This window comes from Cronobacter muytjensii ATCC 51329, from assembly GCF_001277195.1.
GTDB lineage: Bacteria > Pseudomonadota > Gammaproteobacteria > Enterobacterales > Enterobacteriaceae > Cronobacter > Cronobacter muytjensii.
In genome coordinates this window covers 1,882,439-1,938,511 of the sequence record NZ_CP012268.1, presented here as the reverse complement: position 1 = coordinate 1,938,511, position 56,073 = coordinate 1,882,439, and the positions used below count along the sequence as shown (strand labels likewise).

Annotated in this window: 57 protein-coding genes (2 of these 57 only partly in view); 27 read left to right on the top strand and 30 right to left on the bottom strand. The window is 58.5% G+C overall.

From position 1 onward, the window contains the following. Positions 1-391 carry the end of a methyl-accepting chemotaxis protein gene (locus AFK63_RS09015; protein WP_038863038.1) on the top strand. It extends 1,550 nt beyond the left edge of the window, so the window shows 391 of its 1,941 coding nt (coding positions 1,551-1,941); the start codon falls outside the window, past its left edge; it ends in the stop codon at positions 389-391. A 113-nt stretch (positions 392-504) separates the two neighbouring features. Next, the gene (locus AFK63_RS09010; protein ID WP_038863037.1) at positions 505-1,491 is read left to right on the top strand and encodes an SDR family oxidoreductase; all 987 of its coding nucleotides are present in this window, start codon (positions 505-507) and stop codon (positions 1,489-1,491) included. A 3-nt stretch (positions 1,492-1,494) separates the two neighbouring features. Here the strand turns inward: AFK63_RS09010 and AFK63_RS09005 are convergent, their stop codons facing one another. Together AFK63_RS09005 and pqqU are read right to left on the bottom strand one after the other, a co-directional pair. Continuing rightward, positions 1,495-3,099: an alpha-amylase family protein gene (locus AFK63_RS09005; protein ID WP_038863036.1), complete on the bottom strand. Its 1,605-nt coding sequence runs from the start codon at positions 3,097-3,099 to the stop codon at positions 1,495-1,497. Positions 3,100-3,215: 116 nt separating this feature from the next. Further along, a complete protein-coding gene (gene pqqU, locus AFK63_RS09000) occupies positions 3,216-5,330 on the bottom strand; it encodes a TonB-dependent receptor PqqU (RefSeq protein ID WP_038863035.1) in 2,115 nt (704 codons plus the stop codon). A 271-nt stretch (positions 5,331-5,601) separates the two neighbouring features. Here pqqU and yncE point away from each other — a divergent pair, with 271 nt between their 5' ends. Next, positions 5,602-6,660 (top strand): 7-bladed beta-propeller protein YncE, encoded by a 1,059-nt coding sequence (gene yncE, locus AFK63_RS08995; protein WP_038863034.1) that lies wholly within the window; start codon positions 5,602-5,604, stop codon positions 6,658-6,660. Between the two features lie 29 nt (positions 6,661-6,689). Here the strand turns inward: yncE and AFK63_RS08990 are convergent, their stop codons facing one another. From AFK63_RS08990 to ansP, 6 genes are all read right to left on the bottom strand, one after another. Further along, positions 6,690-7,556 (bottom strand): ABC transporter permease, encoded by an 867-nt coding sequence (locus AFK63_RS08990; RefSeq protein WP_038863031.1) that lies wholly within the window; start codon positions 7,554-7,556, stop codon positions 6,690-6,692. After that, positions 7,516-8,358 (bottom strand): ABC transporter ATP-binding protein, encoded by an 843-nt coding sequence (locus AFK63_RS08985; RefSeq protein ID WP_038863030.1) that lies wholly within the window; start codon positions 8,356-8,358, stop codon positions 7,516-7,518. The genes AFK63_RS08990 and AFK63_RS08985 overlap by 41 nt, the downstream gene beginning before the upstream one ends. Next, complete coding sequence (locus AFK63_RS08980; RefSeq protein ID WP_456062137.1) at positions 8,318-9,277, bottom strand: TauD/TfdA dioxygenase family protein; 960 nt, start codon at positions 9,275-9,277, stop codon at positions 8,318-8,320. The genes AFK63_RS08985 and AFK63_RS08980 overlap by 41 nt, the downstream gene beginning before the upstream one ends. Positions 9,278-9,304: 27 nt before the next feature. Beyond that, positions 9,305-10,303, bottom strand: a complete 999-nt coding sequence (locus tag AFK63_RS08975; RefSeq protein ID WP_038863029.1) for an ABC transporter substrate-binding protein — start codon at positions 10,301-10,303, stop codon at positions 9,305-9,307. A gap of 173 nt (positions 10,304-10,476) precedes the next feature. Then, complete coding sequence (locus AFK63_RS08970; RefSeq protein WP_053531566.1) at positions 10,477-11,523, bottom strand: DUF1176 domain-containing protein; 1,047 nt, start codon at positions 11,521-11,523, stop codon at positions 10,477-10,479. A 123-nt stretch (positions 11,524-11,646) separates the two neighbouring features. Continuing rightward, positions 11,647-13,104: an L-asparagine permease gene (gene ansP / locus AFK63_RS08965; RefSeq protein WP_038863025.1), complete on the bottom strand. Its 1,458-nt coding sequence runs from the start codon at positions 13,102-13,104 to the stop codon at positions 11,647-11,649. A 332-nt stretch (positions 13,105-13,436) separates the two neighbouring features. On the opposite strand from ansP, the gene ampC reads away from it, so the two are divergent. Then, a complete protein-coding gene (ampC, locus tag AFK63_RS08960; protein WP_038863024.1) occupies positions 13,437-14,564 on the top strand; it encodes a class C beta-lactamase in 1,128 nt (375 codons plus the stop codon). Positions 14,565-14,616: 52 nt separating this feature from the next. On the opposite strand, the gene nfsB is transcribed toward ampC, so the two are convergent. Beyond that, positions 14,617-15,261: an oxygen-insensitive NAD(P)H nitroreductase gene (gene nfsB / locus AFK63_RS08955; protein WP_038863023.1), complete on the bottom strand. Its 645-nt coding sequence runs from the start codon at positions 15,259-15,261 to the stop codon at positions 14,617-14,619. Between the two features lie 270 nt (positions 15,262-15,531). Between nfsB and pptA the strand changes: the two genes are divergently transcribed. Further along, positions 15,532-15,762, top strand: coding sequence for a tautomerase PptA (gene pptA, locus AFK63_RS08950; RefSeq protein WP_038863021.1), 231 nt, complete (start codon positions 15,532-15,534; stop codon positions 15,760-15,762). 46 nt (positions 15,763-15,808) lie between these two features. Here the strand turns inward: pptA and AFK63_RS08945 are convergent, their stop codons facing one another. Both AFK63_RS08945 and AFK63_RS08940 read right to left on the bottom strand, forming a co-directional pair. Then, positions 15,809-16,714: a manganese catalase family protein gene (locus tag AFK63_RS08945; RefSeq protein ID WP_038863020.1), complete on the bottom strand. Its 906-nt coding sequence runs from the start codon at positions 16,712-16,714 to the stop codon at positions 15,809-15,811. 73 nt (positions 16,715-16,787) lie between these two features. Then, positions 16,788-17,297, bottom strand: a complete 510-nt coding sequence (locus AFK63_RS08940) for a ferritin-like domain-containing protein (RefSeq protein WP_038863019.1) — start codon at positions 17,295-17,297, stop codon at positions 16,788-16,790. Between the two features lie 478 nt (positions 17,298-17,775). Here AFK63_RS08940 and AFK63_RS08935 point away from each other — a divergent pair, with 478 nt between their 5' ends. Next, entirely contained in the window at positions 17,776-18,597 is an 822-nt protein-coding gene (locus tag AFK63_RS08935; RefSeq protein WP_038863017.1) for an arylamine N-acetyltransferase family protein, read from the top strand. On the opposite strand, the gene AFK63_RS08930 is transcribed toward AFK63_RS08935, so the two are convergent. Further along, positions 18,594-19,508, bottom strand: coding sequence for an AraC family transcriptional regulator (locus AFK63_RS08930; RefSeq protein ID WP_038863016.1), 915 nt, complete (start codon positions 19,506-19,508; stop codon positions 18,594-18,596). The two genes, AFK63_RS08935 and AFK63_RS08930, sit on opposite strands and share 4 nt — an antisense overlap. Before the next feature lie 119 nt (positions 19,509-19,627). Between AFK63_RS08930 and AFK63_RS08925 the strand changes: the two genes are divergently transcribed. Further along, the gene (locus AFK63_RS08925; RefSeq protein WP_038863014.1) at positions 19,628-20,164 is read left to right on the top strand and encodes a carboxymuconolactone decarboxylase family protein; all 537 of its coding nucleotides are present in this window, start codon (positions 19,628-19,630) and stop codon (positions 20,162-20,164) included. Between the two features lie 160 nt (positions 20,165-20,324). Then, complete coding sequence (locus AFK63_RS08920; protein ID WP_038863011.1) at positions 20,325-21,410, top strand: NAD(P)-dependent alcohol dehydrogenase; 1,086 nt, start codon at positions 20,325-20,327, stop codon at positions 21,408-21,410. Positions 21,411-21,455: 45 nt separating this feature from the next. Here the strand turns inward: AFK63_RS08920 and AFK63_RS08915 are convergent, their stop codons facing one another. Then, complete coding sequence (locus AFK63_RS08915; protein WP_038863010.1) at positions 21,456-22,220, bottom strand: SDR family NAD(P)-dependent oxidoreductase; 765 nt, start codon at positions 22,218-22,220, stop codon at positions 21,456-21,458. A 459-nt stretch (positions 22,221-22,679) separates the two neighbouring features. Between AFK63_RS08915 and AFK63_RS08910 the strand changes: the two genes are divergently transcribed. Beyond that, the gene (locus AFK63_RS08910) at positions 22,680-23,096 is read left to right on the top strand and encodes a TfoX/Sxy family protein (RefSeq protein ID WP_038863008.1); all 417 of its coding nucleotides are present in this window, start codon (positions 22,680-22,682) and stop codon (positions 23,094-23,096) included. A gap of 171 nt (positions 23,097-23,267) precedes the next feature. On the opposite strand, the gene AFK63_RS08905 is transcribed toward AFK63_RS08910, so the two are convergent. The 5 genes from AFK63_RS08905 to AFK63_RS08885 form a co-directional block, all read right to left on the bottom strand. After that, positions 23,268-23,861, bottom strand: coding sequence for a flavin reductase family protein (locus AFK63_RS08905; RefSeq protein ID WP_038863007.1), 594 nt, complete (start codon positions 23,859-23,861; stop codon positions 23,268-23,270). 63 nt (positions 23,862-23,924) lie between these two features. Continuing rightward, positions 23,925-24,689: a hypothetical protein gene (locus tag AFK63_RS08900; RefSeq protein ID WP_038863005.1), complete on the bottom strand. Its 765-nt coding sequence runs from the start codon at positions 24,687-24,689 to the stop codon at positions 23,925-23,927. Between the two features lies 1 nt (position 24,690). Beyond that, positions 24,691-24,888, bottom strand: coding sequence for a hypothetical protein (locus tag AFK63_RS08895; protein WP_007710153.1), 198 nt, complete (start codon positions 24,886-24,888; stop codon positions 24,691-24,693). Positions 24,889-25,009: 121 nt separating this feature from the next. Beyond that, positions 25,010-26,011 carry an alpha/beta fold hydrolase gene (locus AFK63_RS08890; protein WP_038863002.1) on the bottom strand — a complete coding sequence of 334 codons (1,002 nt, stop codon included), beginning with the start codon at positions 26,009-26,011 and terminating at the stop codon, positions 25,010-25,012. Between the two features lie 170 nt (positions 26,012-26,181). Then, on the bottom strand, positions 26,182-26,919 hold the full coding sequence (locus tag AFK63_RS08885; RefSeq protein WP_053531565.1) for an SDR family oxidoreductase: 738 nt from the start codon (positions 26,917-26,919) through the stop codon (positions 26,182-26,184). A 185-nt stretch (positions 26,920-27,104) separates the two neighbouring features. Between AFK63_RS08885 and AFK63_RS08880 the strand changes: the two genes are divergently transcribed. From AFK63_RS08880 to AFK63_RS08855, 7 genes are all read left to right on the top strand, one after another. Further along, positions 27,105-28,040, top strand: a complete 936-nt coding sequence (locus AFK63_RS08880; protein ID WP_038862997.1) for an AraC family transcriptional regulator — start codon at positions 27,105-27,107, stop codon at positions 28,038-28,040. A 427-nt stretch (positions 28,041-28,467) separates the two neighbouring features. Continuing rightward, complete coding sequence (locus tag AFK63_RS08875) at positions 28,468-30,684, top strand: type VI secretion system Vgr family protein (RefSeq protein WP_038862996.1); 2,217 nt, start codon at positions 28,468-28,470, stop codon at positions 30,682-30,684. A 12-nt stretch (positions 30,685-30,696) separates the two neighbouring features. Continuing rightward, positions 30,697-31,008, top strand: a complete 312-nt coding sequence (locus tag AFK63_RS08870) for a hypothetical protein (protein WP_050568144.1) — start codon at positions 30,697-30,699, stop codon at positions 31,006-31,008. Continuing rightward, positions 30,975-31,988, top strand: coding sequence for a hypothetical protein (locus AFK63_RS21630; protein ID WP_236613101.1), 1,014 nt, complete (start codon positions 30,975-30,977; stop codon positions 31,986-31,988). The genes AFK63_RS08870 and AFK63_RS21630 overlap by 34 nt, the downstream gene beginning before the upstream one ends. Then, on the top strand, positions 31,985-32,134 hold the full coding sequence (locus AFK63_RS21485) for a hypothetical protein (protein WP_165688852.1): 150 nt from the start codon (positions 31,985-31,987) through the stop codon (positions 32,132-32,134). Before AFK63_RS21630 ends, AFK63_RS21485 begins: the two co-directional genes overlap by 4 nt. 10 nt (positions 32,135-32,144) lie before the next feature. Next, positions 32,145-36,272, top strand: coding sequence for an RHS repeat-associated core domain-containing protein (locus AFK63_RS08860; protein ID WP_038862995.1), 4,128 nt, complete (start codon positions 32,145-32,147; stop codon positions 36,270-36,272). A 14-nt stretch (positions 36,273-36,286) separates the two neighbouring features. Then, complete coding sequence (locus AFK63_RS08855; protein ID WP_038862994.1) at positions 36,287-37,204, top strand: hypothetical protein; 918 nt, start codon at positions 36,287-36,289, stop codon at positions 37,202-37,204. Positions 37,205-37,328: 124 nt separating this feature from the next. On the opposite strand, the gene AFK63_RS08850 is transcribed toward AFK63_RS08855, so the two are convergent. After that, complete coding sequence (locus AFK63_RS08850) at positions 37,329-38,303, bottom strand: UV damage endonuclease UvsE (RefSeq protein ID WP_038862992.1); 975 nt, start codon at positions 38,301-38,303, stop codon at positions 37,329-37,331. Positions 38,304-38,450: 147 nt separating this feature from the next. On the opposite strand from AFK63_RS08850, the gene AFK63_RS08845 reads away from it, so the two are divergent. From AFK63_RS08845 to AFK63_RS08815, 7 genes are all read left to right on the top strand, one after another. Continuing rightward, positions 38,451-38,786 carry a hypothetical protein gene (locus AFK63_RS08845; RefSeq protein WP_038862991.1) on the top strand — a complete coding sequence of 112 codons (336 nt, stop codon included), beginning with the start codon at positions 38,451-38,453 and terminating at the stop codon, positions 38,784-38,786. Positions 38,787-38,840: 54 nt separating this feature from the next. Then, positions 38,841-39,977 carry an MFS transporter gene (locus AFK63_RS08840; RefSeq protein WP_038862989.1) on the top strand — a complete coding sequence of 379 codons (1,137 nt, stop codon included), beginning with the start codon at positions 38,841-38,843 and terminating at the stop codon, positions 39,975-39,977. Positions 39,978-40,202: 225 nt separating this feature from the next. Then, positions 40,203-41,417: an EAL and HDOD domain-containing protein gene (locus AFK63_RS08835; RefSeq protein ID WP_038862988.1), complete on the top strand. Its 1,215-nt coding sequence runs from the start codon at positions 40,203-40,205 to the stop codon at positions 41,415-41,417. Positions 41,418-41,587: 170 nt separating this feature from the next. Then, positions 41,588-42,013 (top strand): DUF2231 domain-containing protein, encoded by a 426-nt coding sequence (locus AFK63_RS08830; RefSeq protein WP_038862987.1) that lies wholly within the window; start codon positions 41,588-41,590, stop codon positions 42,011-42,013. Positions 42,014-42,025: 12 nt separating this feature from the next. Continuing rightward, a complete protein-coding gene (locus tag AFK63_RS08825) occupies positions 42,026-43,327 on the top strand; it encodes a PQQ-dependent sugar dehydrogenase (RefSeq protein ID WP_053531564.1) in 1,302 nt (433 codons plus the stop codon). Between the two features lie 96 nt (positions 43,328-43,423). Further along, entirely contained in the window at positions 43,424-43,783 is a 360-nt protein-coding gene (locus AFK63_RS08820) for a hypothetical protein (RefSeq protein ID WP_038862973.1), read from the top strand. Between the two features lie 69 nt (positions 43,784-43,852). Beyond that, a complete protein-coding gene (locus AFK63_RS08815) occupies positions 43,853-44,155 on the top strand; it encodes a hypothetical protein (protein ID WP_050568143.1) in 303 nt (100 codons plus the stop codon). A 6-nt stretch (positions 44,156-44,161) separates the two neighbouring features. Here AFK63_RS08815 and AFK63_RS08810 read toward each other — a convergent pair whose 3' ends face one another. Continuing rightward, positions 44,162-44,536, bottom strand: a complete 375-nt coding sequence (locus tag AFK63_RS08810) for a hypothetical protein (RefSeq protein WP_038862971.1) — start codon at positions 44,534-44,536, stop codon at positions 44,162-44,164. 255 nt (positions 44,537-44,791) lie between these two features. Here AFK63_RS08810 and AFK63_RS08805 point away from each other — a divergent pair, with 255 nt between their 5' ends. Next, positions 44,792-45,118, top strand: coding sequence for a cupin domain-containing protein (locus tag AFK63_RS08805; protein ID WP_038862969.1), 327 nt, complete (start codon positions 44,792-44,794; stop codon positions 45,116-45,118). Between the two features lies 1 nt (position 45,119). On the opposite strand, the gene AFK63_RS08800 is transcribed toward AFK63_RS08805, so the two are convergent. Both AFK63_RS08800 and AFK63_RS08795 read right to left on the bottom strand, forming a co-directional pair. Beyond that, entirely contained in the window at positions 45,120-45,689 is a 570-nt protein-coding gene (locus AFK63_RS08800) for an NlpC/P60 family protein (RefSeq protein WP_038862967.1), read from the bottom strand. A gap of 282 nt (positions 45,690-45,971) precedes the next feature. Beyond that, entirely contained in the window at positions 45,972-46,340 is a 369-nt protein-coding gene (locus AFK63_RS08795; RefSeq protein ID WP_038862966.1) for a MerR family transcriptional regulator, read from the bottom strand. A gap of 82 nt (positions 46,341-46,422) precedes the next feature. Between AFK63_RS08795 and AFK63_RS08790 the strand changes: the two genes are divergently transcribed. After that, positions 46,423-47,310, top strand: coding sequence for an alpha/beta fold hydrolase (locus AFK63_RS08790; protein ID WP_038862965.1), 888 nt, complete (start codon positions 46,423-46,425; stop codon positions 47,308-47,310). A 293-nt stretch (positions 47,311-47,603) separates the two neighbouring features. On the opposite strand, the gene AFK63_RS08785 is transcribed toward AFK63_RS08790, so the two are convergent. The 3 genes from AFK63_RS08785 to AFK63_RS08775 are packed head-to-tail and all read right to left on the bottom strand — an operon-like array spanning position 47,604 to position 49,170. After that, entirely contained in the window at positions 47,604-47,927 is a 324-nt protein-coding gene (locus tag AFK63_RS08785; protein WP_081642070.1) for a DUF1493 family protein, read from the bottom strand. A gap of 24 nt (positions 47,928-47,951) precedes the next feature. Continuing rightward, a complete protein-coding gene (locus AFK63_RS08780; protein WP_038862963.1) occupies positions 47,952-48,461 on the bottom strand; it encodes a GrpB family protein in 510 nt (169 codons plus the stop codon). A 19-nt stretch (positions 48,462-48,480) separates the two neighbouring features. Then, the gene (locus AFK63_RS08775) at positions 48,481-49,170 is read right to left on the bottom strand and encodes a B3/B4 domain-containing protein (protein WP_038862962.1); all 690 of its coding nucleotides are present in this window, start codon (positions 49,168-49,170) and stop codon (positions 48,481-48,483) included. Positions 49,171-49,213: 43 nt separating this feature from the next. On the opposite strand from AFK63_RS08775, the gene AFK63_RS08770 reads away from it, so the two are divergent. After that, positions 49,214-49,813, top strand: coding sequence for a helix-turn-helix domain-containing protein (locus AFK63_RS08770; protein WP_038862961.1), 600 nt, complete (start codon positions 49,214-49,216; stop codon positions 49,811-49,813). A 9-nt stretch (positions 49,814-49,822) separates the two neighbouring features. Here AFK63_RS08770 and AFK63_RS08765 read toward each other — a convergent pair whose 3' ends face one another. Genes AFK63_RS08765 through opgC form a run of 5 tightly spaced genes read right to left on the bottom strand, consistent with a single transcriptional unit; the run spans position 49,823 to position 53,966 of the window. After that, a complete protein-coding gene (locus AFK63_RS08765) occupies positions 49,823-50,254 on the bottom strand; it encodes an ATP-binding protein (RefSeq protein WP_038862959.1) in 432 nt (143 codons plus the stop codon). Between the two features lie 4 nt (positions 50,255-50,258). Continuing rightward, entirely contained in the window at positions 50,259-50,597 is a 339-nt protein-coding gene (locus tag AFK63_RS08760; protein ID WP_038862958.1) for an STAS domain-containing protein, read from the bottom strand. Further along, on the bottom strand, positions 50,587-51,807 hold the full coding sequence (locus AFK63_RS08755; protein WP_038862957.1) for a PP2C family protein-serine/threonine phosphatase: 1,221 nt from the start codon (positions 51,805-51,807) through the stop codon (positions 50,587-50,589). The genes AFK63_RS08760 and AFK63_RS08755 overlap by 11 nt, the downstream gene beginning before the upstream one ends. Positions 51,808-51,816: 9 nt before the next feature. Next, a complete protein-coding gene (locus AFK63_RS08750) occupies positions 51,817-52,731 on the bottom strand; it encodes a hypothetical protein (protein WP_038862956.1) in 915 nt (304 codons plus the stop codon). Positions 52,732-52,745: 14 nt separating this feature from the next. Next, positions 52,746-53,966: an OpgC domain-containing protein gene (gene opgC, locus AFK63_RS08745; RefSeq protein WP_038862955.1), complete on the bottom strand. Its 1,221-nt coding sequence runs from the start codon at positions 53,964-53,966 to the stop codon at positions 52,746-52,748. A 328-nt stretch (positions 53,967-54,294) separates the two neighbouring features. Between opgC and AFK63_RS08740 the strand changes: the two genes are divergently transcribed. After that, positions 54,295-56,073, top strand: partial view of a glycosyltransferase family 2 protein gene (locus tag AFK63_RS08740; RefSeq protein WP_038862953.1) — the 5' portion only. It continues 36 nt past the right edge of the window; 1,779 of the gene's 1,815 nt are visible here — the first part of the coding sequence; the start codon lies at positions 54,295-54,297; its stop codon lies beyond the right edge, outside the window.

The following is a 56,073-nucleotide window of genomic DNA, read 5'->3' as shown; positions in this document are numbered from 1 at the left end:
CCGTATTAAAACCGGCAGCACGCTGGCGGCCCGGGCCGGTGAGACGATGGATGAAGTGGTGCACTCCGTCACGCGCGTAAACGATATCATGGAAGAAATCGCTTCCGCCTCGCAGGAGCAGAGCCGTGGCATTGAGCAGATCTCCCGCGCGGTGAGCGCGCTCGACGCCACTACGCAGCAGAACGCCGCGCTGGTGAGCGCCTCGTCAAATGCCGCAGGCGATCTTGAAGCTCAGGCGGCGCGCCTGCGCGGGCTGGTCGGCGCGTTCCGTCTCGACGCGCGAACCGCACCAACACGCCCTGTAGTGGGCTTCGCGGCGCGTCCGGTCGCACCCGCGGCGACAGTGAGGCCGCGCGCGCCCGTAACGGACGAGGGCTGGACGACATTCTGACATTCCAGCTTCCCCGCCCACGCTTTCTTCTCCCGCGCCCGGTTTACCGGGCGCTCACTTTTCCCGCGGTGTACTAAGCTTTCGTTACCCTTAACGCAAATCAGGATAACGACATGACAAAAAACGCCTTTGTTGCTGTCGTGACCGGCGGCAGTTCAGGAGTCGGGCGCGCGACAGCCAGTTACTTTGCGGCCTCTGGCTATGATGTGGCGATCATTGCCCGTGGAGAGCAGGGCGTGGCGGAGACCACGGAAGAGTTAAAGCGCTACGGCGGTCGCGTGCTCGGCATCTGTGCCGACGTGGCCGACCCGCAGCAAGTCAGTAACGCGGCGCAACGTATTGAGGAAGAGCTGGGGCCGATGGCGGTGTGGGTCAATTGCGCCATGACGACCGTGCTCGCGCCGGTGGAACATATCAGTTTCGATGAGTTCAGGCGCGTCACAGAGGTGACGTATCTCGGCGCGGTAAACGGTACCCGCAGCGCGCTGCGCTATATGCAGTTACGCGACAGCGGCACGATTATTCAGGTAGGGTCGGCGCTCGCATGGCGCTCGATTCCGTTGCAGTCGGCCTATTGCGGGGCGAAAGCGGCTATCCGCGCGTTTACCGACTCGCTACGCTGCGAGCTCCTGCACCAGAAAAGCGGCGTGCGGGTGTCGATGGTGCAGTTGCCCGCCATCAACACCACGCAGTTCAACTGGGCGCGTAATAAGTTTCATCACCGGATGCAGCCGCTTGAGCCTATCTACCAGCCAGAAGTGGCCGCGAAAGCGATTTATGATGCCGCCGTGGCGCGCCGTCCGCCGCGCGAAGTGTGGCTGGGTAAAAACACGGTCATGTCGATTGTCGGCAATATGTTTTTCCCGGGTCTTCTCGACCGCTACGTGACAAAAACCTGGGAAGGGCAACTGACCGACGAGGCTGAACCGACGCAACGCCCCGATTACCTGTTCCAGCCGCTGGACAATGGACATCAGGCACACGGGCGATTTGACAGCCAGGCGAAGAACAAGGCCGTGGCCGTCGATTCACGCGTGATGGGCCTGGCGGCGGTGGCGGTAGCCGGGCTGTTACTGAAAAGCCTGTTCCGCCGCCGTTAAGGACTAGCGCATTCGCAGCCAGCGGTAGCCGTAACCGTTGATGCGAAGCTCGCAGGCGACTGGCGGATAATCATCATCCGCCAGGATCTCGCGGGCGTCCGTTAAATCCAGCTCGCCTAAATCCACCGTCACCGGCGCATGGCTCAGATTAGTGAGCATCAGCGTGGCGACGTTGTGATTCTGGTAGCGTACCGCGAAGACGCTCTTTTCCCGTACCGTGAACGGGTGAAAGTGCTGATAGCAGATCTCCGGCAGGGTGCGCCAGACTGCGATAATCTCGCGGATACGGTGCAGTAATGAGCCCGCGCGCGCCTCTTGTTCTTCGACGTTCACCACCTGATAGCGAAACGGCCCCTCTGCGATGAGCGGCTCCACAAACCTCGCCGGATCGCAGGCCGAAAACCCGGCACCAGTTCCGGGATGCCACTGCATCGGCGTGCGTACCGATTCCCGCTCCGGCTGTGAAAGCAGATCCCCCATGCCGATTTCCGCGCCGTAGCGCACCACTGGCGTGCCCGGCAGTGAAAACAGCAGGGCATGCGCCATCGCCTGATGACGCTCATCGCCACCGAGCATTGGCGCCAGGCGGCGACGGATCCCACGCCCGTAGATACGCATATCCGGGTCCGGGGCGTATTTCTCCATCACGAAGTCGTAATCTTCAGGCTCCAGATCTTCAAGGTCCAGCTCGTCATGGTTGCGCAGCCAGAAACAGTAGCCGCCGTTGGCAGGCGGCATGGGCAGTTCGTTGAGCGCTTTCACCAGCGGCGCGGCCGCTTCGCGGGCCAGCGCCAGAATCGTGTTTTTGTTTATCCAGAAGTTCAGCAGCGTGGTGAGTCGCTCGCCGCCGCCGAAGAAATCTTCAAATTCTGAGACGTTCACGTCCACTTCGCCAAGCAGGATCATATCCGGGTGGTCGGCGGTCAGCAGATCGTAGAAGTGGTTAAAGAGCCGGTAGCCGCTCTCGCGGTCGCCAGGCAGGCTCGCCTGTTCCACCATGTGCGAGGCCGCGTCGACGCGAAAGCCAGCCACACCTTTATCAGCCCAGAAGCGCAGCACGTGATCGACTGCCTGGATAACATCCGGGTGGCGCAGGTTGAGATCCGGTTCGTGATGGTAAAAGAGGTGCCGATAGTAGCGCTGCGCCTGTTCATCAAAGCGCCAGATATGCGGCTCGACGGTAGGAAACATCGGCGCAGGCTCATCCGGCCCCGGCGTGTCGCGCCAGAGATAGAAGTCGTGAAACGGGCTGTCGCGGCCCTTGCGCGCCTCCAGAAACCAGTTGTGCTCATTGGACGTATGCTGCGCCACCAGTTCGATAATCACCCGGATATTGCGTTTGCCCGCTTCGGCAATCAGCCACTCGACATCTTCCAGCGAGCCGATGCGTGGGTCGGGTTCCGTATGGTTTTCCACGTCATAACCGTTATCGCGTCGCGGCGAGAGATAAAACGGGGTCAGCCAGATGGCGGTCGCGCCAAGCGATTCGACATAGTCGAGCTTTTCAACAATGCCGCGCAGGTCTCCCCAGCCGTCGGCGTTGCTGTCAAAAAAACGGGTAGGATCGATCTGGTAGATGACGGCGTTCTGGTGCCACAGACGGCTCATAAGCGGACTCCTTTTAGCGGAAATCAGCCTTTAGTATAGGCGGGACGGGGAGATGACTAAAAAATGTGCGCCGTTTCGATGAAAAAAAGCGGGCGGCGCGAGGCCGCCCGGCGGGGTTATTCAAAGCGGTAGCTCAGGCTCGCGCCCACGCCGTAATTGCGGCCCGGCGCGGGCTCGTAGTAGCGGGCGTTGGATTCATTAACGATGACCGACCCGACATAGGATTTATCAAACAGGTTATCGACGCGACCAAACACGTCCAGCAGCCAGTTGCCGCGCTGGAATTTATAGCCTGTGTTGAGGCCGACAGTGGTATACGACGGCACTTTCGCATCGTTGGCGTCATTGGCCATGATGCTGCTCATGTAGCGCACGTCGCCGCCCGCGTACCAGCCGGTCTCCGGCTCATAACCGAGCGAGGCGTAAACCATGTTGCGCGCGATGCCCGGCATCCGGTTGCCGTTGCAGTCGCCGGTGCGGCAGACATTGGCGCGGTAGGTGGCGTCAAGGTAGGTCCAGGCGGTTTTCAGCTTCCAGGCGTCGCCAAACTGCTGGTCGAGCGCAAGCTCAACGCCCTGACGGCGGGTTTTGCCGGCGTTTTTATAGCTGCTACGCCCGCTGCCGACGCTCTGATCGACCACGATTTCGTTATCGGTGTCGGTCTGGAACAGCGCCACGGTGACAAGCCCGTTGCCGATGCGGGTTTTGCTGCCCACTTCCACGGTGTCGCTGGTGGACGGCTTAAGCGCGAAGTTCAGACCGCTCTGGCCACCAGAGCGATAGGAGAGTTCGTTGATGGTTGGCGTTTCAAACCCGCGGCCCCATGAAGCGTAAACATTCCAGGCGTCTGTCAGCGCATATTTCAGCGAGCCTGCCGGCAGCCACTTGTGGTAATTGGCCTCACCGCTGTCGTCGCCATTGCCCGGCGTGACATAAAAATCGTTGGAGTCGAACCAGATGTTGCTGTAGCGCACGCCCGCGTCGAGGCTCAGTTTGTCGGTGAGCTGCCATGACGTTTGCAGGTACGGATCGACGTTCCACATCAGGTTGCGCTCATTGCGGCGCAGCTCACCTTTCTCGCCATACTGCGGCGCGCCGTTGACCAGGCGGAAGTTTTTATAGCCTTTGCGGTCTTCGCTCATGTTTTCATAGGCGAGGCCGAGCGTGACGCTCACCGGCAGCCCTGCGAGCGCGTCGCGGTGCGTCCAGCGGCTGTCGATGCCCTGGTAGTGACGGGTGAGACTGATAACGCCGCCGGGGTTGGTGGGCGCGGCCTGAAAGCCCTCTTTGAATGACTGGAACTGCGTGGTTTCGCGCTCGCCCGCGTACGCCATCACGCTCAGATCGTCCTGTTCCGTCAGCGCGCGCTCGTAACGCAGGCCCGCCTGCGTCTGCTTTGTGGTTTTTCGGGTGTTGAATTCATCGCCGCGCGGCGACTGGCGCGGATTTTGATGCCACTCATCGCGGGTCAGGCCGCCCGGATCGTTGGCTTTGATATCAACGCTGTTGAACAGCAGCGTCAGCTTGCTGGCCTCATCCAGGCGCACGCCGAGCTTCGCGTTAGCGAGATTTTTACGCGCGCCGCTGTGATCGCGGTAGCCGTGCGTGGTGAAACGGGTGGTGGAAACGGTGTAATCGACATCGCCTGGCTGCGTGCCGTCGCCGGTCGCGCCGCTGGCTTTCAGCCCGTAGCGTACGCTGCCATAGCTGCCGTAATACGTGCCCGCTTCGATTTTCGGCGGCTGCGCTCCGGTTTCGGTTTTCACGTTGATAACGCCGCCCGAGGCATTGCCGTACAGCGCTGAGAACGGGCCGCGCAGCACGTCAACGCTCTCAATGCTGTTTAAATCGAAGTTTGAGGTATAGCCCTGGCCGTCCGGCATCGTCGCCGGGATGCCATCGACATACATGCGGATACCGCGCACCCCGTACGTGGAGCGCGACCCGAATCCGCGCATCGACAGTTGTAAATCCTGCGCGAAATTCTGACGATTCTGGATTTGCAGCCCCGGCACGCTGCCGAGGTTTTCCGACAGGTTTATCTGGGGAGCGGCGTGACGGAGCGTTTCGCCGTTTACCACGCTGACGGAGGCGGGTGTGTCCAGCTCAGAGATCCCGCCGGGGGCGGCGGTGACGATCAGGGTTTGTTCATTGATGGCGGCATGTGCGGGTGAGAGCGCGACAGGCAGCAAAAAAGCGAAGGGCGCAAAGCGAGCGCGGGAGATTTTCATGCGGTTTACTGAATCCCGGAAGTCATAAAATGAATAAAATCTGTGACGTAATGTTAAGCGTTATGTAAATTTTTGAAAAACTTAACGGCACGTTGCGTTAACCCTGCAAGTGTAGACGCCGCTTGCGGTTTCTACCCGCCGTAAAAAGATTTCCCTTTGGTTGAATAATGATTATTATTCTCATCCATAATAAAACGCCACGGCACTGCCGGGCAACGCTTTTGGATTCAATGTGATGCAACCCATTCTGTTTGTTTCAAAGGGAGTTCTTATGCAGTTACGTCACCTTTCCACGCCGCGCGCGCTGCTCGGCGCGCTGCTGTTCGCCAGCACGTTCGCCACATTTACCACCCAGGCCGCTGAGGAGATGCTGCGCAAGCCAGTCGGCAAGGGCGCGTATGAAATGGCCTACAGCCCGGCGGAACAGGCGCTGTTCGTCGCTACCTCGCAGAGCCGCAAGCTGGATAAAGGCGGCGTAATTTACCGTCTCGACCCGGCGACGCTTGAGATAACGCAGGTCATTCATAACGATCTCAAACCGTTTGGCGCAACCATTAACACGAAAACCAACACGCTGTGGTTCGGCAATACGGTCAACGGCGCGATAACGGCGGTCGATGCGAAAACCGGCGAGGTGAAAGGGCGTCTGGTGCTCGACGGGCGCGCCCGCTCAGAAAGCGTGAAGCCGCTGCAACCACGCGAACTGGCGGTGGATGAAACCACCAACACCGTTTATATCGGCGGGATCGGCAAAGAGAGTGAAATCTGGGTGGTGGATGGCGAAACGCTGCAAAAGCGCGCGAGCATCACCGGGCTCGGTAAATTCAGCGCCGGGCTGGCGCTGGACGCGGCGGCGAAGCGCCTTTATACCACTAACGCCGACGGCGAATTTATTACTATCGACACGGCGACCCATCAGGTGCTGTCACGCAAAAAACTGGCCGATGACGGGAAAGAGCATTTCTTTATTAACCTGAGCCTGGACGTGGCGAATCACCGTGCCTTTGTGGCGGACTCGAAACAGCCGCAACTGCTGGTGGTCGATACCCGCAACGGCGAAGTGCTGAAGAAAATTGACGCGCCGGACGCGCTGGCCGTGCTGTTTAACCCCGCGCGCAATGAAGTTTACCTGACGCACCGCGAGGCGGGCAGCGTCAGCGTAATTGATGCAAAAAGTTACGCTGTCACTAAAACCTTTAAAACGCCGGTGCATCCGAACAGCCTCGCGCTGTCGCCGGATGGCAAAACGCTTTACGTCACCGTCAAACAGGCTTCCAGCCGTCAGCAGGAAGCCACCAGCCCGGATGACGTTATCCGTATCGCGCTGTAATCAACCGCCCCGCATCAGGCGGGGCTTTTTTAGCGCTGCATACCCCAGCGCCGCACCGTGGCTTTCTCCAGCGTGGCGAAAACCAGCCCTTCCACCAGTAAGCCGATGATAATCACCGTCGCGAGGCCCGCGAATACCCGATCGGTAAAGAGCTCATTGCGGTTCTGGAAGATATACCAGCCGAGGCCGCCGTCGCCGCTTGAGGCGCCGAATACCAGCTCGGCGGCGATAAGCGTGCGCCAGGCGAACGCCCAGCCAATCTTCAGCCCCGAGATAATGGAGGGCAGCGCCGCCGGGATCAAGATATTCACCACCAGCCGCGGGCCGCTCAGCCCGTAATTGCGACCCGCCATGCGCAGTGTATCCGGCACGCCCTGAAACCCGGCCCAGGTATTGAGCGCAATCGGCCACATCACCGAGTGCACCAGTACGAAGATAAGGCTCCCCTGACCCAGCCCGAACCAGAGCAGCGCCAGCGGCAGCAGCGCGATGGCGGGCAGCGGGTTGAACATGGCGGTAAGCGTACTGAGCAGGTCACGTCCGGGCCGCGTCGAGATAGCCAGCGCGCTGAAAAGCAGCGCCAGTATGCTCCCCAGGGCATAGCCTTTTAAGAGCGTACCGAGCGAATTCACCACTTTATCGGGCAGCTCTCCGCTGTGCATATCTTCACTGAAAGCGCGCAGGGTTTGCACAAACCCCGGCAGCATCAGATCGTTATTCTGAACGCGCGCCACGCCTTCCCAGAGCGCGAGCAGCACAACGACCAGCAGCGTTTTGCGCGCCCAGGCCTGGTTCCAGAGCCGGGTGAGTAGCGGCAGCGGCGTATCTATCGGCAGCGTGCCGGGCAGCGCGGTCTCACGCTGATATTCGGGACGGACGGGGGGCAGATGCGCCATATTGGGGCTCCTTCGCCGGTGGTTGGGGGGACGCCGGGAACAGCAGGTCGTGGATCTGGCGCGCGGCCTGCGCAAACGCCGGGGTCGCGGTATCTTCCATGCCGAACTGATGGCAGTTGATCTCCGCCCGCACCTGGCCCGGATGCGGCGATAGCACCAGAATACGGCTGCCCACCATCAGCGCCTCTTCAATCGAATGGGTGACGAACAGCAGCGTAAAGCCCGCGTCCTCCCACAGCGTCAGCAACTCCGCCTGCATATGGCGACGCGTAAGCGCATCGAGCGCGGCGAAGGGCTCATCCATCAACAGGATTTTCGGTTTCATGGCCAGCGCGCGAGCGATGGCGACGCGCTGTTTCATCCCGCCCGAGAGCATATGCGGCAGCGCGTCGGCAAACTTTGTCAGCCCGACTTTGGCGAGAAAATGCTCCGCCCGCTCGCGCGCCTCGGCTTTGCTGGCCTGACGGCTCGCCACCAGGGGAAACATGACGTTCTCCAGCACTGTTTTCCAGGGCGGCAACTGGTCAAACTCCTGAAATACCATCATCCGATCCGGTCCGGGCTTTGTGACAACGTCACCTTCAAGGTGAATGGTGCCGCTGACGGGCGCAAGAAACCCGCCGATCGCTTTCAGCAAGCTCGATTTACCACAGCCAGACGGGCCGAGCAGGATAAACCGGTCGCCGGGCCAGACGTCGAAAGTTATCTCATGCGCCGCGCGCACCCGGCGCTCGCGGGTACGGTATTCGAGACTCAGCGCGTCAAGGCGCAGCAGCGGCCCTTCGTTTTGTGCAGTGAGCATGGCAGCCTCCGTTAAAAAGGCGCGTCGCCTTCGATAGTGGTGCGATAGAGTTTGCGGCGCAGATGCGCGGGGCAGCCGGTCGCCAGATGGATAAGCGAGCGGTTATCCCAGAAGACCATATCGCCGGGCTGCCACTGGTGGTATCGCCGGGCTGCCACTGGTGGCGGTAGAGGTGTTCAGGACGCACGCTGTGAGCCCAGAGGGCCACCAGGATCTCCCGGCTTTCGTCCTCCGGCAGCCCTTCGATATGGGTGGTGAATCCTTCGCTGACAAACAGCGCTTTGCGCCCGGTCTGTGGATGCGTGCGTACGACCGGATGCGAGACCGCCTGCACCTCGGCAAGCTGCTGCTCGGTGAGCTGCGGACGCCAGTGGCTGCCGAATTTCGGGCGGCTGTAAGTCGCCGTATAAGAATGCACGGCCTTTTTGCCTGCCACGGCGCGCCTGAGCGCTTCCGGCAGCGTCTCATACGCGAGTTCCATATCCGCAAAGAGCGTGTCGCCGCCTTCTTCTGGCAGCTCTTGTGCATAGAGCATGGAGCCGAGGCTCGGCAGCGTTTTATAGGAGAGATCGGAGTGCCAGAACTTTCCGGCATCCCCCAGACCAATCGGCTGTCCGTTTTCGATAATATTCGAGACGATCAGGATTTCCGGATGGTCCGGCAGCAAAAATTGCTTCAGCACATGGATTTGCAGCGGGCCGAAGCGGCGACTGAAATCGATCTGCTGACGCGGCGTGATGTTCTGCTTGCGAAACACCACAACGTGATAGTCGAGGTGCGCCTGATGAATACGGGCGAAATCCGCGTTATTCACCGGCAGGCGCAGATCCAGGCCGGTAATTTCCGCCCCGAGACGCGCAAAGGGCGTGATGGTGAACGATTGCGAGGCAACCGGTGTGGCGTTAAGCGTGGTGGTCATTAACGTGTCCTTCAGGGGAGCAGGTGATTAACTGCCAGGGTTTTCCCAGGCGTCATTAAAGAAATAGTCTTTCCAGGAGTCAGCTTTATTTTTTAATACGCCAAGCTCGTGGAGCTTTTCGGCGTAAATAAAGGTGCGCTGCGGCGAAACGGTAAATTCAATTTCCGGATCGTTAACGATTTTCTCAACCAGCGGGCGCGGCAGGCGCGATTTTTCCACGCGAATATAGGTTTCGGCGGCCGCGTTTTTATCCGCGTTAATGATTTTCGCGGCCTCGCTTAGGGCGTTATAAAACGCGCGACAGGTTTTGGGGTTTTCATCGTGGAATTTCTGGGTAGTGTAGAGCACGTTAAAGGTCGCTTTGCCGCCCAGTACGTCATAAGAGCTTAAAACTTTATGCACGTTGCTATGCTCCAGCGCCTGATACTGAAACGGGGGGCTTGAGAAGTGCGCGGTGATTTCTGATTTACCGGCAATCAGCGCCGCGCTGGCATCGGGGTGCGGCAGGCTGACGCTGATAGTGTCAAAACGCTTATAGTCGCTGTTGCCAAAGCGGCGGGCGGTTTCGATTTGCAGCGTGCGGGACTGGAACCCGACACCCGCTGCGGGCACCGCGATGCGGTCCTGGTCGGTGAGATCGCTGATACTTTTCACCGCCGGGTTATTGCTGAGCAGATAATTGGGCATGGAGCCGAGCGCGGCGATCGCTTTGACGTTCTGGCGGCCTTTGGTGCGGTCCCAGAGGGTGAGAAGCGGCGGTACGCCCGCCGAGGCGACATCCAGCGCGCCTGAGAGCAGGGCTTCGTTCATGGCGGTCGCGCCAGAGAGCGTGCGCCACTCGACCTTGATATCAAGCCCGTCTTTTTTACCCTCTTTTTCGATGAGCTGCTGGTCGCGTACCACGTCCAGCAGTAAATACCCGATGCCGAATTGCTGTGCGATGCTGATATTACCTTCCGCCTGCGCTGCGCCGGCAGTCGCCATTAATGTCAGCATCAGCCAGGGGCGCGCTGTGATATTCTTCATAAAATCCCGCTAATAATAAAATTGAAAGGTGATATAGCGTTCTGGCTTTTATCTTGCAGGCGCGGGATTAAAAATGAAAAGTGTTTATTGGAATAACTTAGCGCGAATAGATAAATGCTTTTTTTCGCGAAGCTTTGCTGAAAATAAAAAAAGCGGGCCGCAGCCCGCTGTGATTATTTCGCCGGAATAACCGTCGTCACAAGCGTCGGCATCTCCCAGGTGCCGCCCGCGCGAATAAGACGGCATTCACCCGTATTGTAATCGTCGCTCTGTATGAAGGTGTCGCCGTTCCAGGTCCAGCTTGCGCCGCTCATGCAGTCGCCAATGCCGCGCCCGCGCTGAACGGAGGTGATAACGCCCTGGTCATAGTCGTTGGCGATAAGCGTTATCAGCGTCGGTTTGCCTCTGAGCGCCTCATCAATGACCCAGTAGCCGTTACCCTCGTTGTAGGCCGCGCGCCAGCAGGTGGCGGCAATCAGCGCCTTGCCGTTGCTTAACGGCGTAACGGTCACCGGCTCGTTACGCAGCGTTTCATCGGTCAGCCCGTCACAGCTGTCACCGTCGAGTTTTGTGGCTTCAAGCCGCGGCAACAGCGTGGCGAGCGCTGCCCCGGTGAGCGTGACAGGCTGCGCCTTGCTTACCACAGCGGCGTGGATAACAGGCGCCGGAACGGCGGCGGGAACGGCGCTTTCCGGTTTATCCCCTTTTTTGATGAGGGCGCCCGGCGTGCCGACGCGGCCCTGTACGTCGTCCATTTTCAGCAATACCGCGCTGGCGCCCGCAGCGGAGAGCGCGAAGCGGCGATTATCAGATTTAAACACCACGTTGCCGCGGCCTTTGACGGCGTTGATGACGGCCGCGGTCTGCGCCTCGTTGAGCTGCCAGGTCTCATCTTTGCGCTCTTCAGGGAGCGTGCCGAGATCTTTACCGTCGATAGCAAGGCGCATCGGCCCCTGTGAGGGTTTATCGTCGTCATTCATGTCGCCAAGACGAATCTGGCCGGTGACCGGCGTATTCGGCCCGGCCTCCCGGGTCAGCAGCAGCGAGCCGCCGGTGCCGTCACTGGCTTCATAGGCATCGACGCGGCAGGTGCCGGTGTTATCGCAAACCATGCTCCAGTCTTTATGGTTGAAGTAAGCTCGCTCGGGCATCACGGCCGCGGCGCTGAGCGCGAAACAGAGGGGAGTCAGTGCGAGACCACGCAGAGTTGCGGCTTTCATAACGGTTCCTTGTGTACGTTTTGCTGCGCCATAGGGTGAAGCGCCGCGGCGTTTCGGACAACCTACCAGTAATAGTACGCACAAAAAAAGGAGCCTGGCGGCTCCTTTTTCACGCAGGCGGGGTTACTCCTGATGCTGTTGCGGCGCGGTGCTGTGGATTGCTTCCACGCGCTTGCGCACGCCGAACCAGCCCGCGATCAGCAGAATGGCGATCAGCGGAATGGAGGCGATGGTGAAGGTGCCGTTCGGGTAGTCGAACGCCATCAGCACCAGCACGGTGGCGAGGAACAGCAGCGTCAGCCAGGAGGTAAACGGCGCGCCCGGCAGTTTAAACGGCACGTCATCGGCCTTGCCTTCTTTGATGGCTTTGCGCAGGCGCATCTGGCAGACCACGATAAACGCCCAGGAGGAGATAATACCGAGCGACGCGACGTTCAGGACAATCTCAAACACCTGCGACGGCACCAGATAGTTCAGGAATACGCCGACCACATAGACGCACACCGTAACCAGAATGCCCGCAAACGGCACCTGAGATTTGCTCATCTTCGACATGAACTTTGGCGCGGAGCCGCCCATCGACATCGAGCGCAGGATACGGCCAGTAGAATAGAGACCGGAGTTGAGGCTGGAGAGCGCCGCAGTCAGCACCACCATATTCATGATATCGCCGATATAAGGCACGCCGAGCTTCGAGAAGAAGGTCACAAACGGGCTCTGGCCCGCCTGGTAGGCGTTCCACGGCAGCAGCAGCACCAGCAGCACCACGGAGCCGACATAGAACAGGCCGATACGCCAGATAACGCTGTTAATGGCTTTCGGTACCATCGTCTGCGGATCTTTACATTCGCCCGCCGCGGTGCCAACCAGCTCGATGGACGCAAAGGCGAATACCACGCCCTGCACCAGCACTAACGCAGGCAGCAGGCCATGCGGGAAGAGGCCGCCGTTATCGGTTATCAGATGAAAGCCCGTGGCGTTGCCGTCGAGCGGTTTACCGGTGCCGAGAAACACCACGCCGACAATCAGGAACACCACGATGGCCAACACTTTAATCAGCGCGAACCAGAACTCCATTTCAGCAAACCACTTCACGCCGATAAGGTTCATGGTGCCGACAATCGCCAGCGCGCCGAGCGCGAAAACCCACTGCGGCACGTCACCAAACGCGCCCCAGTAGTGCATATAGAGCGCCACGGCGGTGATATCGACGATCCCGGTCATCGCCCAGTTCACGAAATACATCCAGCCCGCCACGTAAGAGGCTTTTTCACCAAGGAATTCACGGGCGTAGGAGACAAAACTGCCGCTCGACGGACGGTGCAGCACCAGCTCGCCCAGCGCGCGCAAGATAAAGAAAGAGAAGATGCCGCACACCAGATAGACCAGCGCCAGCGACGGCCCGGCCGCCTGCAGACGCGCGCCCGCGCCCAAAAACAGGCCCGTACCGATGGCGCCGCCGATAGCTATCATCTGCACCTGACGGTTGCCCATCGCTTTGTGATAACCCTCTTCATGAGAGTTCAACCAGCGTCGTTTCGCGGCGCGATGCTCAGCCGCGTTTTGCTTCGTTGTTTTCATTCGTTTTCCTGTAGTCCTGTCTGAACCTGAACGAGCCAAAATAACCGCCCGCCGTAAACCAACCAAACGATTGCCTGTGCTGGTTTTTTGTACGGCAAATGTCTGTCTTTCCTGTGATTATGTTGTGCGGATAAGACAAAACATGGCGCAGCATCCTAACCCCAAATTCCGGGCTACGCAAAGCCTACCAGTCAGGGTGTGAACCAGAACTTGTTAGCCCATAACGCCATCAGGGTTGTTGTGCGCAGAGTGCGCAAAAAAGCCGTCTTGTCTTGTCCTGCAAAACCCTGATAATGCCGTTTTCTGTGCGGCATTGATGGCGAGGAGAGCCGATGAAAAGCAAAGCACGCGTGCTGTTAATGATGATGTTGATGGGCGGGAGCGCGCAGGCCGCGACCGACTGGACGCCGGATGCGGTAGTCAAACCGCTGATGGCGCAATACCAGATCCCCGGCATGGCGGTGGCCGTGTCGGTCAATGGCGAAACGCATTTCTGGCATTATGGCGTGGCGTCGAAGGAGACCCGCAAACCGGTGGATGACCACACCCTGTTTGAAATCGGCTCGCTCAGTAAAACCTTTACCGCCGCGCTGGCAAGCTACGCGCAGCAGGAGGGCAAACTCGATTTCAGCGCGCCCGCCAGTCGCTATCTGCCGACGCTTAAAGGCAGCGCGTTTGATGGCGTGACGCTGCAAAACCTCGCCACGCATACCTCCGGCATGCCGCTGTTTGTGCCAGATGAGGTGAAAACCACGGCGCAACTGATGGACTGGTATCGCGCCTGGCAGCCGAAACAGCCGGCAGGCACCGAACGCGTTTACTCTAATCTCGGCATCGGGATGCTTGGGCTTATCACCGCAAAGGCGCTTGATAAACCTTTCAGCGAGGCGATGGAGCAGGGGCTGCTGGCGGAATTCGGCATGAAACAGAGCTTTGTGAATGTGCCTGCCGCTGCGATGCGCGACTACGCGCAGGGTTATAACAAAGACGACAAACCGGTGCGCGTCACGCCCGGCCCGCTGGACGCCGAATCCTACGGGCTGAAATCAAGCAGCGCCGATTTGCTGCGCTATCTGCAAATTCAGCTCGGCGAGCGCGAGGTGTCGCCGCGCTGGCGGGCTTCGCTGGATGCCACGCATAACGGTTACTACCGCAGCGGCGAGTTCACGCAGGGACTGATGTGGGAGTATTATCCGTGGCCCTCGTCGCTCTCAACGCTGCTGGAAGGCAACAGCAGCCAGCGCATTATGAAAGGGCTCACGGCGACCGCCATCGTGCCGCCGCAGCAAGCGCCACAGGCCGCCTGGTATAACAAAACCGGCTCCACCAACGGGTTTTCGACCTATGCGGTGTTTATCCCCGGAAAACGTATCGCGCTTATTATGCTCGCGAACAAGTGGTTCCCGAATGACGATCGCGTAAAAGCGGCGTATCAGATTGTTGAGCATTTCGATAAATAGCACGCCATAAAAAAGGCCGCCCGCGGGCGGCCTTCGCATGACGCATCGCGAATCAGAGCTTCGTGATAACCACATCCTGATCGAGACGGGATTTCGGCAGCGTGGCGTTGAAATCCGCGTCGCTACGATAGCCGATAGTCGCCACCACGACGCTCTTCAGGCCTTTTTCTTTAAGGCCCAGCACCTCGTCCATTTTCTCCGGGTGGAAGCCTTCAATCGGCGTCGCGTCGAGGCCCATCGCGGCCGCGCCCAGCAGCAGGAAGCCGAGGGCGAGATACGCCTGACGGGTCATCCACTCGCGCTGCTGCTCCGGGGTTTCGCTATTCAGGCCCACGAAGTAGCGGCGGCCTTTGTCGTTGCCGGCGCGCGCTTCTTCGCTGTCATAACGGCCATCCTGCTGCTCTTTTTCCAGCAATTGCAGCAGGTGCGCTTCGTTCAGCTCTTCTTTAATGGTGAATACCACGGTCATGGCGGCGTTCTGCGCTTTGACCTGGTTGGCCTCCATCAGCGCGGGCAGGATCTGCTGTTTGCCTTCGTCGCTGGTCACCGCGAAGAAGTGCCACGGCTGGGAGTTGACTGAGGAAGGGCTAAAGCGCAGCAGATCCAGCAGTTGCTGCTGCTGGTCGGCAGTGAGCTTACGGCTGTTGTCATAGGCTTTGCTGGTATGGCGTGTGCGAATAATGTCATTAAGGTTCATAAGCATTTCCTGATGTAATGCCGGGCCGGTTTATCACCGGCTCGGGCTGGTCTGTTATTGTCATGATTAAGGAAACTGATAGTAGTCGAAACCTGACGGCAGCAACACCCGGCGCGTTCTGTCGGGCGCGTAAGCGGCAAAAAATGCTAAAAATTACGTGACACTGTCACTAAAAGAGCCCAGGCAGCGACCGTTGCGGCAAGAAAAGGGTGAACGGCGCGCGCGGTTTCAGGCATTATCAACCTACGCTTACTCCACCAAGGAACTGTTATGCCGCATATTGATGTGAAATTCTTCCCGCGCGATCTCAGCGAACCTCAGCAGCAGGCGCTCGCCGAGGCGTTAACTCAGGTCATCGTGAAACATCTGCAAAGCAAAGAAAGCGCGGTGTCAGTGGCGCTTAACGAAGTGCAGCCGGAGCAGTGGAAGGAAGCCGTGTGGGATAAAGAGATAGCGCCGCATCTTGATACCCTGGCGCGCAAGCCTGGCTACGAAATGTAAGCCATAAAAAAACCCTGCCGTGGCAGGGTTTTCGTTTAATCATCGCTTATTTTTTCTCGCCCGGCTTTTTCACCTGACGCTCAACCGGGGGCACAGAAGCGCCCATCTCAGCGCCGGTCACCGGGTTGATGCTCGGATCGGACTGCAGACGCTGCGCCATGTTCAGTACGCTTGCCTGCTGATCGGGGCCAAGCTGGATATCAATCATACCGTCGCCTCCATTAACTGCCGGCTGCGGATCGGCAACGTATTCAAAGTTTTCGTCGCTGTTCCAGCTGCCGCGCAGGTCGTCACCTTTGGACATGTTGTAGTAAACATTCGTGTACTGTTCCACCGGCGGCAGTTTGCCCGGCGGGAAGTTATTACGAATAGAGTAGAGCGCTTTCTCAAACGAAAGCATATGCGCCACTTCACGGGTCATCAGGAAGCCCAGCGCGTCTTTCACGCCCGGATCGTCCGTCAGGTTAATCAGACGCTCATAAATAATCTTCGCGCGTGCTTCCGCTGCGATGTTAGAACGCAGATCCGCGGTGATTTCGCCGATCGTGTCGATGTAAGCCGCAGTCCAGGGTACGCCTGCGGAGTTGGTCAGCGGCGGCCCGCCCCCGTACAGCACCTGGGTCAGGTGGCTGTCATTGCCGGCACCGGTAATGGAGCGATACAGCTCGCCTTCGGTTTCGGTAGCTTCCGCCAGATCGCCTTTGGCGCCTTTGTTGAGCATCCCCACAAGTGAACCGATAATTTCCAGATGGCTCAGTTCTTCTGTGGCGATATCCATCAGCATTTCTTTACGCGCCGGATCTTCATCACCCAACCCCTGGGTGAAATAACGGGTGGCCGCAGCCAGTTCGCCCTGCGGGCCCCCAAATTGTTCCAGCAGTAAATTTGCCAGCCCCGGGTTCGGCTCCGCAACGCGGACCGTATATTGCAGTTGTTTTACATGTCGGAACATCAGGCTCTCCTGTTTACACGACAACACTCAATACAAACCTGCCAGCGAACTGGCAGGCAAAGTTAAATCACTTTTATTTTTTCGCTTCTACGCCAGGTGCCGCGGAGCGATTAAGGAATTGCTGAGTAACATCCGGTAAATGATTCAGGCACCATTCGGCCATCGCAATTTCCTGCTCCAGGATTTGCTGGAATACCGCAACGCCCTGTTCGTCGCCAACCGCTTTTGCAGCGGCAATCAGCGAGGTATAGCAGGCGATTTCGAACTGTTCGAAAACGTAGCCACTGATAGCGCCTTTCACCACTTCGTCCGAGGCGAACATGCCGCCTACCGCCTGGCCCATTGCCGTCATTTTGCTCATGGTGTCTTTAACGACAGAGCTGGATACGTTATTTCTTTCAATAACCGAATCAATCAGTTGAAGCTGGTGACGGGTCTCTTCAATGTGCTGCTCAATGCGTGCTTTGAGATCCGGATAGTGCTCGATACGGGAAGCCATTGATTCCAGCATCTGTTCCGCTTGTTTCTCCATCGCATGGGCGTCACGCAGCCAGTCATGATAATTTTCTTCGTATGTCGTCATAAATCACCTCTTCCGGAATAAAACAGTTGCCTGTAAAGAAATTTTTTATGCGTCCTCTACAGAATTTATTAAATTTGATACGCACTAAAAAGCGTAGCAGATATTTTTGAACGGAAGCGGCAATTCGGGATATTCTGTTTTTTGAGAGTAATCCTAAGTGAAATTAACTGGATAATAATTATTCACTTGAGGCTTAAATATGTACATCATTTCGCGCTATGTATAACTTCAAATAATAAATAATTGCAATTGCATTTTATTTTTACAATCCGTTTACCTGACCTGTCATTAATGCGTTATTTTATTTTAAGCGAGGCGGTAAATTAAGGTCAGGGCGGTTTAAGGCGTGATCACTTTATTTATGCTGCCAGGGAGGAGAGAGCCAGACGCGCTGTGCTACGAGAAGCCACGCCGCCAGGCGTGAAAGCGTCTATTCTCAGACAGGCATAACGTAAGGACGCAGAATAAGGAACACCTCATGGCTTTCAGAAGACAGGATTACTTTTCCCGTATCGGCTTTACCGGCGAGCCACAACCGACGGCTGAAACATTACACGCGCTCCATCGGCGCCACACCGCCACCATCGCGTTCGAGAATCTCGATGTCCTGTTAGGGCGCGAAATCCTGCTCGACGACGACGCGATTTTCACCAAGCTGGTGGAGGCGGGCCGCGGCGGGTATTGCTTTGAGCAGAACGCGCTCTTTACCCGCGCGCTGGCTGAATGCGGGTTTGCGGTAGAGGCGCTGGCGGCGCGGGTATTAATTGCCGGGCCCAGCGACATGCCGCCGCGTACCCACCGGCTGGTGCAGGTGATGATTGATGACGCCCCCTGGATTGCCGATGTCGGCTTTGGCGGCGCGACGCTCAGCGCGCCGATCCCGCTCAGGCACGGCGCGGAAATCACCGGCCCCGAAGGCCGCTTTCGCATCGAAAGCCAGCAGAGCGAATTTCTGCTCATGAAAGAAGAAGGCGACGACTGGCATGCGCTCTATCGCTTCGACCAGGCGCGTCAGTATCCGGGCGATTACCTGATGGCCAACCATTTCATCGCCCACTGGCCGGACTCGCACTTTCGCCATCATCTGCTGGCGGCGCTGCATCCCCCAGGCCAGACGCCGTTAAAATTGCTGAACCAGCAACTGACCGTCAACGGCGAACGGCAAACGCTGGCGGATGACGCGGCGGTTTATGACTGCCTGCAAAAATCATTTGGCTTGCGTTTCGATCATCCGGTGCACGGCGTGGGGCGCGACGAATTCTGCGCGATGATGGCGCAGCTGCGTCGCGATAATCCTTAAACGCCCGCGTGCTGCTGGCGAAACTGGCCGGGGGTGACGCCCCAGGCGTTTTTAAAGGCTTTGCTGAACGCGGCCTGCGTCAGATAGCCGCACGCTTCGGCCACGCGCCCGATGGCGTCCTGTTCACGCTCCAGTAGCCGGGCGGCGCGCGCCATACGCACCTGCGTCAGCCAGGCCTGAGGGGTGAGCGGGTAACGGCCCGCAAAGTGTCTTGCAAAGGTGGCGCGGGAGAGAAAACAGCGCGCCGCCATGCTCTTGAGCGTCCAGGGGTGCTCCGGGTTTGTCAGCACGGCGCTCACCGCGGGCGCCAGTCGCCTGTCAGCCAGCAGCGGAAGCATTCCCGGCGCGCCGTTTTCCTCGCTTAACAACGCGCGCAGCACCAGCGTCAGTAGCGTAGACGACAGCTCGCGCACAATCGCGGCGGCGCCCGGACGCCCGCTCAGGCTCTCATCTGACAGCATGGTTAACAGCGCCGCCAGCGAGCTGCAGTCATCTCTGCTGCCTGTCGCGATACGTTGTACCGCAGGCTGCCCGCTAAAGAGCAGCCCGCCGCTAACGCCGGTGCGAAATTCGCCGCACAGCATCACCAGCGGCGTATCGTCGCCTTCCGTAACCACTTCTGTGACGACCGCATTATCGCGCCGTAACACGGGCGCGCGTGCGCCTGTCTGCTGATGACTTTCCAGACGGTGCGCAGCGCCGTGAGGCAGCAGAAAGATATCACCGGCCTGGGCGTCAAAAGCCTGACCGTTCACCGCAAGCCTGGCGCTGCCTGCGAGGATCGCATGCCAGGGAATATGACCCGCGGGGCGCTGTGCATGATCCGACTGCCAGCGACCGGCGAAACGGCAGTGTAAGTCGACAGAACTCTCCGGCGCGAGGAGGGCGATAAGCTGACTGAGGCTGTCCATAGAGCTCCTGAGACGATAAGACAAAAACCCGGGACGCCGGAGGGCAGATAGCGACAGGCGTCGGGCGTAGTATGCACTCAACGCCCGCAGACGGGTATCCATTGACGAAGGAGTGCATCATGAGCCGTTTACACACTATTGCGACAGACACCGCCACCGGTAAAACCGCCCAGCTGTTCGATACGCTGAAAAGCGCGATGGGTAAAGTCCCTAACGCCTATGCCACCATCGGCAGCAACGCGCCGGACATTCTCTCTCAGGCGCTGCAACACTCAATGGCGCTCAAAAAAGGCGCGCTGAGCGCCCGCGAGCTTGAGGCCATCAATCTGGTGGTGAGCGAGACCACCGGCTGTGATTATTGCCTCGCCGCACATACCCTGATGGCGAAAAAAGCGGGCTATAGCGCTGAAGACGTGCAAGCGCTCCGCGCCGGACGGTTCGCCCAGGACACGCACATCGACGCGTTGCTGCACTTTGTGAAGACCGTCATCACGACCCGCGGCACGTTGCCGGAACGCGACGTCACCGCGCTCCGCGAGGCCGGTTTCGACGACCGCCGGGTGATTGAGATCCTGAGCGCCATCAGCGCGATTCTCTTTACCAACATGGTGAACCGGGTCAACGATACCGTGGTGGATTTTCCGAAAGCAGAATAATCTGCCGTGGTGGGGGAGGGGAGCGGCTTATTTATTATCAATGAGTTAGACGTTTTTCCTCCGCCCCGTTATTCCTGCGACACGCCCCGACGCCTGGCAAAAGTCACCGATGCGCTGTATAAGAAATAAACACCGCTGATACGCGTAACCGGAGATGACGATGACCATGAAAGTGCTGGGCTATGCCGCGCAAACCGCAGAGGCGCCGCTGGCTCCCTTTGAATTTACCCGCCGCACCCCGCGCCCCGATGATGTGGTGCTGGAGATCCTCTACTGCGGCGTCTGCCATTCCGATCTCCATCAGGCGCGTAATGACTGGGGCTTTAGTCAGTATCCCATCGTGCCGGGCCACGAAATTATTGGCCGCGTTACCGCCGTAGGCAGCGACGTGAAGAAATTCAAACCGGGCGATCTCGCGGGCATCGGCTGTATGGTCGATTCCTGTCGTCATTGCGACCCGTGCCGCGAGGGGCTTGAGCAATACTGTCTCGAAGGCAATATCCAGACCTATAACGGTATCGACCGCCACGACGGGGAACTGACCTTTGGCGGCTATTCGCAAATTATCCTCGCTTCGCAGGACTTTGTGTTACGTATTCCGGAGGGGCTCGATATCAAAGGCGCCGCGCCGCTGCTCTGCGCCGGGATCACCACCTGGTCGCCGCTGCGCCACTGGAAGGTCGGTAAGGGGAGTCGCGTTGCGGTGACAGGCTTAGGCGGCCTCGGACATATGGCGCTGAAGCTCGCCCATGCGCTGGGTGCAGAAGTGACGCTGTTTACCCGTTCGCCCGGTAAAGAGCAGGACGCCCGCAGGCTCGGCGCGCACCACGTGGTGCTGTCAGAGGATGAGAGCCAGATGGCGCAGGTGGCCGGTCATTTTGATCTCATCATCGACACCGTGCCTTACGCGCACGACATCAATCCGTATCTCGCCACCCTGAAGATTGACGGCACGCTGGTATTCGTCGGCCTGCTGGGCGATATGGAGCCGCCGGTAAGTACCGTGCCGATGATCATCGGGCGGCGGTCCATCGCAGGCTCGTGTATTGGCGGCATCGCGGAAACGCAGGAGATGCTCGACTTCTGCGCGAAGCACCAGATTTCAGCGGATGTGGAAGTCATCAACATTCAGGAAATCAATGAGGCGTGGGAGAGGATGCTCAGGAGCGACGTGAAGTATCGTTTTGTTATCGATATGGCGTCGTTACAACAAGGCGCGCGTCTGGCACCGGTAACTGCGCCATAATGTCAGCACCGAAGAAAAGAGCGGGCCTGAGGGCCCGCTGTTTATTTACGCCTGTTTCGGCTGACCGTTTGACGCCGTCAGGCCGCCATCGACCGGCAGATTGACGCCGGTGATATAACGGGCGTCTTCGCTTGCGAGAAACGCAATGGCATCGGCGATATCTTCCGGCTCGCCCGCACGCTGCATCGGGATGCGGTCATAGAATTTTTGCAGCAGCGCCTCGTCCTGTTTCATATCTTCAGTCAGTTCGGTAAAGGTAAAGCCCGGACAGATAGCATTCACGCGCACGCCATCCGCGCCATAGTCCATCGCGAGCGAGCGGGTAAAGTTAGTGACCGCGCCTTTCGCCGCGTTGTAGACGCTCATGCCCCAGTCACCGCCGAGCCCCGACACAGACGAGATATTAATCACGTTGCCTTTGGTCTTCAGCAGACCTGGCATAAAGGCGTGCAGACAATAGAAAACGCCATTGAGATCGGTGCCCATCAGCGTTTCCCAGTCCTCAAGCTTAATCTCGTGGATTTTGCCCTGAACAATCACGCCCGCGTTATTCACCAGCACATCGACCCGACCAAACTCGTCGGTCACGCGTTGGGCGAGCGCCTGAACTTGGGCCGGATCGGAGACGTCACACGGCGTAACCAGATGCTTACCTTGCGAGAGCGTCGCCGCCACTTTATCCAGCTTCTCTTTTGTGCGGCCAACCAGCACCACGCTTGCGCCTTCACGGGCAAACCGACGCGCTGCCGCCGCGCCAATACCTGAACCTGCACCCGTCACGACCACCACTTTTTCTTGAAAACGGTTCATACATCCTCCTTTTCAGTGTCTGGCACAATGCTGTGCGTAATCATCAAGTCCTTGTTAACTCTGGCATTCATTGCGCGCTTCGCAAGTCGGCAACGTCGGAATGCGCGTAACTGACTGTTTTCACGCAAATAAAAAGTCATTAAAAAATGTGATCCATACCAAATATTCGCGGCGCGAATAAAGAGGGGTGGGGAACCTGCACTTTTCATTTTGCTTATCAAAAGGTTAGTCATTTATCATAAAGATATTGTTGTGCGGCTTCGCCTGGTTGTGGATAACATGTGCAAAGTGAACAAAAAATATCCTGAGAGGGGATCGCATCAGATCCAACCGCATGGAATACGGGTAACCCTGTCACGCTTAAGGATCGTTTTTGATTAAAAGGATCGTGTAAGCGATCCTGGCCGGCATGACGTTGCGTTTAATCTGTGTTGCCCGTACACCGGGCGGAGGAAGGCAATGAAGGTTTCGCGTGAATACCTTACGTTTCTGCTAGATCAGCTGGCACCGCTCGGCGCGGTAGAGACGCGCCGCATGTTTGGCTGTGTGGCGCTGTTTCAGGGCGGCAGGATGTTCGCGCTGGTGGACAGCGACGCACAGTTTTATCTCAAAGCCGATGCGCTGAACCGTGAACGCTTTATCGCCGCAGGGTTCCCGCCTTTTACTTATCTCACCACGCGCCGCAGCGGTGGCCAACAGGAGGTGGCGCTCGGTTATTACCAGTTGCCGGAGGAGCTGGTGGAAGATAACGACGAATTCCTGCGCTGGGCGCGTGAGGGGCTGGCCGCCGCTGCGCGTGCGCCTGTGAAGAAACCGCGCAAAACCGCGCTAAAAGATCGCGATAACGCTAAAACGAACGATAAACCGCTTTATTAGTTACAACATACTTAAAAGGATCCAATCATTCTGCTGTAACGGCAGCGCCGTGAATTTTGCCTTGCAGGAAGAAATAGGGCGAATAGAGAGCAAAGGGGCGTCGTGTCGTAAAGACGATAAAAAAGCCAGGCAGGCTGGCTTTGAGAAGAACTAAAGCGAAAAGGGCCGGTGTCAGATGTCGCTGTCGGGGCGCGCGAACGCCTCGCCAATAGCATAGAAATGCCCGCCCGCAACGTGATGCAGGCTGCGCAGTTCCGCAGGCGCATCCTCAAAGCGCCAGCGGCCTTCGCGAAATACCCGTGTATCAGCCCAGGCGGCCGTCACCTCGCCGATGAACAGATCGTATTGCTGCTGGTTATGCGGCTCGGGAATGAGCTTACAGGCAAGCCATGCGGAACAGCCCGCGACCAGCGGCGCGTCCACGCCTTCCATCTCTAACAGCTCCGCTCCGGCGCGTTGCAGCTTTTCCGGCTCGTTATGCAGGCTCAGCGTACCCAGCTGGTACGTCATTTCGCGCTGCGCGACGGTCGGCACCTGAAGCACAAACGTACCGCTGCGCTCCAGCAGCTCGCGGGTGCGGGCGATTTTATCAATCACCACCGTGACTTTCGGCGGCGCGAAATCGAGCCCGCAGGCCCACGCGGCGGCCATTATGTTCTCCACGCCATCATGACGGGCGGAAACCAGCACCGTCGGCCCGTGGTTAATTAACCGGTACGCCTTTTCCAGCGGCACCGGCGCCATAAAGGCACGATTGTCATTCATACGCATAACCCTTTGTTATCGAAGGCGGGCAGGGTAACACAGCCCCGGCGGGGCCGTTTTACGCTATGTGTCGCGCATGCCGAGCGCCAGCGACTGCGCGGGGTCGAACAGCGACAGGCTCTCAATCTGATTGAGTAAAATGACCTTGCGGTACGCCAGTGCCGATTTCTCGCCCGTGGTGAGCGTAATGTCATGGCTGTCATACCAGGCGCTGTAGTTATGCTCGACGCGCAAATCCAGCGTCTCGCGGTCGCGGTAACCGCTCAGCATCGGGATCAGCACCAGATTACTGATGTCGCTGCGCGTGCTGTCAAAGGTCGCGCTGTGGATCATCCCGATATACACACGCTGGGATTTCATGGTTATCCAGATAAGCTCGCCCTCTTCCATACATTCATACAGCAGCCCCTCAATGCCATTAGCGCGCGATAGCGTCCGGTAAAGCGTGCGACGCCCGCTGTTATCGAGCTTCGCCGTCGGCGACCAGTTTGCGCGGTAGAGGCAAAAGAGAATAGCGAAGCCGAGCATAATCACGACCGGCGCCTGGATGCCGAGAAAGCTCCAGTTCATAAACGCCATCTGGTAGTGATAATCGTCGCTGCCGGACCACGCCGGGAAGGCATTCAACAGGCTTGATACGCCCAACAGCGCCAGCCACAACAGCCCGGTGGCGAGCACGCCCTGGAGGACGAAAATACAGCCGTAAAGGGCAACCAGGAAATAGACATCCCACCCGGAGGTGCGCATAAACTTAAAGCGCGTGGAGAGATCGCGGCTGGTATACCAGTAGCCGCATACCATCAGTACCATAAATATCGCCGTGCCCATCTTAAGCCCTCTTCAGCATGTCAACGTGACGGGCGAAATCTTCCTGTACGGCAAGGCATTCAATATTCACCGAGGCGTTGCCGTCCTCGTCGATGATGATGCGTTCCCCTTCGTCAATAGCGTCCTGTATATGTGCCGGATGAACGGCGTGAACCAGCTTTTCCGGGCTGGTAAAAAGCGATCGAAATATTCTTAGCATGTAAAACCTCCCGGCCAACAGTATAGAAAGCCTGATAGAAGCAGGGAGAAATCAACACGTTTTACAGGATTATCCGAAGGAAAACGCCCGCCGTGAGAGCGGGCGGCGGGGACTGCACCATTTACTCTACCGCGCGCAGGCCGTCGAGCAGCGCTTTATGAAGCCGCTCCGGCGCCTGGATTTGCGGGGCGTGGCCGAGGTCGTCAAAGGTGACGAGCGTCGCGTGCGCAATAGCGCGGGCCGCCGCTTTGCCAAGCGTCGGATAGTCGCCGAGCGTTTTTTGCACCTCCGGCGGCGCCGCGTCTTTGCCCGGCGCCGTGGTGTCTTTATTGCCGATAAGCAGCAGCGTCGGCATCTTCAGCTGGCCGAATTCATACACCACGGGCTGGGTATAAATCATGTCGTAGAGCAGCGCGGAGTTCCACGCGACGCGCGCTTTGCCTTCGCCCTGATACATGCCGGCCAGCATATTTACCCAGCGGTCATACTCCGGTTTCCACTCTCCGGCGTAATAGGTGTTCTGTTCATATTTGCGGATCCCCGCGGCGCTGGTTTTCAGCTCGCGCTGATACCACGCGTCCACCGACTGCGACGGCACGCCTTTCGCTTTCCAGTCCTCAAGCCCGATAGGATTAATCATCACCAGTTGTTCTGTTTCATTCGGGTACATCAGCGCATAGCGCGTCGCCAGCATGCCGCCGGTGGAATGGCCAATGAGCGTCGCCTTCTTCACGCCGAGTTTTTCAAGCAGCGCATGCGTATTCTGCGCCAGCTGCTGGAAGCTGTACTGGTAGCGCGCAGGCTTGGTGGATTTGCAAAAGCCAATCTGATCCGGCGCGATAACCCGATACCCGGCGTCACGTAACGTGCGAAGCGTCGTATCCCAGGTGCCGGCGCAGAAATTTTTGCCATGCATCAGCACCACCGTGCGGCCATTCGGGGCGGCAGGTTTCACATCGATATAAGCCATCTGCATCGGCTGGCGCTGGGATTCAAACTGAAAACGCGCCACCGGCCAGCCGTAATCAAAGCCCTCAAGTTCCGGGCCGTAAGCGGGGGTGGCGGCAAAAGCGGGAGCGGCGAGGGCGCAGAGCAGCGCCGCGCTGGAAAGGCGTAAAGACACAGGCAGTTTCTCCTTAACGGTTTATCAGCTGTTGCTGACTATAGCTGACACGCAGGATGCAGGTGTCGGGGCGGGTAAATGGCCTGTAAAAAAGCGCAAAGAGGGAAAGTCTGTGGCGACGCGCGCCACCAGAGCGATAAAACGCCAGGGCGAACCCTGGCGGTGAGCGATTAATGCGGGCTGGCGGTCGGGCGCACGACGATCTCACTGACATCGACGTTATCCGGCTGTTCGATGGCGTAGGCGATAGCACGGGCAATCGCGTCCGCCGGCAGGGCGATGCGGCGAAAATCGTCCATCGCCGCGCGTGCGGTCTCATCGGTGATATGGGTCGCGAGCTCCGATTCCACCACGCCGGGGCTGATTAACGTCACGCGAAGCGTGTCATTTTCCTGACGCAGCCCGTCGGTAATGGCGCGCACAGCATATTTAGTGGCGCAGTAGACCGCGGCGGTAGGCGAGACGCGGTACGCCCCAATCGAGGCGACATTAATAATCTGCCCGCGGTTGCGCGCCTGCATCACCGGCAGCACGGCGGCGATGCCGTGCAGCACGCCGCGCACGTTTACATCCAGCATCTGGTTCCATTCATCCACCTTCAGCGAGGCGAGCGGCGAGAGCGGCATCACGCCCGCGTTATTGATAAACGCGTCCACCTGGCCATATTTCTCCAGCGCAGTGCGCACAAACGCCTCCATGCTGTCGAGTGATGTCACATCCAGCGCGGCATAGTCAATCTGCGCGCCGTTAAAGCGCAGTTCGTCGCACAGCGCCGCCAGGCGGTCGGTGCGGCGCGCGCCAATCAGTAAACGGTAGCCCTGGGCCGCTAAAAGGCGCGCCGTGGCTTCGCCGATACCGCTGCTGGCGCCGGTGAGCAGGATAACTTTGCGTTCTTCGGTCATCGTCATGGTGCTTACTCCGTCGTTTGAAGGCCCGGCGGGCTTGCCGGCGCCATATGCATAAAGCCTACGCCCGCCAACGGCCTCCCGACAGCGCCATTCCTCTCGGTGTATTGCCTGATCCTATTCACCCTGGTGAAGCTTTACGCACAACGTGCCACAATCCTTGCAGGAAATTATGAGGAGAGACCGTGATGACGATGACGCAGAGCCAGCGTGAGACGATAGCGCTCCTGGCAAAACTCGCCCCGCAGGAGGGCTACACCCGCTCGCTGCTTGATACCGTGCGCTTGATGCGCTCGGATCGCGCGCTGCCGCGCACGCCGGTGCTGTACGAGCCGTGCATCGTGATTGTCTGCCAGGGCTGCAAACGCGGTTACCTTGCCGATAACGTCTATACCTACAATGCCAGCCACTATCTGGTGCTGTCAGTGCCGCTGCCGTTTTCCACCGAAACCGACGCCACTCCCGAGGAGCCGCTGCTGGCCGTCGCGGTACGGCTCGATATGACCGTTATCGCCGAACTGGTGCTGACGCTTGATGGCAGGCAGGGGGTGCGCGCCACGCCGCCGGAGGGGATCCTCTCCACGCCGCTCGACGAACCGCTGGCCGACACCACGCTGCGCCTGATGCGCGCACTGAGCCACCCGCAGGAGGCGCAGATCCTCGGCCCGGCAATTGTCAAAGAGCTCTACTACCGGGTGCTGATTGGCGAGCAGGGCGGCGCCATTCGCGCGGCGCTGGCGAGCGTCGGTAAATTCAGCCGCATCGCCCGCGTGTTGCAACGCATTCACGTCGACTATGCCGCGCGTCTCGATGTCGCGACGCTCGCCGCTGAAGCGGGCATGAGCGCGCCCGCCTTTCACGCGCATTTCAAAGCGGTCACCAGTAACTCGCCGGTGCAGTACATCAAAGCGGTGCGGCTGCATCAGGCGCGGCTCATGATGATCCGTGACAATCTCAGCGCCGCCACGGCGGCCGTGCGCGTCGGTTATGAAAGCCCGTCGCAGTTTAATCGCGAGTTCCGCCGTCTGTTTGGCCGTACGCCGGGCGCCGAAACCCGGGAGATGAAACACTCTTTCGCGCTACTGCCGCCCACGCAGTTTGAGGCCATGACGGCGAATCATTAACGCTGCGCCAATTAATCAGGCTTATATTTCCCGACGCCGCATTACGGTTGTGATATTTCACTTAAGATTAAATAAGCCGGGGAATATATTTCCCCGGAGAGTGAGATAAATCCAAAATGAATTAATCGCCCGCGTTACGGGTTTCATTATTTTCCGGCAACGGGCGCGCCAGCGCCCTGTGACGCGGCTCTCGCTTTGCGCCCAGGCCGCGCCAAATGGGATTATTCCCACTTAACGACCGTCCTGTTGCCGATAATATGACCGCATCATCATCGCCCGATATCGATTATTTCACGCCTGCCGGCTGTGTAATTTCGCGCCTGCGAAATATAACGCGTGTGGTCGTGCCATTACGGGAATATAGCCATGCGATTCACCGGGTTTTGTAATGCGGACATTCTGATGGCAACCTTTAAGGGGAGTACGCATGGTTAACCGAATTCGCGTTTCCTCACCATCCGCGCCCGACTCGCTGTTATTCTGGGCGCTGAGGGGCGAAGAAAGCCTCGGCGCGCCCTTTCGCTTTACGCTCGATCTGTTAAGCGATGACTTCACGCTTGACAGGCAGCGGCTATTGGGCCAGCCGATGAGCGTGACCATCCCCACCCAGACGCCCGAACCGCGCTACCTGTCCGGTAAAATTACCGCCGTGACGGTGCGCAGCGAAGAGCTCGACAGCAAGCGCTACGCCGTGTATCAGCTGACGCTGGAGCCCGATTTCTGGCCGATGATGCGCGATCGTAACTTTCGTATTTTCCAGCAGCAGCGCGTGCCGGATATCGTTAAAACGCTCTTTTCCGAACACGACGTCAAACTCGAAGACAAACTCACCCGCAGCTACCGCCAGTGGGATTACTGCGTGCAGTACGCCGAAAGCAGCTTTGAGTTTGTGAGCCGCCTGCTGGAGCTGGAAGGTATCAGCTATCTCTTCCGCCATGGTAAAGACGGACACACCCTGGTGCTGATGGATGACTACACCAGCGCGTCGCCGTTCCCGGGCTACGACGTGATTCCCTGGCACGCCACCAGCGGCGGCGGGGTGGTTGAAGAAGAGGGCATAAGCCAGCTCACCGCAAGCCATGTGGTCACGCCCGGTCTTTACAGCACCGACGATTACGACTTTCGCAAACCGCACGCCTGGATGCTGCAAACCCTGCAAAACCCGGTGTCGCCAACCCCGGGTAAAATCGACGTCTACGACTGGCCGGGTCGTTTCGTGGAGCATGGTGACGGCGAAGCTTACGCCCGCATTCGCCAGCAGGCGTGGCAGGCGCAACAGCAGCAGACGCGCGGCTCCGGCACCGCCAGCGGTATCGCGCCGGGGCACACCTTCCGGCTGATTAAAGCACCGCACGTCGCTGATAACGCCGACTGGCTGGTTGTCAGCGCGCAGTATGACTTCGAAGAGAACCCTTACACCTCCGGCGGCACCGGCGAAGGCCGCCAGCGGATCGATTTTACGGTGATCCCGGCGCAGACGCCTTTTCGCCCCGCGCCCGTCACGCCGTGGCCGCGCACTTATGGCCCGCAAACCGCCCGCGTCGTGGGGCCGAAGGGCGAGTCTATCTGGACGGATCGCTATGGCCGCGTGAAGGTGAAATTCCACTGGGATCGCATGAGCCAGGGCGATGAGAACAGCTCCTGCTGGGTGCGCGTCTCCAGCGCCTGGGCAGGCCAGGGCTTCGGCGGCATTCAGATCCCGCGCGTGGGCGATGAAGTGGTGGTCGATTTTATCAACGGCGAGCCCGACCGGCCGATTATCATCGGGCGCGTCTATAACGAGGCGCGGATGCCGCCGTGGGCGTTGCCCGCCGCCGCCACGCAGATGGGCTTTATGAGCCGCTCGAAAGACGGCTCGCCGGATAACGCCAACGCCCTGCGTTTTGAGGATAAACCCGGCGAGGAGCAGTTCTGGCTGCATGCGGAGCGCAATATGGATACCGAGGTGGAGCAGGATGAAACCCACTCGGTGGGCAGCAACCGCACCAAAACCGTCGGCAAAGACGAAACCAGCCACATTAAGCAGAACCGCACCCGCACCGTAGACGGTAACGAAACGGTCACGGTGGGCCAGGATCGCACCAAAACCATTCAGGGCAGCGAAACCACGACGGTAAACCAGCACCGTACCGAAACGGTGAAGGGCAATGAGACCCTGAGCGTTGAGCAGAATCGCGACGAAACCATCACCGGCAACCACACGGCGACGGTGAAAAGCAACCAGACTGGTACCGTTGATGGCAACCAGACGCTGACGGTCAATCAGGATCGCACCCGTACCGTCAACGGCAATGAAAACGTGCAGGTACAGCAGAACCGCACCGTCGCCGTTACCGGCAACCAGACGCTGAACGTCTCCGGCCATCGGGATGTCACGGTGAGCCGCAATGAAAACCACGTGGTAAGCCAGAAACAGGTGGTTTCTGTTGGCGCGGGGCGCACGCTGACCATTACCGGCGGCGACACCCGCTTTACCGAGGGCAGCGTCGCCGACAGTGCCACCACCACGTTTCAGATTAACGTCGGCGAGAGCGGGATCCTTATCAGCAACGGCAGTATCGAGATAACCGCTGGCGGCGCCAGTATCACCATCAATGCCGCAGGCGTCATGGTCAACGGCAAGAAAATCGAGCTTAACGCCTGACAGGATGCCCGGATGAGTGCGAAAAACCCGACCGAAAACGCCATCAGCGAACTAGAAATGCACTGGCTTGACCGCACCGAAAACAGCGCGGCCAGGGTTATCGTCTGGCGCGTGCCCGCGAGCGGTGAATGTGTGCTGAACGGTTTTTTCGCGCTGCAACAGCACCCGGAAGGCCGAAGCCTCGCCGATCTTTTTCTTACGCTTGATACGCCGTTTGAGACTGGCTACGGCTACACACCGAACAACCGCTCTGGCAGCCGCTGGTCGACGCGCACCCGCCGCAGGTTTTGTTGCTCACTGACACGCCCGACGCGATGCAGGTGATGCAGCAGACCGCGCGCCAGCAGACCGATCCGGACAGCGATCGTCTGCTGTTTCGCCGCTATCTCGCCGACGCCATGCTGCTGCTCGAAAAGGGCAGCGCCGCGCAGGTCGCGAGCCGGGCGGCGCTCGCCATGCCGATCGCGCAGCGGCGCGGCTGGGCGGATCAGGAGGCGTTACTGCATCACCTGGTCGCCGGGGCGTGGCTGAAGGCGAAAAACACGGCGCAGGCCGTGGCGCACTACCAACAGGCGCAGTCGGTGGCGGCGCGCGTCGCCGATGTGCCGGTGCGCGGCCAGCTCGCGGTGCAGGGCGCCTTTGGCGAGGCGGGCGCCTGGTTTGCCGATAAAAATTACACCGAGGCGGCGAAGCACTACCGCCGCGCCGCCGCGCTTGCGCGCGAGATCCCGCATCCGCTCTTTGAGCTTGAAGGCTGTCGCATGGCCGGGTTCGCGCTCTGGCAGGAGGGGCACCGCACCGTGGCGATGGAAGACTACGCGGCGGCGGTTCGCGCGGCAAAGGCCATCGCGCAGGAAGAACGCGCCCAGACCACGCTGCCGCTGGTCTTCGCCGACCTGCTGCGTATGCAGGATAAACGCCGCAGCGAGGCGCTGGAGATTGCCGCCGCGCGTTTTCAGCAGGAGAGCCAGCGGCTGCTCCTGGAGGCGGAAACCGCCGTCAGCACCCTGAACCCGCCCACGGCCCCCGCCGTTAAGCAGGCCGACCGGCGGTTGCAGTTGGGCCTTGAGGCCGCGTTTCTGGCGCTGCGCCAGCAGCGCGAAGCGTTAATCGCGCAGGGCGATGAGAGCTTTCGCCAGACGGTACGTCTCGCCCGCGACCTGTTACACCCGCACTGGAACGGCCTGCCGGATGTCGCGCACCCGTTCGACGCCCCGCCGGGCGAATGGCACTCCCTTCCCGCCTGGAGCGCGAGCGCGCCCGCGGCCCCGTTATCTGAACCTGCAGGAAGCAACAACGTATGAAACGTCGCAACAGCCATTTCAAAACCAAAGCCATCGTGATTGTCGTGGCGATCCTTCTCGCCATGCTGTTTTTAAGCGTCTCTGACAGTGAGCTTGCCACAGAGATCCGCACCTTCCTGCGCGCGCTGCTTCGCGCCTTATTCTGACGGTAACGCGATGCACTCCGGCGCCCATTTCGACCCACAGCTTGGCCTGGATATCCACCTCTACCCGTGGCCGCTGCCGACGCCGCATATCGGCCTGGTGTTCGACGTGTTCGACTACCTGCCGTTTATCGGCACCACGGTGCATGTGAACGGCATCCGGCGCGCCAGCGCGGGCACCGGAGGCATCGCGATTCATATTCCCACCGGCGGAGCCTGGGTGCCGCCACTGCGCCTGCCGGGCGGCCCGCAGCTTGAAGATGAACTCTTTATGGGCAGCAAAACCGTGTCGGTGGACGGCGAGCCGTTTTCGCGTATCGGGATGCCGGTGCTGAGCTGCAACGTCGTGGGCATGGTGCCGCCGTTTCGGCCCAAACGCGCCGCCAAACCGAAGCTGCCGTCGCTGACGCTGCCGCTCACGTTCAACCTGGCGCTGCCAAATAACGTCATCGTCGGCGGGCCGCCGACCGTCAACCTGATGGCGCTGCTGATGCGCGCGGGCTTAAGCGGCCTCGGCAAGGGCATGAAACAGCTTAAAAAGACGCCCCAGTGGCGGCTCTTTATGCGCCGGTTTACGAAATTTCGCCAGAAACTGTTCCGCAATATGGAGCCCGGATTTCTTAAATGCCGGGTGCTGCGCGCCGAGCCGGTCGATATTCGCGACGGCAGCGTCCATCTTGAGCAGCGCGACTTCCTGCTGCCGGGGCGGCTGCCGCTCGACTGGGGACGTTTTTACTCCTCGGCGGATATTAACGAGGAGGGGCTGTGCGGCTTCGGCTGGCTGACGCCTGCCGATACCACGCTTGAGATCATGCGCGACGACGGCGTGGCGCTGCTCACCGAGCCGGAAGGCGTGACGCTGTTCGTCGGGCTGCCGCCTGCGCCCGGTCGCGAGCACGCGGTGTCTGGTCTGCCGGACGGCAGCCGCCTCTGGTATGAGCTGCGCGACGGCGAGCCCTGCTGGCAGGTGGAGCAGGAGAGCGCGCTGTGCTGGCAGTTTACCGGGCGCGACGGGCGGCTGTGCGTTGATGCCGTCGCCGACCGCAACCACAACCGCTGGCAGTTTGAACGTGACGCGAACGTGCTGACGCGCCTGCGTGAATTCAGCGCCGAAGGCCCGACGGGGCGCGAGATCCTCGTGACCTGCGAGCAGGGCCGTTTGCAGGCGTTGCGGCTGCGTAATGCATCGGATGGCGACGTGACGCCGCTCACCCGCTATGAATATGACGAGACGGGCCAGCTGGTTGCGGAAATCGACGCGCTCTCGCACCCGCGGCGCTTTCGCTACCAGCAGCGGCGCATGGTCAGCCACGTCGATCGCAACGGGCAGGGGTTTCATTACGCCTTCGATGACGCCTGGCGCGTGGTGCACGCCTGGGGCGACGGCAACGTCTGGGATTACCGGTTCGAGTACCACACGCTGCTTAACGAAGTCGCGGTCACCGATTCGCTCGGCCACCTCTCGCGTATCACCTTTGATGACAACGGCCTGCCGGTGTCCGAGATTGATCCGCTCGGCGGTAACACGGTTTTTCGCTATGACGATGCAGGCCGCACGGTGGAAGTGACGGAGCCTGACGGCAGCCAGCACCGCTGGGAGTATGACGCGCACGGCCGGATGACGGCGGAGCATCTGCCGGGCGGCGGCGTGGTGCGCGCCACGTTTAACGATTTCGGGCAGCCGCTGTGCGTCACGGACGAGAGCGGCGCGCAGTGGACATCAGACTATGACGCGGCGGGCAACCTCATCGCGGGGTGCGACCCGACGGGCGTGTCTGCGCATTACGTTTACGATACGCTCGGCCAGTTGCGCGAGGCGGACGTGCCTGGCCGCCCGGTAACGCGTTATGACTACGATCGCTACGGCTTTCTGACGCTTATTGCGCAGGCAGGCGCGGGCGAAACGCGGCTGCGCCACTCGGTGCGCGGTAATCTGCTGGAGAAACGCGACGCGAGCGGCGGCGTCACCCGTTACTTCTGGGATATGAAAGACCGGCTGGCCGCGATGCAGACGCCGGAGGGGCAGGAGATCCGCATCGGGTACAACCGCGAAGACGAACCGGTGCGCTACACCGATGAGGCGGGCCGCGAGACGCGCTTTATCTATAACGCCACCGGCATGGTGACGGCCTGCCACACGCCAGACGGCACGCAGACAGGCTATGAATACGATCCGGAAGACCGCCTGCTGGCCGTTATCAACCAGGACGGCGAACGCTGGGCGCTGGCCCGCGACGCGCTGGGCCGCGTGGTGACGGAAACCGACTACTGGGGCCAGGCGACACGCTACGAATGGGATAAAGGCGACCGGCTGATACGCCGCCTCGACCCGCTGGGGCGCGAGGTGCGCTACGGCTACGACGCCTCTGGCCGCCTGCGGGAACGGCGCAGCGGCGACACGCTCACCGCCCGCTACCACTACGACGACGGCGGCCGCCTGACGCTGTGCGAAAACCCGTGGCGGCGGCTCGCCTGGCGCTACGACCGCGCAGGCCGCGTGCTGTGTGAAGATCAGGACGGTTTTCAGCTTCGCTATGCCTATAACGCGCGTGGCCTGCCGGTACTGCGCGAGAGCGACGCCGGGCACCGCGTGGGCTATACGTGGGACGACGACGACCGGCTCATTAGCGTGCAGCTTAACGACGACGCGCCCGTGGCGCTGCGTTATGACGAGACGGGCAGGCTTGCAAGCGAACAGCTTTCGCCGACCCTGCGGCGCGCGATGGCGTATGACGCGCAGGGCCGGCTGACAACACAAGAAGTGACGCAGGGCGATATGCCTCTGTTTGCGAGCGGTTTCGCCTACGACCGCGCCGGGAATATGACGCGGCGGCAGGACAGTCAGTGGGGCGATGACCGCTACCGTTACGATCCGGTGGGGCGTCTCGTCGCGCACAGCGAGCCCGACGGCGCGCTGCGCCAGTTTGTACACGACGCCGCGGGCAATCATCTGCACACGTGCGTTCAGGCGGTTGATGATTCGCCGGGCGGCTGGTTTCGCGAAGGCGTTCACGAGGGCGTGCGTTACGTCTTCGACCGGGCGGGCGAACTGCGCCAGCGCCGTCACCTGCACACCGGCGAGGCGAAAGAGGATTTCCTCTGGGATGAGAACCGCCAGCTGATTGCGGTGCGCAAGGGCGAGCATCAGGTGCGCTACGGTTATGACGCGCTCGGACGCCGCGTCTTCAAGCAGACGCCAGACGAGACGCGCTGGTTCTACTGGCAGGGCGACGCGCTGGCGGGCGAAACGGTCACTCGCGCAGCGGCGTCGCTTGCGCCCTTAAGCCTCTTCGACACCGGCGGGCGCATCAAACGCGAGCAGGCCCAGGCGGCGCTTTTTCATCGGATGCGTGAATACATCTATTACCCCGGCACTTTCCGCCCGCTGGCGCTCCTGACGCAGGAGGGATCTCTGCGGGAGAGCTGGCACTACCACTGCGATCCGAACGGCGCGCCGGTCCGCCTGACGTCGGTCTGCGGGGAGATCGTCTGGGCGGAGCGCACCGGCGCGTGGGGCGAAAAAGGCCAGGTTTTTGCCAGCCGCATCGATAACCCGCTGCGCTTCCAGGGGCAGTATTTCGACCCGGAAACGGGTTTACATTACAACCGCTACCGTTACTATGATCCGGCGATAGCCGCCTATATCAGCCAGGACCCGATAGGGATGTTGGGTGGGGGAAACCCGTATCGCTACGCTCCTAATCCATTGATGTGGATTGACCCTTTGGGGCTGATTCGCGGTCCGTCAACTCTACCCGATGAGCCCGGTGTTTATATCATCCATGCAGGCGGAAAGTCATATGTAGGCTCGGCAGGTATTAAGCAACAGGGGATGCTTTCTCGCGTATCGAGCCCGGAACATGCCAAGGCGCAAAGATTGCTTTCTCAACCAGATGTCAAGGTTCAATACATTCGTGTTCACCTTGATGATTCGCTTACAGAAAGCGAAAGAAATAATATTCTGCGCTATTTTGAACAGCGTGAGTTCGATAAGGAAGTAAAAACTGTAGGTATAAATAACATGCTTAATGATAAGGGTTCGAGGATACAGGCTAAGCGAAAAAGATCTTACGCATTGTCGTTAATTTCTGAAAATAAAATTCGTTCATCAAGTAGACGAACAACTTGTAAAAAAAGTTAGTACGAGGGAGTAAAATGCAACAGACTAAACTTGGTGCTATCACGTATCATTATTTACCCGATAAAGATAATGGATATTATTGCATGGGAAATAAAACCGCCTGCCAGCATTTTGCTGAGGATGGCGCAAAAATTATACCCTGGTCTAAGGCTCCAGAATTTGATGATGATGTCGTCTCTCTTCGACTGGAGCTGACCGACAAAAATGTGAAATCGCTGAAGGGTAGGCCTCCTCAGTGGCTGGCAGGCTTAGCTAAGCTAACGTTTCTGCAAATGCCACTTGAGTTAATGGTAAATATGGAGCCGGGAGATCTTCCCGTCGGACTTAAAAGTTTAATGTTAGTTCATTATGAAACAAGTAGTTATTCCGCTCCTATTGCATGGAGGGCGCTTGCTGAATCGACTGCATTAGAAGCGTTAACTTTGCAAAATGATTTTGGATCAGAATCCTGCGCTGCTTTCACTTGCGTTAGTGACTTTCAGATGTTGAATTTATCATTCCTCTCTTACGATTCTGCAAAAAATGGGAAACTTGTAACGCTGATCGATAATAATAAAAGTTTCGAATTAATCAGTATAGATTGCATCACCCATGATGAAATAAATTCAGACGCTGTAAGAAACGCGACCGGGCTAAGTTTTATCGGCGTAGATAAAACCATAGATCTACATTCACTCGAAGGCTTAAGCAATCTGGAAGCTATTTTCATCAACAGCGCAAAATGCGAAATTGATTGTAGCATTTTTGATAAAATACCGAATATTAAAGAAGTGGAAATTATTAATAGCAAGAAAATAACTAACCCCGCTGCACTGTTAGCTAATCGAAAGGTTAATAAGCTTTTTGTTTTAGATTGCGGCAATCCGTTTAAGAAATTAAAAAAAGAAGTCGATCCTGGCGATTACGAACTTCTTGATATCGATTATTCGTAACGGATTGGTAGGGTGGGTAAGCTTGCGCACCCACCATTGTGTTAAACCGGCGGGTGCGCAAGCTTACCCGCCCTACATCGCTGTACCCAAAATGGCGCACCCACCGATATGGCGCACGCAAAAATCACGCTACCTTCATCACGCCTTTCAGGAGCGCATAATCGTAGAGACGGTCGCGGGCGATATTTTTCATCTTCACTTCGCACATGATGTCGAAATCGGTAAAAGACAGCGCCCAGTCGTTCAGCGTGCTGTTGAAATAATAATCGGAATGCGCGCGCAGTTTGGTTTTGGGAATGCCCAACTGCGACTGCTCCGGGTATCCCTGTTCCGGGATAAGCCCTTCCTGAGAGATGGAATAATGCAGCACCGGGCGCACGCCGCGCCAGGAGGCTTTTATCTGTTCGATACGTGGATCGTCCGGCGTAATAAACGCATTCTCTTTTACCCAGTAGTGATGAATATCCAGCACGATGGGGCACAGCCCCTGGGCCTGTAATACATCATCCAGCGAGCAGGAGATTTCATCGTTCTCCACGGTTAACATCTTCTGCGCCTGCGGGCTTAAGCGGGTAAACGCGTCGCGAAAGCCTTCGACGCCGCGCTTGCCATTCATGTGAATATTGATTTTGAAATCCTGAAAACGCTGCCCGTAGCCCATCATCACCGCACAGGTGGCGTGATATTCCACATCCTCAATAGCGCGATCGACCACATCAGGATTATCTGACGCTAACACCGAATACTGGCCGGGATGAAAGGAGAGGCGGATATCCTGTTCGCGCGCATATTCGCCGCAGCGGGTAAACAGCGGTGCGAGATCGCCCAAAAATTCCTGATAGACAGGTCCTGCCTCGGGCACCGTATAGAGCGGAAGTAAATCGCTGCCGATGCGCATCATGCGCAATGCAGGCGGTAACTGTGCGAGCTGCTCAAATGTAGAATACAGATTCCTGAGATTGGTCTCAGAGAGCTGATATAAGAGCGCCAGCCGTTGCTCATGGCTGAGGCTTAAAAAACGGGTGCGGGTCGTCGATTTAAACGGAAACTCCTGCTTTAGCCCTGAATCTAAAAACTTACACGCGAAACCTAATTTCATGCACCCTCCGGTTATGTCTGGTTTTAGTGTAGCAGTTGAAAACCGGCCGCCGCGTTACACCGTAGAGCCGCGGTTTAAGGAAGGGCGTTATACTGTCCGTTTGTTGCGGTTCTGCCGCGCTATTTACTGGCTTATCAGAAACAACTTATGAAATTTTTCACCTGGCGCGTTGTTCTTTTCCTTTTCGCCGTCGCGGCGCTGGCGTACGCGTGGCTGGCGCCACATTACAGCACTGAAGATAAGGCGTATTACGCTGCGGTCTTTTGTGCCATCCATGCCGACGACCCGGCCACATGGCCCGCCCGCATGGAAAATGCCATTGAGGGCAGCAACAACGATTACGCCCTGCAAAAAAGGCACTATAACGCCTCGCTTGGCCGTGAAGTGATCAAAACCTGGCAGGGAATGAACGGGGCAACGCGCGACGCGCTCGCCGCCGCCCCGCAAACCTGCGGCGACGAACTTGCCCGCGCGATGCGTTAAGGTTGCCGATTGACGGCTACACTCAGTGACGGGATTGACTGAACTGAGGTCGCTTTGCTGTCCGGACATAAATTTCTCGCTCTGAGCGGGTTTTCGCTGATTGCCGCCGCCTATGGCCTGGCGCGTTTCTCCTGGGGATTGCAGTTGCCTGCCGTCATTCGGGATATCCCGATGTCTTCAACGCTCGTCGGCGTGCTGTCGGCGGCGTCGTTCGCGGCGTATGGCGTGGCGAGCGTCGTCGCCTCTCTCTGTACCGCCCGCACCGGCCCCCGCTTACCGTCGCTGCTGGCGGGTCTCTTCGCCATTGTCGGGTTGCTTATCCTGGCGCGGTCGCCCGGCCCGCTCTGGCTGCTGGTGGGAGTGATCTGCGGCGGCGTCAGTTCCGGCCTGGTGTCGCCGCCTATGGCCGAAGCGGTGAACCGGAATGTCGCGCCGCCACAGCGCCCCGGCGTCAATACGGTTATCAATGCCGGTACAGGCGGGGGAATTATCGTCTCCGCGCTTGCCGTACTGCTGATGCCGGGCCAGTGGCGCGATATCTGGCTGCTGTTTGCGGCTGTAGCGGTTGTCCCGACGCTGATGGCGATGCGCGCTATGCCAGCGGGCACTACCGGCGAGCGCGTCTCGTTGCAGCGCCAGCTTGCGGCAGTCCGACAGCCCGCGCTGCGCCCGCCGCTGATCGTCGCGCTGTTAAGCGGGATCGTTAGCGCCGCGTACTGGTCTTTCGGGCCGCTGATGTTTGCCTCACTTGCCGATAAAGCCGCGCGCGACATCACGCTGCTGTGGCTGGTGACCGGCGCGGCGGGATGCTTCGGGGTTCTTACCGGCGCACTGATCGGACGCGTCGGGATTAATACGGCTCACCGGCTGATGCAAATCCTTACGCTGCTCGCCTTCGGCCTGCTGGCGCTCTCTTATACGCAGCCGTGGCTGTGCTGGGGCGTGGCGGCGCTGTATGGGTTTGCGTATATCACGCTCTCCGGCGTGTTGCTGGTGAGCGGCGTGGAGGCGGCGGGCGAGTTCCCGGCTGCCGGGCTTGGCGCGGTGTTTCTGCTGCTGGCGATTGGCCAGATGGCGGGCTCCGCGCTGTTTGGCGCACTGCTTGATAGCGTCGGCGCAGTCACGGCGCTGGGTATTTTTGGCGTCCTGGCGCTGGTGGCGCTCCTGTTACCGGCGACGCGCGCGAAATAACGGCGCGTGGATATATGCTCAAGAAAGCCTGCCGCACGCCGATAAACGTCTTATAAAGCTGCGCCTTTGATGGCGTACGGGGCGGGAGAAGGGGATCGGGCGCTTCCGCTGTGCTTTCTGGTCTGCCGGCGGAGTGCCGGAAGGGTAATTCAGGAATGTTTAAGTGCCGGTCGAACAAGCAGCGAAACGCTGTAATGGACGTCGAAAATGAAACCGGAGGTTGAAATGTATTCCTTCATAGCGCGACAGCCTATCTTTGATGCGTCGCTGAACACGGTGGCCTATGAGCTGCTCTACCGGGACGGACTGACGAATGCCTTCCCGAAAGTCTCCGCCGAGTTCGCCACCAGCCAGCTGCTCGCCGATCATTTTCTGGTAACGCCGTTACAGCGTCTTTCCGGCAACCATACGTCGTTTATCAATTTCCCGTATGAGATGATCGTCAACGGGCTGGCGCTGTCGCTGCCGCGCCACAAAGTGGTGATTGAAATCCTGGAAGACAGCACGCCGGATAACGCGCTGTTTACAACCGTGCGCGACATGTATGAGCGGGGCTACTGCTTTGCGCTGGACGATTTTACGCTGGAGAGCGAATGGAGCCGGTTTCTGCCGTATATCAGCGTCATCAAGTTTGATATTCAGGCGACAAGCGTTAATCAGATCAAAGCGTTTTTGAAAAATCATCCCAACCTGCGCTGCAAACTGCTGGCTGAAAAAGTTGAGCGCCGCGAAGAGCTGGAGCAGTATCAGAAACTTGGCTTTCATCTTTTCCAGGGCTATTTCTACAGCAAGCCGGAACTTATCAAAACCAAAAAGCTTCCTGAACAAAAAGTCTTTATTCTTGAGTTGATTCGCGAGGTCAATGCCGCCCGCCCGGATATCGCCAAGATAGAAACGCTCATCAGCCGGGATGTCGCGCTGACTTATAAGCTGATGCGCTATGTGAATAACATCAAATATCAGCATAACTACCACGCCAACGCCGAATCGCTGCCGTTTCGCAGCATTTTTGCGTTTCTCGGGCTCTATGAGCTGAAAAGGTTTATTACGATCCTCGCTGTCACCCATATCAGCGATCCGTCAGTGAGCGAGCTTTATAACGTGAGTCTGGTGTACGGACGCTTTTGCGAGCTGGCGGCGCACCGGATAGGCGGCGTCAGTGAGGATGACGCGTTTATCGCCGGGCTGTTCTCACGCCTCGACGCGATTATGGATATCCCGATGGAGACGCTGCTGGAGCAGATTTACGTCTCTAAAGAGGTCAAGAAAGCGCTTCTCAACCGCGAAGGCATTCCAGGAACGCTGGTTCGTCTGTGCGAGGCGTTCGAGCGCGCCGACTGGCTGCAGGTGGTGGTCGTGGCGAAAGAACTTAATCTCACCGAGCGCGATATCATTGATATGACGCATGAAGCCGTGAAGTGGGGCGACACCTTAATCTGATTTTTTCACGTCTGGCGGCCCGCCCGGCGCCGCCGTCACGCTCGCAAGCTAAAACGTTGTTCCGATTATCCCGTCATTCTCGCGCATCTTGACTACGCTTTTACAGGCACGCCGACGTGCGGCGCCTGTGCGCTGACGTCGTTGGTTCTGGATGACTTCAGGAGACGGAGATGCACCCTCACACGACCTCACGATCCCCGGCAGTTGCCGTGGCGCTGTATGAACTGCTCAACCCCATTCCCTTAGGCTTTTTCGTAGCCGCGTGGATTTTCGACATCATCTACATGAAAAGTTTTGTGCTGATGTGGACGCACGCCGCCAGCTGGCTCATCGCCATCGGGCTGGTGGTCGCCATTATCCCGCGACTGATAAGCCTCGGGCAGATCTGGCCTGGGCGTCGCCATCTGCACGGCCCGGCGCAGCGGCTGCATTTCTGGCTGAACCTGGTCGCGATTGTGCTGGCTATCGTTAACGCCTTTATTCACAGTCGTGATGCTTACGCCGTGGTGCCTGCGGGCGTCATTCTCTCTACGCTGGTCGTGGCGCTGATGCTGCTCGCCAATGTTCAACTCGCGTTACGCCAACGCACTGCTTAAGGAGAAGCCCGCATGAACAACATTCATCGACTCGCGCTTGCCGTTTCGCTGGGCGTTTTACTCGCCGGCTGTGATAACAGCGCCACGCTCGACCCGCAAAAACAGGTCGGGCCAAACCCGGAACTGCCGGAGGCGAAAAATTTCCTGCTGCCGCCGATGCAGGTGCCGGAAGGCGTCGCGTGGAAAGAGGGCGAGATGCCCACAGTGGCGCAGGGCCTGAAGATTGAAAAAATCGCCGACGGGCTGATGCATCCGCGTCAGGTCTATGTGCTGCCGAATAACGATATTCTGGTGGCGGAATCCAACGGCACGCCGAAGCCCACCACCCGTCCCAAACAGCTGATTATGGGCATCGTACAGAAGGCATCCGGCAAGGGCGGGCCTGGCGGTAACCGCATTACGCTGCTGCGTAACGTTAACGGCAAATGGGAAAAACATACCTTCATCGAAAATCTCAACGCGCCGTTCGGCATCCAGCTTACCGGCAATACGCTGTGGGTGGCGAACGCCGACAGCCTGGTGAAATTCCCGTATCAGGAAGGGCAAACCGAGATCCGCACGCCGGGCGAAGAGGTGACCGAACTGCCCGGCGGGCCGATTAACCATCACTGGACGAAAGCGCTGCTGGCAAGCCCGGACGGCAGCAAGCTCTACGTGGGCGTGGGCTCGAACAGTAACGTGACGGAAAACGGCATCGGCGCGGAATACCGTCGCGCGGCGGTGCTGGAGGTGGACGCCGCTACCGGCGCGAGCCGTATCTACGCAAGCGGCCTGCGTAACCCGACTGGCCTGCAGTGGGAGCCGCAGAGCGGCAAGCTGTGGGCTATCGTCAATGAGCGCGATGAGATCGGCTCCGACCTGGTGCCCGATTACATGACCTCAGTGCAGGAGAAGGGCTTTTACGGCTGGCCGTACAGCTATTTTGGCCAGCACGTGGATGAGCGCGCCAAACCGCCGCGCCCGGATCTGGTAGAGAAAGCCATCAAGCCTGACTATGCGCTTGGCTCGCATGTCGCACCGCTCGGTCTGCATTTCTATACGGGCGAGAATATGCCGCAGTATCGCGGCGGCGCGTTCATCAGCGAGCACGGTAGCTGGAACCGCTCGCCGCTCAACGGTTATCAGGTCGTATGGGTGAAATTTGAAAACGGCAAACCGGTGGGCATGCCGCAGCCGGTCGTCACTGGCTTTCTGACGGACGATCAGAAGCAGGTGCGCGGGCTGCCGGTCGGCGTCGCGCAGGATAAAAACGGCGCGCTGCTGATTGCCGATGACGCCGGTAACGCCATCTGGCGCGTGAGCGCCGCGCAGTAACCCTAAAGGCCGCCCCGTGCGGCCTTTTCTCCCTCCCCGAAGCAACGTACCGCCGCCTGCTATACTTCTCTTTCATTCAACAGCAAGGAGTTAACGATGCCGGAATCTGTTCAACGCGACGCGATGCCTTATTTTCTCTTTCTCTGCGAAGGCCGTGTGCTGGCGCAAAATATTGATGGCCGGATTATCGATCTTGGCGAGGCCACCGATGAGAACGGCACCTTCGCCTGGCGTCTTGATGGCAATGACGAGCACGGCGAAGGGCTAAAAAGCGCCGCTGCGGTGCTGGACGATATCGCAGGGCATCTGGAATTTCTGTTCCTTGACGGGCAGTTTACCAGCCTGCCGGATGTGGCTGAGGATTACGCCGGTAAACTCGACGAGGCGCCCGCCAAAGAGATCGTACTCAATGAGATGAGCGATAAGGGCGGCGACGATAACCCGCCAGCCGTATGACGTCGCGCCGCTGTTCATTACGGCGGCGATTCGCTAAGCTCCCGGCGTAAAGTGACAGGAGAGCAGGCGATGGATTACCCGGACGCGGAAAAGCGCGCGCGTGATAAAACGGATTTCCGGGTACGGCTGGCGTTAATCGATGAACTGCGTGACGCGCCAGCGCCCGAAAGCGTCACGCTGCTGACGTGGATAATGAAAAACGACTTTGTGTTTGCGGTGCGCGCCGCCGCCTGGCGCGCGCTGGCGCATAAAGGCGTTCACTGCGCGCCACCGCGTGAGAAAAACCGTTTTCGGCTCTGGCTGGAGGGCGCGGCGCGCAAAACCGGGCGCGGCCTGCAAAAACTCTACGACTGGCTGTGGATTTTTACCTGACGCCGGTTATTTCTCTTCCTGCGCCTGCTCGTCCTGGGTCTGTTCCTCTTCCTCATTGCCTGGCAGGAAATCAGACACTTTCAGCTCTGACAGCGACGCCGCTTTCTCTTTAGCGGCGTCAAGCTGTGCTGTGGCGTCGCCCGGCAGAAGATCGGAGACGGTCGTTTGCGCCGCACGGCTCGCTTTTTCTTTGGCCTCATCCCACTGGCTTTGCGCTGAATCTCTCAGCCCGGCGGCGCTGGCGCTGGCCTGCGCTTTCAGTGCTTCCGCCTGTGTTTGCGCCTCTTTCACATGGCTGTTGAGTTCCTCTTTGGCCGCGTCGTCGCAGGCCGCCAGGATAAACGTGGCGCCGACCAGCGCCGCGAGCGCGAATCTGTTCATGATGTTTTCCTTTATATAAACGCAGGTGTGTTCGCATCTTACCTGCTGGCGCGTCCATGCGCAGCGGGCGGGCGAGGGAGGGGCGCGCAGGCGCGCCAAAGGCTTTAAGCAGATTTACGTAGCCTGTTCAGGCAAATAAAAGAAGGCGTTTATTTTCAAACGGTTAATTCGACAAGACGCAGGCGCGCGGCGGATTCTTTACACTGCGGCTAAAATTACCAGCGAGGTAAAGGTGTGTAAAACAGCGAGGCGGTGATGAATTTACTACTCAATTTCCCCGATGCCGCGCAGCGGCGCGAGGCAGAGACGTTCGAAACCCTGATAGAACGCCCGGCGCTGCGGGTGGAGCGTATCGTCTCAACCGGCCAGGCAAGCCCGCCCGGTTTCTGGTACTGCCAGGCGCAGGGCGAATGGCTGGCGCTTATCGCAGGCCGCGCCGCGCTGCGCTTTGAAGACGGCGACGAAGTTACGCTACACCCCGGCGACTGCCTGAATATCCCGGCGCGGCGTAAACACCGCGTGGAGTGGACCGACGCCACCGCGCCAACCGTCTGGCTGGCGGTATTTTACGACGAGTCGTAAATCAGGAGCGGTTACTGGCGAGATCCGGCGTTGTATTGTGATTCAGCGTGACCACCGAACTGATATTATCCGGCAACCGACGCGCTTCTAAATAAACGGTTTTCCAGTAAGGATTATCTAAAGAGGAGCGGGTTACGCCTTTACTGGTGGAGGCGTGAATAAACTGCCGGTCGGAATCATAGAAGCCCACATGCAGCGCGCCCTTAATACGGAAAAATACCAGATCGCCAGGCCGCAGTTTATTTTTATCGACCCCTTTGCCCATCTGAATTAATTCATGGGTGGTGACGCGCGCCATCGGCAGATTAAAGCGGTCATGTAAGGTACGCCAGACAAAACCAGAGCAGTCGATGCCGTCGCGCTCTGTGCCGCCCCATTCATAGGGCGTGTTGTGCCAGGTATTCATCTGATCATGCAATGCCGCGATAACCGGGATCAAATCGGGGCGCTGGCTGTTGGCAGTGGCCGCAGGATGCGGGGCGACAGCTTCAGGTTTTGGGGCTTTGGTTGCGCATCCTGTCAGATAAGTACAAAAGAGTAGGGCAAAAAAAGCGGTGGCGCGGAATTCCATATCGACTCACTGACAAGAAGGTTTACTGTTTCGGTGCCGGGATTTTTACTAAAAATGCGTTTTATCGCCAGCCCTTTCTCATGCTTTACACTTATTGACGTATATGAAAAATAATGTTTCGCCAGACTGCGATTTTTCTGAATAGAGTATTCAAATGTGACCGCTTAAATGTCGGTTGCGAGGATAACCAAATATTATTCGTGGGGAAAATAACGCATTGTGATTACATTTATTTGTGATTAGCTTTTGCGCGCCATTTATTTAACGCCAGCAACTATGAGGTTATTTTAACGCGCCGGTGTCGTTATTCTGGCGCAGCGCTGCCAGCAGGCGCGCTTTACGCTGCTCGAGCTCGATTATCTGTTCTTCAATATCTTTCAGACGCTGATACTGTACGGCCTGGGTTTCCGGACAGAATGATGCGCCTTCAATCAACAGCATGCAGTCGGGAAAGGCGCGGATCTCAGCCACGCTAAAGCCGGTTGCGATTAACCGCTGGATCTGGCGCACCTGCGTAATGGCCTTGCTGTCGAAATAGCGATAGCCGTTACAGGCGCGTACTGCCGTAAGCAGCCCATTATTGTGATAATGCCGGATGGCGCGCGCGCTGACGCCTGTCGCTTTTGCCAGTTTACCGATTGTCAGTTCCATCGTTTCTCCTCATCAACGGCTTGACTCTGACATTAATGTCAACGTTCAGGCTAGCCAGGAATCCATTAACGAGGAAGCGAAAATGCCTGTAATGATCTACCGGACGTTTATCAGCCTGTGGTTGTTTATCGCCACCGTGACCTTAGCTCACGCGCGTAGCTATACGGTGACCGCGCCGGATGGCGTCACGATTGCCGTACAGGAAAGCGGCGACCCAGACGGCAAACCGATAATTTTTCTGCACGGGCTGCTGGGCAGCCACCTGAACTGGAGCCGACAGCTTGCCGACCCGCAACTGCAGCGCTTTCGACTGATAACCTTTGATCTGCGCGGCCACGGGCTTTCCGACAAGCCTGATAACGACAATGCGTATCGCGAGGGCAGGCGATGGGGAGCCGATCTCGCCGCGGTGATTGAAAAAAGCGGCGCGCCGCGACCGGTGCTGGTTGGCTGGTCTCTGGGTGGCGCGGTTATCACATCTTATCTTGCTGAGTACAGCGACAGCCGGATTGCCGGCGCGTTATACGTGGGCGGTGTGGTGGAGTTAACACCCGCGCTGATTCCCGCGCATCCCGCAATTTATCGCAACATGACGGCGGCAGATTTACTCACGCACCTTGACGGCGAACGCGAATTTTTGCGGCTCTGTTTTTATCAGCAACCCGACCGGGACACCTTTGAGCGTCTGCTGGCCAACGCGGCAATGGCGTCCTGGATAATGCAGCGCAACGTGCCGCAGATAATGGTGCCCGCAGAAAAAGCGCTGAGCGCCGCGCGTGTGCCGTTGCTGTTTATCTACGGCCAGCATGACGCGCTGGTTAACCCGCAGGCGTCGCTGAAAAGAGCGAAAGCGCTCAATCCACGCATACAGTCAGAATGGTATGCACGTTCCGGCCATGCGCCATTTATTGAAGAAGCCGCGCGGTTTAACGCGCAGCTGGCAGCATTTGTTCAGGCGACGGCGCGCTAAAGAGAAAGCAGGAACGGTGGCGCGACGGGAGTGATACGCCGGGCGCCGCTTACTGGCGAGAAAAAACGGTGCGCTACGTGAATTCTGAGAAAAAGCGTGAGGCTCAGCCGTGCAGATTTCGCGTAGCGCAACGGCATTACGTTAACGCGATGCGGAGGTTACGCATCAGGCATGCAGGGCAGGTCAGAATGGGGACAGGCGAACAGCGTCGGATGGCCGGGTTCCGGATTAAAATGTAATTTAACATAATATACATTATGCGCACCAAGATGATTCGTGGCTGAATCCAGCGTTTATCGGTCGTCATCATCGCCCTGGTCGCTGACACGCTGACACGCTGACACGCTGACAGCGTCTCTGCGCTCATTGCTTTCGTTCGGACACCTTACGCTCAGCGGCGGATCGGGCGGATAGTATGTGGTAATGGAGAAATTCCCGCGCGCCACGCGAAACGTCGTGAAGAAATCCTCCATCAGCTCCAGCGCGTCGTCATCGTCCAGCTGCAGGTCGACATCCAGATCGGTCTGTTCTGTCAGTTCAGGTTTCCCGAAGAGGTAAAAACCGTGATGCTTTCTTACGAGCGTAGAAACCCGCGCTTCAAGGCTGTCGCTTGTCATCAGATCCTCCGCGCTTAACGCTTATCACTGCGCCAGCGCCTGCCGCTCATGCGTTGCAATAAATTCGTTTTTCAGCGCGCTGTAGAGAACAGACTGATACCCGCTGTCGCGGGCGGCGGCCAGTTTCAGCGCTTCATATTCCCGCGCGATTTCCTCATGGGCGCGCAGATAATCGCGAAACGCCAGGTGGCGCGTAATATGCGCGTTGCCGGTACGGAAAGCATGAATATGATGCGTGCGTGCGGCGTCGCCTTTCACAAAGTAACGCCTGCCCGGTATACCGTATTCGCCGCGCGGCGTGTAGCCCAGCCCCTGCATGGTATCAGCGCATGCATCGAGCGCGGCTATATCAGCCACCTCAAGCAGGATGTCGATAACCGGTTTGGCTGTAAGCCCCGGTACTGACGTACTGCCAATATGATGAACGGCCACAACAACCTTGCCGAGCGAGGCGCGCAGCCAGTTTGCTTCTTTACTGAAACGATCCGGCCAGGCCGGGTTATACGACTCAAGCGTGATTAATCGTGCGGGCATTGTTATCTCCTGCATAAACTCAGCCAGGCGCAAGCGTTTCCATAACTATCTGCGCGCCCGGCATCATCGCGGTTAACCCGTCGATAAGCTCCCGGGCTGCGGCACTGGCGGCGTCCTCCGGCATCGGCGGCAAGCATTCCAGAATAAACCACATCGCCTGCGCGTGGGAATCCAGGCGGGTACGCACGCCCTGCCGCCAGTTCCAGCGCCGACATGTTACGCCTGCGTCATCGCGCCATACCGGTTCGCCCGGCTCCGGCGATTCGTTTACTGTCTCGCCTGCTTTAACGGTATCGAAAGCTTCCGTGCCGTCGGCCATCACCAGGCGCGGTTCCCCCTGGTACGCCGCAACGTTTTCACCGCCAACGGGTACGGCGTATTTGATACTTATCGCGTTATAGAGGTCGACGACAGGATCGAGAGACGGCATGCTGCCATCGCGCGCGACGCGTTTGCGCAGCGCCTGCGCCGAGCACGGCGTGCGTTTGGGTTTAGCGCCGAAGGCCTGAAACACGGCGTCCCACGCGTCAAGATGCGCCTGCGCCCACGGAAAATCGTCGTGTTGAACGTGGCGGCAGGCCGTCTCCAGCGCCCTTCTCCCTGCATCACTGTCAACCAGCGGTGCGGCAATCACGTGAATACTGATGGCCCTGAAGCCGGGTGCAAGCTGCATGATTGCCGGCGCGATTGACGGTTTTAACGGTTTCATCGGATAATCCTGTAATGACTATTTTATTTCATGGTAATGACCAGTGACCCGCAAAGTCAATATAATGACTGATTCAGGTGCAGATGCTGACTATCTGAGCCTCGCGCTGGCACAGCGCTTAAAAGCCTGGCGTAAAGCGCACAAAGTGACGCTGGACGCGCTCTCGCAGCGCGCAGGCGTCAGTAAAGGAATGCTGGTTGAGCTGGAAAAAGCGGCTGCGAACCCCAGTATCGCCATTTTATGTAAGATTGCCGCCGCGCTGGGGCTGTCGGTGGCCGATCTCCTGGATGTGGCGAGTCAGCCTGCGGCGCGGCTGATTGATGCCGGGTCGATTCCGGTGTTATGGCGCGGAGAAAACGGCGGAACGGCGCGGCTCCTTGCCGGTACAAGCGGCCCGAATATGGTCGAGCTGTGGCGCTGGGAGATGCCGCTGGGCGAGGCTTTTAGCTCAGCGGGGCACCCGCACGGCACGACGGAACTGCTGCATGTTGAGCATGGTGTGCTGACGCTCGTGATTGATGAAGAGCCTGTTCAGGTGCCTGCCGGGTCGTCTGCGGTGGCCCGTACCGATGCGCCGCACCGCTACGTCAATGCGCATAATGCGCCGCTGATTTTTACCATGACGGTATATGAGCCGCACTGAAGCGGGTTTTTAAGTGACAACGTCACCAGTAAACTGCTTGCTGAGCGTCAGGCGATTTAGCGCACCGGCGCTGTACCGGACGTCATCGACGCACGCGACTATCAGCATCAACCCTCGCCCGCCTTCACACATTAGCGCCGCGTCGTCGTCCTGCGCCGCCTGACGGGCCTCGTCGAGTTTGCCGTCAGGAATGGCGTTGCCGTCATCAGTGAAAATGACGCGCGCGCACTCGCCCTCGCGCTGAAACTCCACGGTAAACTCACGCGTCGGGATCTCGTCCAGCGCGTGGCGGATGACGTTCGCCGCCGCCTCGCAAACCGCTAAATCCAGCGCGAAACGCCAGCTGTCGTTCACCGGCAGCGACGCCATAAACTGTGCGAGCGCATCGGCGATCGGGCCGAGTGCCTCCAGGCGCGCCGGGAACGTCAGGACGTCGCTCATTGGCTTATCCTTTTAGCCGGGCGAGCGCGGCGGCGCGATCGGCGCAGAGCACAAATACCCTGTCCATGCGGGTGAGTTTGAACATGTTCATGATGTTGTTATTCAGCGAACAGAGCGCCATCTCCCCTTTGCCGTTCATCTGCTTAAAGAGCGCAATCAGCGTGCCGAGACAGCTACTGTCGATAAAATCCACGCGCGAGAAATCGATAATCAACCCGCCGGTGGTGCGGGCTATCTCTTCGCTTACGCCCTGGCGAAATGCGGCCGCCACCGAAGCGTCAAGCCGACGCGCCACGGGCGTTATCACGCTTACGCCGTCCAGATGTTCAGTTTCAAGATTCATCGCGCACTCCCTCTGTACTGCGTTCAATAATTAACAGTGATACGTCATCGGCCATCGCCACCTGATCGCCCTTCTTCCCGGCGCGCCAGCCGACAAGTTTCTCATGCAGCGCGGGAAAGATAGCATCCAGCGGGCTGGAAACGTGACGCTGTAACCAGTTTTCCAGACGCTCCTGGCCGAATTGCTCATGCTGCGGATTTTCGCACTCGGTAATGCCGTCGCTGTAAAGACAGAGACGGTCGCCGGGGCGCAGCGTGAACGGCGTTTCATCCCAGCTTAAGCCCGCCAGTAACCCTACCGGCGCCCCGCCGCCGCCGATGCGTGTAATGGCGCCGTCGGGGTGCGTGATAAACGGCGTCGGATGCCCGGCCTGGCACAGCGTGCCCTCCCCGGTGTTGATATCAATAACGCCGTAGACCATCGTGAAATAGCTGACAATTTCGGTGTCGTCATGACAAAAACGCTCGTTGAGGATACGAATGACCTCATGCGGCGCGGTCACGCTGTCGCCGTCAAACAGAAAGCGCTCTACCGCGCGCCCGTGCAGGAACTGGCGCGCCACCGCGAGCGACATCATCGCCGCGCCCACGCCGTGGCCTGCCACATCAACGCAGTAAAAGCCAAGATGGCTGTCGAGCGGGAAAAGATTGAAGATATCGCCGGAGACATAGGCCGACGGGACAAACAGCCAGTCGGCGAAAAAGCTGTCGTAGTGCATCCGCCGCCCGGGCAGCACCGACCGCTGAAGCTGCGCCGCCGCCTGGAGATCGCTTTCGATTTGCGTCAGCGCCTCGCGCAGCCGCGCATTGCGGGCCGCGAGCGTCGCTTCCAGCTCCAGGATACGCTCGCCCGCGTGCAGCCTGGCGCGCAGCTCGCTCTGGTTGACAGGTTTACTGAGGAAATCATCCGCGCCCGCCTGAAAGCCGAGCGCCAGATCGTCCACGCTTTCGCGCGCGGTGAGTAAAATCAGGTAGATGTAGTGTTCCTGAAAGCGCGCGCGGATCTCCTGGCAGAGCGTCAGCCCGTCCATCACCGGCATCTCCCAGTCACTTAACACCATATTGACCGGCTGTGTGGCGAGCACGTCCAGCGCCGCCTCGCCGTTGACGGCTTCCAGCACCTCGTAGCCCCATTTTCCCAGCATACTGCCGAGCAGCCGCCGGTAAACGGTGGAATCATCAACAATTAACACGCGCTGTCTGTCAGGCATGACGGCTCCTCAAAGCGGTAAATACCAGATAAGGCTGACGGTGCCCTCGCGGAACTTGCCATTGCCGCTCGCATGACCGGGGTAACGCGTGCCGCTGTAGTTGGCGTACTGAATCGAGAATGTGCCCGGCTTGTAGCCCGCGTAGCCGAAGCTGTAGCTGTAATCGCCGTTCCACGGCTGTTGCTGGCTGCTTTCCGGGTACCAGAACGCGGTGGCGCGCACAAAATAGTGTTGCTTGTACGTATAGCCGCAGCCGCCCAGCACCACGTTTTTATTACTGCGGATGCCGTTGCTGGCGAGATCGTAGTAACGCGGCACCCAGGTATAGCCCACCTGGCAGATAATGGAATCGCCCTTGTTAATCAGCAGATGCTTCTCCAGCGGTTTGGGAAGCGAGAATTTATACGCCGCTGTGACGCCGCCCTGCTCAAAATAGGTGCGCCGCTTGTTGCCTGAAGGCCAGATATGGTTATCGCCATAGTTGCTGTAAACCAGGCTGAAGGTGTTGGCGTGCCAGTCGTCATAGCCGAAGCTGTAGCGAAAGTCGCTGGTATAGCGGCTAAAGTCACGTACCGGCGCGCGCAGCGTGACGTTAGCGAAGAGAAAGCTCCACGGCGAATACTGCATGCTCAGGTTAACGGTCTGGTTGATTTTGTTAGTCTGCGACGCGGTATCGCTACTGTTCGGGATCGTCACCCACTGATCTTTCAGCCCGCTGTTAAAGCTCAGCGCGCCGGAAAACTTATTGTCATTGCCGGAGAAAAGCCGTCCCCAGCGGCTGGTGAACACGCCTGTCTGAATCGGCTCCGCCTCGGTATCGGTGCTTTGCTTCGCCGCCGCAGCGGCGGGCGGCGTGGCGGCGATGCCCGGTTGCGCCGCCAGTGCGAGCGTCGCCAGACCGAAGTAGTGAAATGCCCTCGTCATACCCTTGTCGTTCCTTAATTGGGGATCCAGCGTCCGGCGACGTCATATTTCGCCATCAGCCAGAGAATGCCCAGCGCCACGCTGTGAACCAGCGTATTTTGCAGCCAGGCCTGATGCCATAAATCGAAATGCACCACCTGGCTTACCAGCAAGACCACATACACATGCAGAATAAAGGTATATAGCGAGTGCTGGCCGAGCGGGATAAGAAACCAGCCGGTCAGGCGGTAGATGGGCGTCCAGCACCAGGTCAGCAGCAGATAGACCGTCACCATCAGGCTAAAATCGTTCAGTACGCGCAGCGGCCCAAGCCCGTTCTTGGCAGCCCAGGTGTGATACAGCGCGTTGAAATCCGCAGGCGATATCACATGCATCAGCAGGCCCGGCGGCATAAAGGGGTTGGTATGGTTCTGGGCGATAAACAGTAATATCAGCGCGCAGATGACCATTACCGTGACGGTCACTTTCCCCGGCCCGGTGCGTGCCAGCGACAGCAACTCCTCTTTATGCCAGCCACAGCACATCCCTAAAACGTAGATAAACTGCCAGGCCATCAATGGAAACGCGAACTCAAATTCGCTGTGGGTCAGGCGCACCGGGTTCACCTGATACAGTCCGTAAATCAGCGCTGATACGGCAATCAGCCACGGAGTTTTACGATATTGCAGCAGCGCGAGATACAGCGGGCTAATCAGCAGCAAAAAGACGTAAAGACCCAGAATTTGCGTCTGATGCGGCCCAATTTGTAAAAATAAAACAATGTTGAACCAGGTTTCTTTAATTTGCGGCGTGGTGGGAAACAGTGACCAGGTATTGCCAGAGAAACGATCGACAAAGTGCGTTATTTCAAAGGTATTAATGAAGGGCAATTTCGATAGCAACAACACACTCAAAATAATAACGGCATTAACGAGATAGATCTTCCATGCGCGCTGCCAGAGCGCCCATCCCACCGTCAGTAATACGGCTTTTTGCAGTCGCTGACGATTGAGCATGCCAAGCATAAACCCCGCCAGGATCACAAACCCTTCAGCGCCTGTGGTTAATCCGAAACGTTCCCACGTCAATATATTAAATATCGACATCACTTCGGTATGCGCCACTATCATCATAACCAGCGCAATGCCGCGCATCAGGTCGATACGCAGGTCGCGCCGGTCTGCCGCGACATAGCGCCAGGAGACGCGCGCGCGCGGCATGTCGCGGGTTGAAGCTACGCTTGCAGAATCGCTCATCGGCACGGTTTCTTATCGGCTGGGGCCGCCCACGCCCGGGCAGCGCAATATATTCTGAGTATTATCAGAAAAGTGTATACGGCAATAAGCGGCTGTCAGCGTTTCGCGGAAAATATATTTTCCCGCGCGGGTAATCGCAAAAGCGAAACGGCGCAAACGACCTGGTGAAATTATCCTGCTGGAAACTTTAGCGCGGGCATCTACAATCACTTCATAAACTTAAAACCAATGATCTGTTGCGCCAGAGATATTTCGCTGATGGGGAATAGTTGCCTTTGATAATTATTCCGCGCCGCTGTCTGGGTTGTGTCTGGATGATGATACCGCTATGGGCTTTTATTTCTCCCGCTTTGAAGACCGTAAACCGCCGGAGCCGTTAAAAACGCCCCGCGTCGTGAAAATTCTCTGGCAGATAATGTCCGTCGCGGCGTTGGTGCTGGGCGCAAATTATATTCGCTGGCGCTGGACCGATTCACTGAATATGGATGCGCTGTGGTACGCGCTGCCGCTGGTCATTGCGGAAACCTGCGCCTGGATAGGCACGGTGCTTTTTACCATCAACCTGTGGCGTGAGGATGATCCGCCACAACAGCCCGCCCCGCTGGATATCAACGACTGCCTGAATCCGGATGACCGCGCGGAGCCGCGCCCGGTGCGCGTCGACCTTTTCATCGCCACCTATTCCGAAGATGTTGAGCTGGTGCGGCTGTCCATCAAAGATGCGCTGAAAATCCGCTATCCAGGCCCGCTCGATTACCGCATCCATGTCCTGGACGATGGCCGCCGCCCTGCGATGCGCGCGGTCTGTGAGGAAGAAGGCGTTAACTACATCACCCGCGAAACCAATATCGGTTTTAAGGCCGGTAACCTGCGTAACGGCCTGGAGCAGACTGACGGCGATTTTATCGTGATTTGTGACGCCGACACCCGCGTATTCCCGACGCTGCTTGAACATACGCTCGGCTATTTCCGCGACCCGGACGTCGCCTGGGTGCAGACGCCGCAGTGGTTTTTCGATTTGCCCGAGGGCGAACGGCTGCCGCGCTGGCTGGCGCGCAAAGCGGGCAAGCCGGGCTATGCGCTCGGCTGGCTGTCGGAGAAAATCGTCGGCCCGGTGACTATCGGTCGCGACCCGTTCTTCAACGATCCGCGCATGTTTTATGATGTGATCCTGCGCCGGCGCAACTGGGCGAACGCGGCTTTTTGCTGCGGTGCGGCGTCGGTGCATCGCCGGGAGGCGATTATGCAGGCAGCGCTGCGCAGTTATGTCTGGACGGTGGAAGAAGAAATCGACCGCCACACGCGCGACATCCGCGACCCGTCGATGCGTGAAGCGCTCCAGGACGCTATGCGCCCGCATGTGCTCTATGATACCGAGCTGACGCCTTATAAATTCCACGTCTCGGAAGATATCTATACCTCTATCGTATTGCATGGCGACAGCGCGCGTCGCTGGCGCTCGGTGATGCATCCGCGCATCGAATCGAAAATGCTCTCGCCGCAGGACATGCTGACCTGGATTATCCAGCGTTTTAAATATGCCGCCGGCTCCCTCGATATTCTGTTTCACGACAATATTTTCAGCCGCCGTCGCTTTAAGCTCTCGCTGCCCCAGACGCTGATGTACGCCACCACATTCTGGTCTTATCTCGCCTGCGTCTGGAATACCGTGTTTCTGGTGTCGCCGCTAATCTATCTCTTTACCGGCATTCCCCCCGTTTCCGCCTGGTCGACGCCCTTTTATCTGCATTTTCTGCCCTTTTTTATCGTCTCGGAGCTGGCGTTTATGTTCGGTACCTGGGGGATTTCGGCGTGGGATGGCCGCGCCTCGTATCTGGCGTTCTTCTCCATGAATCTCAAGGCGCTGGATACGGTGCTGCGCGGCGAGCAGATCAAGTTCCACGTGACGCCGAAAGAGCGCCAGACCGGGCGCTTCCTCTACCTGGTGAAGCCGCAAATCGCCATTGTGGTGCTGACGCTTGCCGGGCTTATCTGGGGCGGTATTCAGGTGGCGCGCGGCGCGGTGGACGATCCGTCCGGCTATGTGATTAACATCTTCTGGGGCGCGGTGAATATCGCCGCCATGCTGCCGATGATTATGGCCGCC

Coding starts and splice junctions, on each gene's coding strand:
- AFK63_RS09010 (WP_038863037.1), top strand. CDS start 505: ATGACAAAAAACGCCTTTGTTGCTGTCGTGACCGGCGGCAGTTCAGGA.
- AFK63_RS09005 (WP_038863036.1), bottom strand. CDS start 3,099: ATGAGCCGTCTGTGGCACCAGAACGCCGTCATCTACCAGATCGATCCT.
- pqqU (WP_038863035.1), bottom strand. CDS start 5,330: ATGAAAATCTCCCGCGCTCGCTTTGCGCCCTTCGCTTTTTTGCTGCCT.
- yncE (WP_038863034.1), top strand. CDS start 5,602: ATGCAGTTACGTCACCTTTCCACGCCGCGCGCGCTGCTCGGCGCGCTG.
- AFK63_RS08990 (WP_038863031.1), bottom strand. CDS start 7,556: ATGGCGCATCTGCCCCCCGTCCGTCCCGAATATCAGCGTGAGACCGCG.
- AFK63_RS08985 (WP_038863030.1), bottom strand. CDS start 8,358: ATGCTCACTGCACAAAACGAAGGGCCGCTGCTGCGCCTTGACGCGCTG.
- AFK63_RS08980 (WP_456062137.1), bottom strand. CDS start 9,277: ATGACCACCACGCTTAACGCCACACCGGTTGCCTCGCAATCGTTCACC.
- AFK63_RS08975 (WP_038863029.1), bottom strand. CDS start 10,303: ATGAAGAATATCACAGCGCGCCCCTGGCTGATGCTGACATTAATGGCG.
- AFK63_RS08970 (WP_053531566.1), bottom strand. CDS start 11,523: ATGAAAGCCGCAACTCTGCGTGGTCTCGCACTGACTCCCCTCTGTTTC.
- ansP (WP_038863025.1), bottom strand. CDS start 13,104: ATGAAAACAACGAAGCAAAACGCGGCTGAGCATCGCGCCGCGAAACGA.
- ampC (WP_038863024.1), top strand. CDS start 13,437: ATGAAAAGCAAAGCACGCGTGCTGTTAATGATGATGTTGATGGGCGGG.
- nfsB (WP_038863023.1), bottom strand. CDS start 15,261: ATGAACCTTAATGACATTATTCGCACACGCCATACCAGCAAAGCCTAT.
- pptA (WP_038863021.1), top strand. CDS start 15,532: ATGCCGCATATTGATGTGAAATTCTTCCCGCGCGATCTCAGCGAACCT.
- AFK63_RS08945 (WP_038863020.1), bottom strand. CDS start 16,714: ATGTTCCGACATGTAAAACAACTGCAATATACGGTCCGCGTTGCGGAG.
- AFK63_RS08940 (WP_038863019.1), bottom strand. CDS start 17,297: ATGACGACATACGAAGAAAATTATCATGACTGGCTGCGTGACGCCCAT.
- AFK63_RS08935 (WP_038863017.1), top strand. CDS start 17,776: ATGGCTTTCAGAAGACAGGATTACTTTTCCCGTATCGGCTTTACCGGC.
- AFK63_RS08930 (WP_038863016.1), bottom strand. CDS start 19,508: ATGGACAGCCTCAGTCAGCTTATCGCCCTCCTCGCGCCGGAGAGTTCT.
- AFK63_RS08925 (WP_038863014.1), top strand. CDS start 19,628: ATGAGCCGTTTACACACTATTGCGACAGACACCGCCACCGGTAAAACC.
- AFK63_RS08920 (WP_038863011.1), top strand. CDS start 20,325: ATGACCATGAAAGTGCTGGGCTATGCCGCGCAAACCGCAGAGGCGCCG.
- AFK63_RS08915 (WP_038863010.1), bottom strand. CDS start 22,220: ATGAACCGTTTTCAAGAAAAAGTGGTGGTCGTGACGGGTGCAGGTTCA.
- AFK63_RS08910 (WP_038863008.1), top strand. CDS start 22,680: ATGAAGGTTTCGCGTGAATACCTTACGTTTCTGCTAGATCAGCTGGCA.
- AFK63_RS08905 (WP_038863007.1), bottom strand. CDS start 23,861: ATGAATGACAATCGTGCCTTTATGGCGCCGGTGCCGCTGGAAAAGGCG.
- AFK63_RS08900 (WP_038863005.1), bottom strand. CDS start 24,689: ATGGGCACGGCGATATTTATGGTACTGATGGTATGCGGCTACTGGTAT.
- AFK63_RS08895 (WP_007710153.1), bottom strand. CDS start 24,888: ATGCTAAGAATATTTCGATCGCTTTTTACCAGCCCGGAAAAGCTGGTT.
- AFK63_RS08885 (WP_053531565.1), bottom strand. CDS start 26,919: ATGACGATGACCGAAGAACGCAAAGTTATCCTGCTCACCGGCGCCAGC.
- AFK63_RS08880 (WP_038862997.1), top strand. CDS start 27,105: ATGACGATGACGCAGAGCCAGCGTGAGACGATAGCGCTCCTGGCAAAA.
- AFK63_RS08875 (WP_038862996.1), top strand. CDS start 28,468: ATGGTTAACCGAATTCGCGTTTCCTCACCATCCGCGCCCGACTCGCTG.
- AFK63_RS08870 (WP_050568144.1), top strand. CDS start 30,697: ATGAGTGCGAAAAACCCGACCGAAAACGCCATCAGCGAACTAGAAATG.
- AFK63_RS21485 (WP_165688852.1), top strand. CDS start 31,985: ATGAAACGTCGCAACAGCCATTTCAAAACCAAAGCCATCGTGATTGTC.
- AFK63_RS08860 (WP_038862995.1), top strand. CDS start 32,145: ATGCACTCCGGCGCCCATTTCGACCCACAGCTTGGCCTGGATATCCAC.
- AFK63_RS08855 (WP_038862994.1), top strand. CDS start 36,287: ATGCAACAGACTAAACTTGGTGCTATCACGTATCATTATTTACCCGAT.
- AFK63_RS08850 (WP_038862992.1), bottom strand. CDS start 38,303: ATGAAATTAGGTTTCGCGTGTAAGTTTTTAGATTCAGGGCTAAAGCAG.
- AFK63_RS08845 (WP_038862991.1), top strand. CDS start 38,451: ATGAAATTTTTCACCTGGCGCGTTGTTCTTTTCCTTTTCGCCGTCGCG.
- AFK63_RS08835 (WP_038862988.1), top strand. CDS start 40,203: ATGTATTCCTTCATAGCGCGACAGCCTATCTTTGATGCGTCGCTGAAC.
- AFK63_RS08830 (WP_038862987.1), top strand. CDS start 41,588: ATGCACCCTCACACGACCTCACGATCCCCGGCAGTTGCCGTGGCGCTG.
- AFK63_RS08825 (WP_053531564.1), top strand. CDS start 42,026: ATGAACAACATTCATCGACTCGCGCTTGCCGTTTCGCTGGGCGTTTTA.
- AFK63_RS08820 (WP_038862973.1), top strand. CDS start 43,424: ATGCCGGAATCTGTTCAACGCGACGCGATGCCTTATTTTCTCTTTCTC.
- AFK63_RS08815 (WP_050568143.1), top strand. CDS start 43,853: ATGGATTACCCGGACGCGGAAAAGCGCGCGCGTGATAAAACGGATTTC.
- AFK63_RS08810 (WP_038862971.1), bottom strand. CDS start 44,536: ATGAACAGATTCGCGCTCGCGGCGCTGGTCGGCGCCACGTTTATCCTG.
- AFK63_RS08805 (WP_038862969.1), top strand. CDS start 44,792: ATGAATTTACTACTCAATTTCCCCGATGCCGCGCAGCGGCGCGAGGCA.
- AFK63_RS08800 (WP_038862967.1), bottom strand. CDS start 45,689: ATGGAATTCCGCGCCACCGCTTTTTTTGCCCTACTCTTTTGTACTTAT.
- AFK63_RS08795 (WP_038862966.1), bottom strand. CDS start 46,340: ATGGAACTGACAATCGGTAAACTGGCAAAAGCGACAGGCGTCAGCGCG.
- AFK63_RS08790 (WP_038862965.1), top strand. CDS start 46,423: ATGCCTGTAATGATCTACCGGACGTTTATCAGCCTGTGGTTGTTTATC.
- AFK63_RS08785 (WP_081642070.1), bottom strand. CDS start 47,927: ATGACAAGCGACAGCCTTGAAGCGCGGGTTTCTACGCTCGTAAGAAAG.
- AFK63_RS08780 (WP_038862963.1), bottom strand. CDS start 48,461: ATGCCCGCACGATTAATCACGCTTGAGTCGTATAACCCGGCCTGGCCG.
- AFK63_RS08775 (WP_038862962.1), bottom strand. CDS start 49,170: ATGAAACCGTTAAAACCGTCAATCGCGCCGGCAATCATGCAGCTTGCA.
- AFK63_RS08765 (WP_038862959.1), bottom strand. CDS start 50,254: ATGAGCGACGTCCTGACGTTCCCGGCGCGCCTGGAGGCACTCGGCCCG.
- AFK63_RS08760 (WP_038862958.1), bottom strand. CDS start 50,597: ATGAATCTTGAAACTGAACATCTGGACGGCGTAAGCGTGATAACGCCC.
- AFK63_RS08755 (WP_038862957.1), bottom strand. CDS start 51,807: ATGCCTGACAGACAGCGCGTGTTAATTGTTGATGATTCCACCGTTTAC.
- AFK63_RS08750 (WP_038862956.1), bottom strand. CDS start 52,731: ATGACGAGGGCATTTCACTACTTCGGTCTGGCGACGCTCGCACTGGCG.
- opgC (WP_038862955.1), bottom strand. CDS start 53,966: ATGAGCGATTCTGCAAGCGTAGCTTCAACCCGCGACATGCCGCGCGCG.